This is a genomic window from Thermodesulfobium sp. 4217-1, assembly GCF_039822205.1.
Taxonomy (GTDB): domain Bacteria; phylum Thermodesulfobiota; class Thermodesulfobiia; order Thermodesulfobiales; family Thermodesulfobiaceae; genus Thermodesulfobium.
The window spans coordinates 1-40,807 of record NZ_JBAGBW010000018.1 but is presented as its reverse complement, the minus strand read 5'-3'; the positions used below and the strand labels follow the sequence as shown (position 1 = coordinate 40,807).

Annotated in this window: 39 protein-coding genes and 1 tRNA gene; 2 read left to right on the top strand and 38 right to left on the bottom strand. The window is 34.3% G+C overall.

Annotation, left to right across the window (positions count from 1 at the left end):
* Positions 1–37: 37 nt before the first annotated feature.
* The 16 genes from pheT to V4762_RS07450 all read right to left on the bottom strand — a co-directional run bounded on the left by pheT (position 38) and on the right by V4762_RS07450 (position 16,287).
* Positions 38–2,461: a phenylalanine--tRNA ligase subunit beta gene (gene pheT / locus V4762_RS07525; protein ID WP_347315170.1), complete on the bottom strand. Its 2,424-nt coding sequence runs from the start codon at positions 2,459–2,461 to the stop codon at positions 38–40.
* Positions 2,462–2,515: 54 nt separating this feature from the next.
* Entirely contained in the window at positions 2,516–3,538 is a 1,023-nt protein-coding gene (gene pheS, locus V4762_RS07520; RefSeq protein WP_458646947.1) for a phenylalanine--tRNA ligase subunit alpha, read from the bottom strand.
* Positions 3,539–3,590: 52 nt separating this feature from the next.
* Positions 3,591–4,067: an NTF2-like N-terminal transpeptidase domain-containing protein gene (locus tag V4762_RS07515; RefSeq protein WP_347315168.1), complete on the bottom strand. Its 477-nt coding sequence runs from the start codon at positions 4,065–4,067 to the stop codon at positions 3,591–3,593.
* A 21-nt stretch (positions 4,068–4,088) separates the two neighbouring features.
* Positions 4,089–4,595, bottom strand: a complete 507-nt coding sequence (amrA, locus tag V4762_RS07510) for an AmmeMemoRadiSam system protein A (protein ID WP_347315167.1) — start codon at positions 4,593–4,595, stop codon at positions 4,089–4,091.
* Position 4,596: 1 nt separating this feature from the next.
* Complete coding sequence (locus V4762_RS07505) at positions 4,597–6,576, bottom strand: ATP-dependent DNA helicase (protein ID WP_347315166.1); 1,980 nt, start codon at positions 6,574–6,576, stop codon at positions 4,597–4,599.
* The gene (locus V4762_RS07500; RefSeq protein WP_347315165.1) at positions 6,563–7,459 is read right to left on the bottom strand and encodes a DMT family transporter; all 897 of its coding nucleotides are present in this window, start codon (positions 7,457–7,459) and stop codon (positions 6,563–6,565) included. Before V4762_RS07500 ends, V4762_RS07505 begins: the two co-directional genes overlap by 14 nt.
* Positions 7,456–8,640, bottom strand: a complete 1,185-nt coding sequence (locus tag V4762_RS07495; protein ID WP_347315173.1) for an FtsW/RodA/SpoVE family cell cycle protein — start codon at positions 8,638–8,640, stop codon at positions 7,456–7,458. Before V4762_RS07495 ends, V4762_RS07500 begins: the two co-directional genes overlap by 4 nt.
* A gap of 56 nt (positions 8,641–8,696) precedes the next feature.
* Complete coding sequence (gene minE, locus V4762_RS07490; RefSeq protein WP_347315164.1) at positions 8,697–8,942, bottom strand: cell division topological specificity factor MinE; 246 nt, start codon at positions 8,940–8,942, stop codon at positions 8,697–8,699.
* 18 nt (positions 8,943–8,960) lie between these two features.
* The gene (minD, locus tag V4762_RS07485) at positions 8,961–9,761 is read right to left on the bottom strand and encodes a septum site-determining protein MinD (protein ID WP_347315163.1); all 801 of its coding nucleotides are present in this window, start codon (positions 9,759–9,761) and stop codon (positions 8,961–8,963) included.
* Between the two features lie 4 nt (positions 9,762–9,765).
* On the bottom strand, positions 9,766–10,284 hold the full coding sequence (locus tag V4762_RS07480; RefSeq protein WP_347315162.1) for a septum site-determining protein MinC: 519 nt from the start codon (positions 10,282–10,284) through the stop codon (positions 9,766–9,768).
* Positions 10,285–10,429: 145 nt separating this feature from the next.
* Positions 10,430–12,133, bottom strand: coding sequence for a penicillin-binding protein 2 (mrdA, locus tag V4762_RS07475; protein WP_347315161.1), 1,704 nt, complete (start codon positions 12,131–12,133; stop codon positions 10,430–10,432).
* 462 nt (positions 12,134–12,595) lie between these two features.
* The gene (gene mreC / locus V4762_RS07470; RefSeq protein ID WP_347315160.1) at positions 12,596–13,225 is read right to left on the bottom strand and encodes a rod shape-determining protein MreC; all 630 of its coding nucleotides are present in this window, start codon (positions 13,223–13,225) and stop codon (positions 12,596–12,598) included.
* Positions 13,226–13,379: 154 nt separating this feature from the next.
* On the bottom strand, positions 13,380–14,381 hold the full coding sequence (locus V4762_RS07465; RefSeq protein ID WP_347315172.1) for a rod shape-determining protein: 1,002 nt from the start codon (positions 14,379–14,381) through the stop codon (positions 13,380–13,382).
* Positions 14,382–14,405: 24 nt separating this feature from the next.
* Positions 14,406–14,945, bottom strand: coding sequence for an SPOR domain-containing protein (locus tag V4762_RS07460; protein WP_347315159.1), 540 nt, complete (start codon positions 14,943–14,945; stop codon positions 14,406–14,408).
* Positions 14,946–14,949: 4 nt separating this feature from the next.
* Entirely contained in the window at positions 14,950–15,870 is a 921-nt protein-coding gene (gene mltG / locus V4762_RS07455) for an endolytic transglycosylase MltG (protein ID WP_347315171.1), read from the bottom strand.
* 90 nt (positions 15,871–15,960) lie between these two features.
* A complete protein-coding gene (locus V4762_RS07450; RefSeq protein WP_347315158.1) occupies positions 15,961–16,287 on the bottom strand; it encodes a DUF1292 domain-containing protein in 327 nt (108 codons plus the stop codon).
* Between the two features lie 82 nt (positions 16,288–16,369).
* Here V4762_RS07450 and prfA point away from each other — a divergent pair, with 82 nt between their 5' ends.
* Positions 16,370–17,455, top strand: a complete 1,086-nt coding sequence (gene prfA / locus V4762_RS07445) for a peptide chain release factor 1 (protein WP_347315157.1) — start codon at positions 16,370–16,372, stop codon at positions 17,453–17,455.
* 42 nt (positions 17,456–17,497) lie between these two features.
* Here prfA and V4762_RS07440 read toward each other — a convergent pair whose 3' ends face one another.
* The 20 genes from V4762_RS07440 to mraZ form a co-directional block, all read right to left on the bottom strand.
* Entirely contained in the window at positions 17,498–18,676 is a 1,179-nt protein-coding gene (locus V4762_RS07440; RefSeq protein ID WP_347315156.1) for an LCP family protein, read from the bottom strand.
* 22 nt (positions 18,677–18,698) lie between these two features.
* Complete coding sequence (locus V4762_RS07435; RefSeq protein ID WP_347315155.1) at positions 18,699–19,484, bottom strand: hypothetical protein; 786 nt, start codon at positions 19,482–19,484, stop codon at positions 18,699–18,701.
* 241 nt (positions 19,485–19,725) lie between these two features.
* Entirely contained in the window at positions 19,726–20,811 is a 1,086-nt protein-coding gene (gene ftsZ / locus V4762_RS07430; protein ID WP_347315154.1) for a cell division protein FtsZ, read from the bottom strand.
* Between the two features lie 18 nt (positions 20,812–20,829).
* Positions 20,830–21,978 carry a cell division FtsA domain-containing protein gene (locus V4762_RS07425; RefSeq protein ID WP_347315153.1) on the bottom strand — a complete coding sequence of 383 codons (1,149 nt, stop codon included), beginning with the start codon at positions 21,976–21,978 and terminating at the stop codon, positions 20,830–20,832.
* On the bottom strand, positions 21,971–22,318 hold the full coding sequence (locus tag V4762_RS07420) for a small basic family protein (protein ID WP_347315152.1): 348 nt from the start codon (positions 22,316–22,318) through the stop codon (positions 21,971–21,973). Before V4762_RS07420 ends, V4762_RS07425 begins: the two co-directional genes overlap by 8 nt.
* Before the next feature lie 3 nt (positions 22,319–22,321).
* Positions 22,322–23,086: a DUF881 domain-containing protein gene (locus V4762_RS07415; RefSeq protein WP_347315151.1), complete on the bottom strand. Its 765-nt coding sequence runs from the start codon at positions 23,084–23,086 to the stop codon at positions 22,322–22,324.
* Positions 23,083–23,667, bottom strand: a complete 585-nt coding sequence (locus V4762_RS07410) for a hypothetical protein (RefSeq protein ID WP_347315150.1) — start codon at positions 23,665–23,667, stop codon at positions 23,083–23,085. The genes V4762_RS07415 and V4762_RS07410 overlap by 4 nt, the downstream gene beginning before the upstream one ends.
* Before the next feature lie 61 nt (positions 23,668–23,728).
* Positions 23,729–24,655 (bottom strand): D-alanine--D-alanine ligase family protein, encoded by a 927-nt coding sequence (locus V4762_RS07405; RefSeq protein ID WP_347315149.1) that lies wholly within the window; start codon positions 24,653–24,655, stop codon positions 23,729–23,731.
* Positions 24,652–25,539 (bottom strand): UDP-N-acetylmuramate dehydrogenase, encoded by an 888-nt coding sequence (murB, locus tag V4762_RS07400; protein ID WP_347315148.1) that lies wholly within the window; start codon positions 25,537–25,539, stop codon positions 24,652–24,654. Before murB ends, V4762_RS07405 begins: the two co-directional genes overlap by 4 nt.
* Complete coding sequence (gene murC, locus V4762_RS07395; protein WP_347315147.1) at positions 25,508–26,944, bottom strand: UDP-N-acetylmuramate--L-alanine ligase; 1,437 nt, start codon at positions 26,942–26,944, stop codon at positions 25,508–25,510. Before murC ends, murB begins: the two co-directional genes overlap by 32 nt.
* Positions 26,944–28,026, bottom strand: a complete 1,083-nt coding sequence (locus V4762_RS07390; RefSeq protein ID WP_347315146.1) for a UDP-N-acetylglucosamine--N-acetylmuramyl-(pentapeptide) pyrophosphoryl-undecaprenol N-acetylglucosamine transferase — start codon at positions 28,024–28,026, stop codon at positions 26,944–26,946. Before V4762_RS07390 ends, murC begins: the two co-directional genes overlap by 1 nt.
* Complete coding sequence (locus tag V4762_RS07385) at positions 28,023–29,117, bottom strand: FtsW/RodA/SpoVE family cell cycle protein (RefSeq protein WP_347315145.1); 1,095 nt, start codon at positions 29,115–29,117, stop codon at positions 28,023–28,025. The genes V4762_RS07390 and V4762_RS07385 overlap by 4 nt, the downstream gene beginning before the upstream one ends.
* Positions 29,114–30,517: a UDP-N-acetylmuramoyl-L-alanine--D-glutamate ligase gene (gene murD, locus V4762_RS07380; protein WP_347315144.1), complete on the bottom strand. Its 1,404-nt coding sequence runs from the start codon at positions 30,515–30,517 to the stop codon at positions 29,114–29,116. Before murD ends, V4762_RS07385 begins: the two co-directional genes overlap by 4 nt.
* Positions 30,508–31,449, bottom strand: a complete 942-nt coding sequence (gene mraY / locus V4762_RS07375; RefSeq protein WP_347315143.1) for a phospho-N-acetylmuramoyl-pentapeptide-transferase — start codon at positions 31,447–31,449, stop codon at positions 30,508–30,510. Before mraY ends, murD begins: the two co-directional genes overlap by 10 nt.
* Positions 31,450–31,511: 62 nt before the next feature.
* Positions 31,512–32,945: a UDP-N-acetylmuramoyl-tripeptide--D-alanyl-D-alanine ligase gene (locus V4762_RS07370; protein ID WP_347315142.1), complete on the bottom strand. Its 1,434-nt coding sequence runs from the start codon at positions 32,943–32,945 to the stop codon at positions 31,512–31,514.
* Between the two features lie 63 nt (positions 32,946–33,008).
* Complete coding sequence (locus tag V4762_RS07365; RefSeq protein WP_347315141.1) at positions 33,009–34,472, bottom strand: UDP-N-acetylmuramoyl-L-alanyl-D-glutamate--2,6-diaminopimelate ligase; 1,464 nt, start codon at positions 34,470–34,472, stop codon at positions 33,009–33,011.
* Positions 34,473–34,526: 54 nt separating this feature from the next.
* Positions 34,527–36,095, bottom strand: coding sequence for a peptidoglycan D,D-transpeptidase FtsI family protein (locus V4762_RS07360; RefSeq protein ID WP_347315140.1), 1,569 nt, complete (start codon positions 36,093–36,095; stop codon positions 34,527–34,529).
* A gap of 98 nt (positions 36,096–36,193) precedes the next feature.
* Complete coding sequence (locus V4762_RS07355; RefSeq protein WP_347315139.1) at positions 36,194–36,544, bottom strand: hypothetical protein; 351 nt, start codon at positions 36,542–36,544, stop codon at positions 36,194–36,196.
* Positions 36,541–37,437 (bottom strand): 16S rRNA (cytosine(1402)-N(4))-methyltransferase RsmH, encoded by an 897-nt coding sequence (gene rsmH, locus V4762_RS07350; RefSeq protein WP_347315138.1) that lies wholly within the window; start codon positions 37,435–37,437, stop codon positions 36,541–36,543. The genes V4762_RS07355 and rsmH overlap by 4 nt, the downstream gene beginning before the upstream one ends.
* On the bottom strand, positions 37,430–37,846 hold the full coding sequence (gene mraZ / locus V4762_RS07345; RefSeq protein WP_347315137.1) for a division/cell wall cluster transcriptional repressor MraZ: 417 nt from the start codon (positions 37,844–37,846) through the stop codon (positions 37,430–37,432). Before mraZ ends, rsmH begins: the two co-directional genes overlap by 8 nt.
* A 191-nt stretch (positions 37,847–38,037) precedes the next feature.
* On the opposite strand from mraZ, the gene lgt reads away from it, so the two are divergent.
* A complete protein-coding gene (gene lgt, locus V4762_RS07340; protein ID WP_347315136.1) occupies positions 38,038–38,787 on the top strand; it encodes a prolipoprotein diacylglyceryl transferase in 750 nt (249 codons plus the stop codon).
* Between the two features lie 25 nt (positions 38,788–38,812).
* Here lgt and V4762_RS07335 read toward each other — a convergent pair whose 3' ends face one another.
* Positions 38,813–40,450 carry a DUF3373 family protein gene (locus V4762_RS07335; protein ID WP_347315135.1) on the bottom strand — a complete coding sequence of 546 codons (1,638 nt, stop codon included), beginning with the start codon at positions 40,448–40,450 and terminating at the stop codon, positions 38,813–38,815.
* A 127-nt stretch (positions 40,451–40,577) separates the two neighbouring features.
* Positions 40,578–40,652 (bottom strand) — tRNA-Ile (locus V4762_RS07330).
* Positions 40,653–40,807 lie beyond the last annotated feature (155 nt).

The following is a 40,807-nucleotide window of genomic DNA, read 5'->3' as shown; positions in this document are numbered from 1 at the left end:
CCTCACGATAACTAATTAATCAGATATACGATTAATTTTAGTTTTCACTTCTAATAATAATAGCAAGATTATCTTTTAATTTTTGCACTATTATATTAACCCATTCGTTAATCTCGTCGTTCGATAGAGTTTTTTCATCACTTCTAAATCTTAGGCTTAGGGTTATGCTCTTCATGTTGTCGGGTATACCCTTTCCCTGATATACATCAATAACAGTTAGACTTTCAAGTATGGGACAATTTAATAGTTTGACCTCATCTTGAATTCTAAAATAAAATACTTCATTGGGCACTATCAGTGAAATATCCCTGGTAGCCGCAGGAAAGATAGAAAAATTATGTTTATCATTTTTTAGTTCCATTAATTCAAAAAATTCATCTAAAAATAGCTCTGAATAAAAAAATGGCTGATTGATATCCCAGTTGTGCAAAATTCTCGGATTAACCTCGCCAATTTCTATTATTTTTTTATTATTAATAACAAATGCACAAGAAATAGATGGATGAAATACCTCCCTTACTTCAGGTGAAACATCCCACTCAGAAAAGCCGAAAAATCTCAAAAAATTCTCAAAAATCCCTTTAAATGAATAAAAAGACCAATTTTTATCATCAACAGATAATCTCCAAGGATTTAGCTGTCTTCTTCCTGTGGCCACTGTCCCCAAAATATGATCCTCTAAAAATGAGTTATTTCTCTTTTTAAATACCTTCCCAACTTCAAAAAAAGAAATATCATAAATTTGCCTATTCAAATGCCTCTTTAAAAGCATGGTTAATGGCTCTAACATTGAAGTTCTTAAGACACTGTGCTCTTCAGAAAGAGGAGACAACACCTTTATAACTTCGCTTTCATCATTGTAAATTGAGCTATCACTATTCTCAGCAAAGGTTACACTTGTTTTTTGAATATCGTCCATAGATATCAAAGTGTCACAAATTGATTCAGTAAAGCCATTGCTTGAAAAATAATTCTTTATTTTATTAACAAATTTTATTTTTTTGGGTAAAAATCCAGGCATAGCTTCATTTGGCAATACGGAAGGAACTTTTGAAAAGCCTTGAAATCTTGCAACTTCTTCTATAAGATCGGCGGCCTCTTTAATATCTAACCTATATGTAGGCCTAATTACGTTAAATCCATTTTCTTTAAGATCGACTTTAAAATTCAAGTTTTGAAGAGATTCTTGAATGTCGGTTTTAGAAAAAGATGTTCCCAAAACTGAATTTACTTTCTCTGGCACCAAGAATATGTCTCCAGAATTTTCTGGGATAATTCCATCAACTTCGACATTGCTATGCAGTGAGGCACCGGTTATTGAAGCTATCATAGACGCAGCAAAGGTGATTATATTTGAGACATCTTTCCAATACAAGCCCTTCTCAAACCTAATAGAAGCCTCACTCCTGATACCCAACCTTCTCGATGTCCTTCTAATATTTACATGATTGAAAATGGCAGCTTCAAGAAAGACATCAGTTGTCTCGTTTGAGATTTCCGAATTTTCACCACCCATAATGCCAGCAAGTCCTATTGACCCAGATTCGTCTGCTATTACAATATCATTTTCATTTAAAGATACTTCAGACCCATCCAATAGTTTTAATTTTTCTCCATCAAGTCCACGTCTTACAAAGATGTTTTTATTTATCTTATTCATATCAAATGCATGGAGTGGGTGGCCGAAAAGGTGCATAACATAATTTGTACAATCAACAATATTATTAATCGGTCTTATACCAACTTTTTTTAACTTTTCGGCAATAAATGGCGAAGAAGGCTTTATTTGAACATTTTCAATCCACTGGCCTAAATAAACAGGACACCCTTCCAAAAAATTAATTTTAATTTTGACAGGACACGGGTCATTTGAATATTTACAATCAAACCCATTGATCTTAACTTTTAGCTTTAACTTTGCACCAATCTCCCTTGCAATGCCAACAACCCCCATTAGATCAGGTCTATTGGCAGGGATGGCCAAATCAAATACATAATCTTTTTCGCCCAGAACAGAAACAAGATCTGCGCCTATTTGGAATTTTTCATCGTTCAATATCATAATGCCAGAGTGATCCTTGCCAAAGCCTAATTCATTCGCAGAACAAAACATCCCTTCTGACAATATGCCTCTTAATTTTGACTTTTTTATAGTAGTGCCAGTTGATAATTTGGAGCCATGAAGGGCAACTGGAACAATATCGCCTACACTTAAATTGGTTGCTGCAGTGACAATCCTTTTTACATTTTCTCCAAAATCCACGTCTACAACGAAAAGCCTGTCTGCATCTGGATGCTTTTCATGATTTATAATTCTTCCTATTGCTACGTTATTAAAATCTGTCTTAACTTCATCAATTTGTTCAACTTCTATTCCAGCACTTTGCAATATATCTGAAACATTTTCTACAGTAAGACATTCGCCAAGAATTTCACTCAACCAAGATAAGGAAACCTTCAAAGCAATAAAACCTCCTTAAAAAAATGAATAAAAAAGTTATTAGAATGAAAAATTCTAACTATTTATAAATGAATGTATAAATCTCAAATCGTTATCGTAAAACATCCTTATATCGTTAATCGAATATTTTAACATCGCCAATCTCTCAGGGCCCATTCCAAATGCGAATCCTTGCCACTCCTCTGGATTATAGCCAACATTTCTCAAGACGTTTGGATGAACCATTCCAGCACCCAGTACCTCTAACCATCCAGTATGGCTACAGATTGTACATCCCTTCCCTTCACAAAATATGCACTTTATATCAACTTCGGCACTTGGCTCAGTAAATGGGAAGTAACTAGGTCTAAACTGAATCTCGCAACCTTCTCCAAAAAAAGATTTTGCAAAATATTCTAAAGTGCCCTTTAGATTAGCAAATGAAATTTTTTTGCCGATTGTCAAACCTTCGACTTGATGAAAAACAGGAGAGTGTCGTGAATCTTTAGCATCTCTCCTATAGGTTTTGCCGGGAGCTATTATTCTAATTGGCGGTTTTAGTGATTGCATTGCTCTAATCTGTACAGGCGAGGTATGAGTTCTTAACAATATATCGTTAGATAGATAAAAAGAGTCTTGCATCTCTCTCGCAGGATGGTCTTTTGGAATATTTAGGGCTTCAAAGTTGTAGTAATCGCTCTCTATCTCAGGGCCCTCAAATATTGTGTATCCAATGCCAACAAATATTTCAATAATATTGTCTATTACAGTTGTCAGAGGGTGAAGCGAGCCGACATTTTGACAGTCTCCAGGAAGAGAGCTATCGATCCTCAATTTCTCAAGGTTATTGTGAATTGTCTGTTCTTTGATCATAGACAATTTTCTTTCTTTTATCTCAGTAATAAAAATTTTTATACTATTAAGCTCCATACCAAATCTTTTTTTCTCTTCAAAACTTAAATCTTTCAATTTAGAAAATAGCTCGGTAATTAAACCTTTTCTCCCAAGATATTTTGAATATATCTCCAAAATTTCCTGACTAGAAGAGGCCTTTTCTATTTCTTCCTTAGCTTCATCTTTTAATGATTCCAAAGACAATCCTTATTCCTCCTTTAGCTTATAGACAAAATTTTCATATTTATTGATATTACTAATCTGGCAACATTGATCCTGGTGATCCAGGGAAGTAAATTGGAATAGAGGAAAGTCTCCATTCGTTATCTTCAACGTATACAGAAATAGTCTTTACAATATCAAATTTTTGATTGTTTTCAGTAAACGAGATTTTTATATTGACTTCAGCATAGCCTCTTGCAGTCTTAAAAACGGCTTTTGAAAGTTTATAAGAATCAATCCTTAGACCATTAGCCTCAGCTTTCTTAAATTCGTTTACAAAGGTATCTTTGGAAACTATTTTTTTATCCCCTTTCAACAAGTACACGTACATTTTGTCATAATCACCCTTCATCCAATCTGAAAAGTAATCTTTTAAGGCATCAGTCGCTGTGCCATGAGTGAATACTACTGTTCCTTCCAGACTTGGATTGGATTCTGGATCAGCAAATGAGCTGGTCTGAAAAAATAACACTGCTACTACTGTAAATAAAATTAAAATTAAATTTTTCATTTCAACACTCCTTTAGATATTTTAAGAAAATCTTTCAACTGTAAAGGTAAAATAATCACAAGGCATAGAGTTAAATATACCCGCTTTCATCTTTGAAATTTTTATTTGCTCATATACACTATCTACTCCTTCTAAATCAGGAAGCAACAAGCCCTGCCTTGTTCCCTGTCTTACAATAATTCCATTTATTTTCGGATCCAATTTTTTCAAATCCAACACCGGCACAATATCAGATAAAACATCCAACTTATATTCTAACAAGTCCAATTCATCAATAGTAACCGGATCAAACCTTGGGTCCCTTGTGGAAGCGCTTATTGCATTTTCAATTATTTCCTGATACAAAGAATCATAAAAGGGTAAAATGGTTCCAATACAGCCTCTCAGCTCTCCCTTTTTATAAATCGTACAAAAACAGGCACTCTTTTTGCTAAAAAGAGCTGTATCTTTGTAGCCTTCATCAGGTTTTTTATGCTCCTTCACCCAAAGCTCCACAGTCTGCTTGGCAAGCTGAACATAGGGATGCATTTTATTTACCTCCCCAGATAAATTTTTTAACAAACTCTGGATCCCAATTATATAGGATATCACAAGGCTTAAAAAGTTCCAAAAAATCCCACTTTAAGATTCTAAAATCTAAGATCACAAAAGCTCCAACGTCATTCTTACTTCTAATAAGTCTTCCAAACCCTTGCCTTAGAGATAGCTTTGCGTTTGGCAAATAACTTTTAGTAAAAACTTCCTTCCCTTCATTTTTTTCTCGCATAACCATTACGGGATCACTTGGATTTGGAAAGGGAATTCTATCGATGATCAAAAGAGATAGAGATGGACCAGGAACATCAATACCTTCCCAAAAACTGCTCATCCCAAAAAGTACCGATGAGCTATCGTTCGAAAATTCATCTATTAACTGAATATTTGATTTTTCACCTTGAAATAGATATTTAAATTTTCTCTTTTTCGAAGTTATTAATTTTTTCGTTTCGTTCAAGTTCTTTTGTGACGTAAAAAGAACAAGAGCATGGCCTCCAAAATCTTCAAGAATACACTCAACAGCATCTGCCACCTGGGATGAAAACAAAGGAGACTTTGGATCTATGTCAAAATTTTGCGGAACAATTATCTTTGCCTGTTTTTTATAGTCAAAGACGCTTTTAATTACAATCTTATTGTCAGCTTTGAAATCAAGCTCGTTTTCAAAGTAATTAAAATTTTTCTTGTCAGGCGTAAGGGTTGCCGAATACAAGACCATAGATTTTGGAGCTTGCAATTCAAGAATGTTATTGAGAATTCCTTTTACATAAACAGGCTCAATTGATAGGCAGCTTTTTTCATTAGAAAATGAATATGAAATATTTGGATAGTCATTTAGGTTTAAAAAATCTGAAATAGACAGGGCACAAGATTCGATTTTTCTCTTATAGAACTTCAATTTTGTATCAGCTAAACCCTTAGAACCGATTTTTTCTAAAAACTTCTCCCATTCTACGAACTCACTTAAGGCCTTTCTTGATGTGTCCAATATTTCATTGCCAATTTTTTCCAAAAAAGGTAATGGTTTATGAAAAGTTATAAGTCTTAAATTCTTATTAATTTTAGGATCGAGGCAGTGTTCTTGAAGTAGGTTGAAAAAGGTCTCATAAGATAATTTTAATTCATTAATGTAGTTTTCTAATGACTTTAAATCGTTCACAACTGGCGACAAAATATCTGGTTCCCTATCTGCTATTTTCATGGCTATCCCGCGCGGCAAGAAATAATTTAAAGAATTTTTTGAAAGTTGTCTTGTGTAAGCTGAAGATAATATTGAAGGCAGGTGATGAGCCTCATCCATGAGTATATGATCATAGTTAAAAGGAAAAGAACCGTTTATCAAGTTAAAGAAAAAGGTATGATAATTTGAAACTAATATATCTAAATCATTCAAGCTGTTAACAAGTCTAAAATAGTGGCAGGAACCGCTAATCAAATATGGACATCTTCTACCAGGGCAATCCTCATAATCCACTTTTATTATATCTTTTATTTCATAACTTAGAAAGTCATCATATTCACTTAAGTCACCGTCATGTGAATTCCTTGCCCAATCTCGAATTAAATTTAGCTCATCTCGATATATTAGGCCCTGAGTTCTTAATGCCTCATCAAAACGTAGCCAACAAAAATAGTTCGATCTGCCCTTAATTACTCCATATTTAAAATCGACTTCAGTAAGCTTGTTTAAATTTGGCAAATCTTTTTTTATCAATTGATCTTGCAAAACGATTTTTGCAGTTAAATATAGAACTTTTGAGTCATTAATAAAGATATCTGCTATGGAAGGAATTAGACTCGAATATGTTTTGCCAATTCCTGTTGGTGCCTCAACAAGTGATATCTTACGATCTTCCATAGTTTCAGCAATTAATTTCGACATCCTTCTCTGGCCCAATCTTTTTTCAAGAGAGGATTTTTTTTCTATTAACTCAAACAAAGAATCAATCGAAATTATTTTATTTTTTTCCATTTAACCAATTAATTTTTCTGCTTGCAAGAACAGGATTTAATAGCGTTCCAAAAATTCCAAACAGTATAAAGGTAGCCCCTATTAGCTTATACCCAAGAGTTTCTTGAAAAAATACAATTGCGGCAACACTGCCAACTAATGGCTCAATAAAGGTAAAAACAGCTGCTTTCGAAATCTCTACTCTGCTCAAGCCATAGTAAAACAAAAAATAAGCTATAATTCCAGGAAAAAATATTAAATAAAATATTTCCATAATATTATGGAATGAATATTTTCTAAGAAATATATTGAAACTTACAAAAGGAAAATATATCAAAGTTGCAGTCGAAAATCTATAAAGTGTGAGCTTAAGTGGCAATATATAATTTGAAAAATATTTTCCAAACATACTATTAATTGCATACGAAATCCCAGAAATAAGACCAAATATCATAGTTATTCCAGGATTTATGCTCTTGCTATCATAACTGGTGATAAAAAGTAGTATAATGCCAAAAAATCCCAATAGAACACAAAATATTAGCCACTTTGTAAGCTTTTCCTTAAAAAAATACTTTGCAAATATAGTGATAAAGAAAGGAGCAGTGTATAAAAGCAATACAGAGATAAATATTCCGTTTAACTTAACTGAAGTAAAAAAAGAAAACCATTCAATAATGGTAAATAATGCAAACAAAAGCAGGGGATAAAATAGTCTTTTGGAATATAAATACCTAATATCTCTAAAAAGTGGTATAAAACCAATTAAAAATACTCCGAATAGCCTAAAAAAGACCACATCGCTTGCGTTAAATCCAGACCTGTACAGAAGCTCAGCAACAGGCCCTAAAAGACCCCATAAAACACAACTAAGTGAGATAAAAAGGTAACCAGTAAGGATCATTTAAATGACCAATTTTTGTTATGATAATGCATACTGCTTATTAAACCTAAAGCAATAAAATTTGTCATTAAAAAAGTGCCGCCATAAGATACAAAAGGCAGAGGTATGCCAGTAACTGGCATAACGCCTAATACCATGCCAACGTTTACAAAGGTGTGAAAAGAGATTAAAAAAGACCATAATACACAAAAATAACCCAGATATCCTTTAATCTCAAAGCCGATTTGAAGGATCCTTAATACCACTAAAAATTCTAATAATATCGTTAAAAAGCCGCCAATTAAACCCCACTCCTCAACAACTGCACTAAAAATAAAATCAGTGTGCTGTTCTGGGATAAAGTGAAGTTGAGTATGCGTACCATTTAAAAAACCCTTACCAAATAAGCCGCCAGAAACAACTGCCGCCTGAGACTGAATAAGATGGTAACCAGTTCCAGTTGGATCTTGAAATGGATTGACAAAAGCTAATAATCTTTCTTTTTGATAATTGTGCAATGTATTCCAGCCTATAGGACCAGAAATAGCAGATATTAAAATAAGTGAAGATATTAAAATGATAGATAATTTGCTTTTTTTAACCTTAAAAAGTATATAGAGAACAAGAGGGATTAATATTATCAAGAGTAACTTAAAAAAGTACACAAAAAACGATAATACTACTGCAGCAAAAACAAGATAAATAATCATATCGAAACCGTAAAATGCAAATCCTACCAACCAGAGAAATAGAATTGCCAAAGCAGTACCAAGATCTGGTTGCAAAGAAACAATTACGAATGGAATTACAGAATAAAGTATTGAGTTAAGTATTACAATATAATCTTTATTATTCGAAGTAAAGATCTTTGACAGGTGGATCGCAACCAAAAGTTTTAAGAATTCCGAAGGCTGAAATGAAAAAGGGCCCAAAGACAGCCACCTTCTCGACCCAAGCGCCACCTGTCCGAAAATAATAGTAAACAATAAAACAAAAATCCCAAAAAAGTATATCTTTTTTGAATTGTCAAATATGTGTCTTTCTCCTATGTATGAAGAAATTAACATTAAAACAACTGAAATTAAATACCAGGCGAATTGCTTTATTACAAATATATATCGATTACCATTTGTTAAATAGACATTGGAATAAGTAACACTAAAAATGTTAACCATTCCCCATATAGTTAAAACAGTAACCATTAAAAAAAGTTTTAAATCAATTATTAATATTATATTTTTTAGTCTTTGGAACAATGCTATCTTTTTCTTTTAAGTGGAATATTCACAATAAGATGGCTAAGATCAGATTCTGTTGATTCAACAAAAACATTTGCAGCTTCTTCATCTATTTCCATATATTTACCAATAACCTGTATAATCTCTTCTCTAATTTTTTCCTGTAAAGCAGGGTTTATAGAAAGCCTATCAAATGTCAAAACAAACTGTAGTCTCTCTTTTGCAATTGTTGAGTTCTTGTCTTCCTTTTTGAATAAAAAGTCCAATATTCCCACTTTACTCTCCTAACCTAGCCTTAAAAAGTCTTTAATCTTTTTTAACAATCCATTATTTTCTTCAAAAGAAGGAAAATCAACCTTTTCTCCCATTAGTCTCCTTGAAATTCTCTGGAAGGCTTTACCGGCATTCGTTATATCAGAGGTCACAATAAGCTCACCTTTATTAGCAAAGGCAATAATCTCTGGATCTTCGGGAACAATGCCTAAAAGTTGAATCCCCAATATATGCAATACATCCTCCACATCAAGCATGTTGCCCGACTTAACCATTGCATACCTATACCTATTTAGAACAAGATAGTGATCCTTAATCCCCTTTGCTTCCAACAAGCCTATTACCCTATCTGCATCCCTTACAGCAGTGACTTCAGGCGTTGTAACAACAATGGCTTCATCAGCAAAATTTGAAGCGGCCATAAATCCTTGCTCAATACCTGCAGGCGAATCAAGGATTACATAATCAAATTCATTTTTCAAACCCTTTATAATCTCACCAAACCTGTCTATAAGCCCAGCAAGATCAGATTTGTCGTGAATCTGAGAAGCTGCAAGTAGATACAAAGAACTTATTCTTTTATCCCTTACAATAGCCTGTTGAATCTTGCATCTTCCCTCCATTACATCCATTACATCGTACACAATTCTCTTTTCAAGGCCCAGGATAATATCCAGATTCCTCAAACCAATATCTATGTCAGCCAATAATACTGATTTGCCCAGACTTGCCAGACCACCACCTAAATTTGCCGAAGTAGTAGTCTTGCCAACTCCACCCTTACCAGAAGTTACTACAATGCACTTCCCCAAAATATCACTCCCCTATCAAGAATTTTCGTCCCTTCCAGGACTCAATATTTATTTTATTATCTTTATAGTAAGCAACCACATTATCGTTCAAATCCTTACTATCATCTGTTGACAGCTCAAAAAAACCGCCAATTTGCAATTGAACTGGGTCAAAATCTAAAGCAAAAACAATGGAACAAACATCTAAAATCCCAGCCTGGACGACTCCTTTTAGGCTACCAAGCACTATAACAGAGCCACCAGCAGAAATTTTTGAACCCGGATTTACATCACCTAAAATTATAACATTTCCTTTAAAATCAACTTTTTGGCCAGATCTCAGGCTTTTATAAATATATTTAGTAGGCATTTTATCAAAACATATTCTATCATCAATACCCTCAACACTTTTGACACCCTTATCAGTTAAATCTAAGTCCTCAAATTTAAATGATTCAATTTCCTCAAACTTAGCTAATTTAAGCTTAAGCTGTTCAATAAAAGAAATCTCTAGATCGCATAAAGGTTGAATTTCAAAAACCACCTTTGTGCCTTCAAAGAATCTTTTATTGCTCTCAAAAAAAATTTTTACATAATTGATTATATCCGATAAAGAAGATCTTTGCTCTATTACAAGTCTAAGAGCTCCCTTACTTCCTACTAGACGAAATCTCCTATTTTTATCCATATCACCTTTCCCTCAAACCAGGATTAGAAAAATAATAATCTAAATAAGACTTTGCTACTGGTCCAGAAAATGAAGCACCTTCGCCAATGTGTTCAAAAAAAACACAAACTACAATTTCAGGAGCATCATAAGGAGCTGCTGCAACTATCCAGGAGTGAGGCTTTTTCCTGGGAGGATCTTCTGCTGTACCTGTTTTTGCTATTGCGGTATACTTATCGCTATTCAAGATCTCAGCCGTTCCCTCTAAAACTGCCTTCCTCAATCCCTCTCTAACCACTTCAAATGTTTTCTCGCTAAACTTTAAACCATCATAAGATGAATATGAGCCATTAATTAATTTACATCCTGCAAAGCTTCCTTTGTTCACAAAAATGCTCATCATCCTTGCTATATCCAATGGCGTAGTACGAACAAACCCCTGACCAATAGACATATTAACTGTATCACCATCATACCAAACATCATTAAATTTTTTTTCTTTCCATTCTTGTGTAGGCAGAAAGCCTGTTTCTTCTCCAGGCAATTGCAAACCACTAGGCAGATTAATACCAAACTTGTTAGCATAATATCTTATTTTTTCTGGTCCCAATCTTAAACCCAGAGTATAAAATACTACATCACATGATTGAGCGATAGCCTTCTCAATATGAAGATGACCATGTCCACCTGGAAGCCAGCAATAGAAAGTGTGATCTCCAACTTTTAGATATCCAGGGCAATAAAACATCTCTTCTGGAGTAGTAACTCCCTCTTCCAGAGCAGCAACGCTAACTGCTATTTTAAAAGTAGATCCAGGCGGGAAAGATGAGAGAGCTCTATTTACAAAGGGATGCTCCTCTTTTAAGATGTCGTTCCAGTCTTTTTGTGACATTCCATAAACCATCTTGTTTGGATCAAAATCTGGAGAGCTTGCAATAGTCAATATTTCGCCACTTCGCGGATCAATAGCCACAAGAGCCCCAGGCCTCTCTGCCAAAAGTTTTTGGGCATGTTCTTGAAGATCAGAATCAATATTTATTTTTATATTTTCGCCTGGTATTGGCTTGGTTCCCTGAAATCTCTTCTGTATATTTCCAAAAGCATCTACAATTGTAATATCGGCGCCGTCCTGTCCTCTTAGCTCCTTATCCTTTACTAATTCCACACCAGTTTTGCCAACAATCTGATTTGGATGAAGATAGGGAAATTCTTTTAGATCTCTTTCTGAAGCTTCACCAACATAACCTATGGTATGGCATCCTACATTTTTTAGTGGGTAATTTCTCATGGGAATCTCAATAAGCCTAAATCCCTTTTGCCTAAAAGTGAGCTCAGATAAGCTAAGATATTGTTTATTGTCTAATTTCTCATGAAGTATATAAGGATATGGGTTTCCTACACTTTTCTTGATAGCATCATAGATCTTGGAAGTATCCTGATTAATGATTGGCCCTATGCTGTCAGCTAGTTCCATAGCATTGTTATCATCTTTAGCTATAAACATTATCGCATGCGCCGAATTGTCATAAGCCATAGGCAATCCTTTTCTATCAAAAATTTTTCCTCTTGGAGCCGGAACAGGGAAAATTCTTGTAGTACTGTCAATTGTTACCTGTTTAAACTCATCACCACTAAACATAGCCAACGATATAAGCCTATAGTTTAGTACCGTCCAAAGCAATCCTAAGAAGCCAAGAGACAAAAATTCTCTTCTCCTAATTTTCATTTTGACCCACCAATAAATATTTGTAAGATTTTTGGATAACAAAAAAGAAGATCCAATTCAAACAAGAATTGACAAATACGATTAAAAAGAGATGTGAGAAATTAAAAATATTTATTATATTGGATACAAAAACATATAGTATTAAATAATAGCTCAACATTGAAAATATAAAAATTAGAGTTTGGCTCCATCTAAAATTTTTCTCCAGATACAATTTTATAAATATAAACATAAATATAAATATAATAAGATTTGTGCCTAAATAGATTCCCAATCTTAGATCATCAAAAAACGAAAAAAACAACAATGGCAATAAAATGCTCTTTGAAAAACTAAAATTATAATATAAGGCAAAAAGAATAGCAGGTGTAAGAGTTAGTATAATACTTGAAAACCCAAGTGTATTAACAAAAAATAAAAATAATATCTGAACAACATAAAAGAATAAACAAATTATGGAACTCAACTTCCAAGATAGACCCATACGTCATCAACCATCTGTATTTGTTTTATAGGCAAAGCAGTAAAAACAGTGTTCAAACTGCCAACGTCATGAAGACCCATAACCTTCGCAACGGGAATATCTGGAGGCAAAAGTGATGATGGGACACTTGCAGTTACCAAAACTTCAAGAGGATGAATTGCTACAAATACACTTGGAACATTAAAGAGTAACTGCTCAGAACCAGTACCCTCCAGAATTCCATATAAATTCGATCCATTCAGTTTTACAGGAATTTTTACCGTTTTGTCTCCAATATATGAAACCCTTGAATAAGTACCAGCAACGTCAGAAATTAATCCTATGATACAGCCGTCAGAAATTACAGGCATTCCCGTTTTTATTCCATTATCATAACCTACATTAATAATTAGATCTTGATAAAAAGGCTCAGTTCTATATAAAATAGTAGCTTTCAAAAGTTTAAATTTTGGGTGTTGAGATTGAAAATTTTGAAAGGCCTTTTCATTAGATAAACTTTGAGCATCTTTTAGAAGTAAGGCATACGAAAGCCTTAACTGCTCATTTTGTTTTCTCAAATCTTCAACTTCTTTATTAAGGCTGATATTATCATTGGCAATATTAGCCAAATTATTAGAAAAATGCTCCAAACCAGTTGCCCAACTGCTCAATATATATACAGGCGTTAAAACAAAGAACCCTACCCTGTTATAAATATTAAATTTATAATTTAAAAAAAATAAAGATATAAATAAAAAGAAAACTAAAAAAAATATTTTTTTTTTAGTTTTTAAAAACATGACCAAATCTATCTATGTCCTCCAAGACCTTTCCAATACCTTCGGCAACTGCGAGCAGTGGATCCTCTGCCAAATAAACAGGTATTTTGAGCTTTTCAGATATATATTTGTCTAATCCCTTAAGGAGAGCTCCACCTCCAGCAAGCATAGCACCTCTTTCCATAATATCAGAAGCAAGCTCTGGAGGAGTTTGCTCTGCTGTGAGCCTTATGGTTTCAGTTATTTGATCTACTATAGGGCTTATGACCTCTCTAATTTCAATCGAAGTTAAGTTTAAACTCTTTGGTAAGCCAGTAATTAGGTCTCTTCCTCTGACTTCCATATTTTTTTCTTCTCTCTGCGGATAGGCAGAGGCAATATTAATTTTTACATCTTCGGCAGTTCTCTCGCCGATAAGTAAATTGTACTCTTTTTTACAATATTCCATTATCACATCGTCCAGTTCATCACCTGCAACCCTTAAACTCTTTGCAACAACCATGCCGCCAAGAGAAATAACAGCTACTTCAGTAGTTCCACCACCTATATCGATAATCAAGCAACCCTTAGGTTCGTCAATAGGCAAACCAGATCCAATTGCAGCAGCCATCGGCTCTTCGATTATATATGCCTCTCTGCCACCAGCTCTTTGTGAAGCTTCAATTACTGCTCTTCTCTCGACTCCTGTAATGCCTGAAGGTATCCCAACTATGATTCTTGGCTTAAAAATACCAGTTGAAATAGCCTTTTTTATAAAATATCTGAGCATCATTTCGGTAGTTTCAAAATCAGCTATCACCCCATCTTTTAGCGGTCTAATAGCAACTATATTTGAAGGAGTTCTACCAAGCATATTTTTTGCTTCCATCCCTACAGCTACTGTCTGCTTCTTCTCGATATTATAAGCAACTACTGAGGGCTCCTGGGTAACTATTCCTTTTCCGCGAACATAAACTACTGTATTTGCAGTACCTAAATCAATGCCAACATCATTAGAAAATTTCATAAATCCAAACAACTTTTATCCTCCTCATTGTTCACTAATAATTTTTGCATTAATTCCTTTTAATTTTAAATTATTAACAAGATTTAATGCATCTTCCCTGTTATTCAAAGCAGCCAGTTGCAACCAATAAGCACCATTGGCTTTCAAAAGAATACTTGAATAACCCAACTTAAAAAGTTCATTTTTTGTTCCAACACTGTCTTGTTCATCGTCAAACGGCCCCAACCTAACTTTATACAACAAATTTTTTGAGTTCTTTACATTGTTAGTTTGAGGTTCGTTAACGGTACTTTTATTGTTTTCTTCACTGCTTGCTTTAGAATCTTCGCTACTTTTAGTTTCAGTATTATAAACCTTTTGTTGTGAATTTATATTAGAATTTGATTCTCTATTTTGTACAGGAGCTTGTACAGCAACATTATTATTTTCATTGGACGCAACCGTTTGAGTATGAGGCTTGTTAAAAAAGATTACATTAAACCCTTTGCCAAGTAAATAAAATCCAAAAAAAGATAATAAACAGGAAAATATTATTATGACAACATAAACCATTTTATTTTTCAAAATATCAACCTCCAAGACTTTTTATAAAGGCTTGTTGTTCCTCATATGTCCTTGAGAAAAAGTGAGTTCCATCTCCTTTTGCTACAAAGTACAGATAATTTGTATTAGCGGGATGAAGAACTGCCTCAATTGATTTTATCGATGGGCTGTTGATAGGCGTTGGCGGCAAACCGTAATGTAGATAAGTATTGTAAGGAGATTCAATTCTAGTATCAGCATAGGAAAGCACGTCTTTATGGACTGGCAAAAAATACTCAACACTGGCGCAAGATTCCAACGGCATATTTATTTTTAGCCTGTTCAAAAAAACCGAAGCAATTATTGGTCTTTCCTTGTCTACCTTCGCCTCTCCTTCCACCAAAGAAGCAAGCTTTAACACATCGTAATAATCTTTTCTGTCTTTAATAAGTGGCCAAACCTTTTTTTCAAAATCGCTGAGCTGCATATCTATAATTTCTTTTGGCGGATCGTTTTTCCCAATAAAAAATGTGTCAGGAAACATAAACCCTTCTAAGGTTTTAGAATTAATACCCTTTAAAAACGGATATTTATCAGAAAATGATCCTAAATCATTAGATGCAATATTTTCATATTCTTTATAACCGTCATAACCATCTTCTTTCAAAGTAAGCGTCATATCTTGAATCCTTTGTCCCTCCGGAAATGTAACTTTTATAAAGCTCTTTGATCCCTGTTGAATGATATCCGTAGATTCTAGAAAACTTCCCGATAACTTATAGTTGCCAGCTTTGGGTTCAAAATTTCTTAATCTTAGGTATAAATCAGTCAATATAGACGGACTAACATCGTATGCTTTATATAGCCTATCCAATACTGTCATAGACGATTCACCGCTATAAACATGAAAATTTATACTATTTGGTAATCTATAGAATAATACATAAGGGAAGTTGAAAATTACCAATAAAGCCAGCAACAACAAAAAATACAAACTCCATCTTTTCAAATGGCATATTGTTCTTTTCGGTTGCAATTTTCTTAAAATTTAAATACCCTATTCTGGGATGTCTTCGAAATCAAAACTGTCCTTTAAATATTGATATATTTTGTCAAATTCCTCATCAGTCAAAGATTCATCTACTTTGGTATCCTCGGCACCAAATATTACTACTGGGGTTAAAAAGTTATCAGATTCCTGTCTAAATATCGATATCTCAGGTATAAATTCGCTATCTATTTCCTCTTCTTCAAGATATGGAGTTAAAACAAAATACACCTTATCCTCAAGCTCAAATTTATCGAGAAGCTCATATTGCTTTTTTACCCCTTCTTCTTCAATTTCAAATATTTCTAATTCATCAAACTCTCTATCTTCTTCCACGATTCACCTCGCTTCTTTAATATCAAAACTATATGTTATCATTTTAGCTAAAATATATCAATTACTTATGGAGGTAATAAATTTGGATTTTAAGATTTTTGAAAACAATATTTTAAAAATAATCAATCGTTATGACGAAATAAACGAGCTCTTAGCGGATTTAGAAACTATAAACAATCCTTCCAAGCTTATTTCTCTTTCTCAAGAAAAGTCAGAGCTAGAAGATATTGTAAACGATTACAATGAGTTGAAAAAACTTAAAAATTCTCTATCTGAGCTTGGGGAACTAAAAAATAATGAAGATGAAGAAATAAAAATTTTAGCCGAAGAAGAGTTTCAAAGCGTCGAAAAAAATATCAATAATATTGAATCAAAGCTCTTAAATAATATTTTGCCAAAAAATCCGCTTGATGACAAAAATATCATTCTTGAAGTCAGAGCAGGCGCTGGAGGAGAAGAGGCAGCCCTATTTGCATCAGAGCTTCTTAGGATGTATATGAGATACGCAGAAAGAAAAAACGCAAAAACTGAAATATTTTCTATCAACGAAACAGGAATTGGTGGCATAAAAGAGGCAATAATATCAATAAAGGGCAAAAAGATATATAGCCGCTTAAAATACGAAAGCGGAACCCATAGAGTCCAAAGAGTTCCTGAAACCGAGTCCGGAGGTAGAATACACACTTCAACTGCTACTGTTGCAGTATTGCCAGAAGCTGATGAAATTGACGTTTCAATCGATGAAAAAGATCTAAAAATTGATACATTTCGTGCTGGAGGCGCAGGAGGCCAGCATGTTAACAAAACAGACTCTGCAGTGAGAATTACCCACTTGCCTACTGGAATAATAGTAGCTTGTCAAGATGAGCGTTCTCAGTTTCAAAATAAAGACAAGGCAATGAGAATCCTTGCAGCAAAAATATTGGAAGAAAAAAGAATTGCATCAGAAAAAGAAATTTCAATGTCAAGAAAAGTACAGGTTGGATCAGGAGATAGAAGCGAAAAAATTAGAACATATAATTTTCCTCAAGGCAGAGTTACAGATCACAGAATAAATCTTACTCTGTTTAGACTAAATGAGATCCTGGATGGCGACATAGATGAAATAATAGACGCACTTATCGCATCAGAAAATATAAAAAAGTTAGAGATGCTATCTCTTCAATAAGCTAAAAAAGTTACCAATTATTTTTCTTAAATATGTTTTTTATCACCTTTGAGGAAGTGTGATTGGGGTATTATTTTTTGGCGATGACTTTTGATTCTCATTTACACCTTTATTGTTTACCTCTGTTTTGGTTTCATTTTTCGTAGTAGATTGATTTTTAGTTTCTTCCTTTGTTTGCGTCTGTGTAGGATTTTGGATAACTGTATTTACGCTGCTATACCCAGCTTTGTCTTCGGGAAATGGGAACGAAAGAGGAACGTTTGGATTTGCATTTGGAAAATTAGCTTTTATAATAGAAATTACATTTTGAGTTGGCCATAAGTAATCCACTCCGTATGCGTATTTTGGAACCATTCCCTTGTCAAGAAAAACCTTTTTAATTTGAAAATTTGGCTGGTTCACTATATCCTTCACAGCAAGAGCCCAACTCAATGCATCGTTGAAAGACATATCAGTTTGGACGTTGTCTAAAACAACCTTTAAAATGTCTGGTATCTTAGCTATCATCGTCGGACTTGAAAAAAGCTGATTTTTTACTGCAAGAAGAAATTCTTGCTGCCTTCTCATCCTACCTAGATCTCCTAAGGCGTCATGCCTAAACCTTACATATTCTAAAGACTGCAGACCACTTAGATGCTGCATTCCAGGATTTAGATCAATGGTAAAATGTGCATAATTGTCAACATAGTGCATACTCTTATCCACATTGATATTGACTCCGCCAATAGCATCTATAATTTTTTCAAAACCTTTGTAACCCAATACTACATATTTATCCGGTTTTATGCCTATGAAATCAGAGAGGGTTTTAAGAGCCAACTCTGTATTTCCATAAGCGTAAGCTGCATTAATTTTGTCATAATCGTGTCCTGGTATTGGCACAAGAGTATCTCTTGGCACCGACATCATAGTAATCGTTTTATCATTTGTATTTATGTTTAACCAGAGAATAGTATCAGTCCTGTGAGTCTCATCTACATCATCAATACCGAACAGTACAAGATTTAGCTCTCCCTTAGCAGGCTGAGCCATAAAGTTAGGAGAGAGTATATCCCCAATATTTTTAGTCGGGGTAAGCATTCCAAAAACAAATCCGAAAAGACCAGATAAAACGAACAATACCCCAAATAAAATCATAATCTTTTGCCTTGATGAATTCCTTCGTTTTCTTAAAATTCTCTTAGGAAACTCATCGTTCAATTTATCTTCATTGTTTTCCATTTGAATCTCCCTAATATTATGGTTAAAATTTGAGAGTTATAGATGCCAGATGCACATCCTTCAAAAGTTGTACATTCTGACCAGTAATCATGCCCAATGAATCTTTCAATGTTGCATAATCTACGATCATAGAACCTGTCTTAACTCCCGCATCATAATGAATTGCTCCATTATAATATCCAACCTCTAAAAGAAGGTTCTTTTTGTTAAGTGCATAAGTCCTATAGCCAACTCCAGTTATAGGTTTTACACCAATTTTCAATTTTCCATCGTTTAAAGATATAGACACATCAGATGAAATTATAGCATCACTTCTGCTATCTAGTTTATACCCCCATGAAAATTGCAAATCTAATGTTTTTTTCGTGTGTTTACCCGAGTCATCTTTAAGCGTTTCGGTTGCAAATGATGGTGTAATTCCATATTTAAATTTATTTGTACCGCTCTCCCACATATATCCCGGTTGCAACATAAAAAATTTATGAGTATATAAAATCTTTCCAGTCTTATCGTCTTTCATCCAGAAATCACCCTTTGCAACTGAAAACCCTACATTTGATATGTCATTGCGGTGGGCAATCCCTATCTCAAAAAGTCCGCCCTTTAGGGTTCTCCTTGGAATTTTCCCATTTTCATCAGAATTTTGCGTAGCCCAATCAAAACCAGTTTCGTGAGGCACCATCCAAAGGAATCCAAAATTTGTTTTGCCAGCCTCAAATGGCAAACTAAAACCGTAAATATCAGCATCGAGCTGATCAAGGTTCTTTATTCTTCCAGGAAAATGTCTTACAGGATGTGTCATCAACAATTGCAACCCCCTATTAGAAGCTATCGAAGCTGGGTTGAAAGAGAAAAAATTTAATCCTTCCTCGACCGATGAATTAGGTGAGAGTGCACTGCCTTCAGGCGTTAATTTTATATAATCCATATTATTAGCAAATGAATTTTGAGCAAAGGCAACACTCAAAAAAATAAAAAATAAAAATAACGCACTGGATTTCGTAATCATACCAGATTTTATTAACAATATATTAAAAAGTAATTAAAATTTATACTTCTTCTTTGCCAGAATCTTTTCTTAGAAAGCTTGGCAGGTCGTCAAAGCCAAAGTTAACTGTGTCATCGAACACATGTTTCTTGGATGGGGTGGAGAAAGACGTGTCTGACCTTTGTTTCAACGGCATATCGCTTACAGCGTCAGAAAATCCCGTAGCAATAATAGTAATTCTTATGGAATTTTCCATTTCAGGATTAATAACAGCTCCAAACAAGAGATTTGCATTTTCGGATGTCAAGGAGCTCAATTCATCAGCCGCTTCGTTTATCTCAAGAAGGGTAAGATCATAACCACCTGTGACGTTCATAATAATATTGGTCGCACCCTTCACTGGAATAGTAAGAAGAGGAGAGTCAACGGCATTTCTGACAGCGTCAATAGCCCTCATCTCGTCTTGACCAAATCCTACCCCCATAATGGTATTTCCTGTGTTGGTAAGAACAGACTTAAGATCAGCAAAATCAAGGTTTATAATGCCAGGAACAGTTACAAGATCGGAAATCCCCTGTACGCCTTGCCTGAGAACGTCATCGGCCAATCGAAATGCCTCCATAAAAGAAAGCTTCGAGTCAGCAAAGGTTATAAGCCTCTGATTGTCGATCACAATATATGAGTCGACTATCTTTTTCAACTCCTCCAAACCCTGATCGGCGTTTTTCTTTCTCTTTGGGCCCTCAAACTTAAATGGAAAAGTAAGAACAGCTACTGTAAGTATTCCCATTTCTTTTGCAATGCTAGCAATATAAGGTGCTGCGCCTGTTCCCGTACCTCCTCCCAAACCAGCTGTGACAAATGCCATGTCGGCACCCTCTAAGATACTTCTTAGATCGTCTTGGCTCTCTTCAGCAGCCTCTCGTCCCAGATCAGGGTTAGCACCTGCCCCAAGTCCCTTTGTAGATTTTGGGCCGATTTGCATCTTCTGAGTAGCCTGAGAAAGACCAAGTGCCTGCACATCAGTATTGACAGCCCAAAACTCTACCGAAGAAAGCCCTGCTTCAATCATCCTATTTACAGCATTACCGCCCGCTCCACCTATACCCAGAACCTTAATAGAGGGACCCATTTTTTCATCATACATATAAAGACCTCCCGCTTATCATCCTCTTTTAAAAAAAATCTCAAAAAATCTCTGTATAAAATTTTGATCATCATATTTATTAGTTAGTATTGTATTATTTAAAGCATAATTAATCAAACCCAAAACAGTCGAATGTTCATAGTCTCTTTTTTCAGTTGATGCAAGGGAAAAAGGCCTTCTTATCTCAACTGGGCATTCAAAAACTTCTTCAAACAGTTTTTTGAATGCAAGAAGTTTAGAACCTTGTCCAGTAAGATATATTCTCAAAGGAACCATACTATCAGAAACTTTTTTAAGTTTATCATAAATATACAACACTATGTCCTCTGCCCTCGAATAAATAATATTTCTTAAAAAGTTCTTAAAGTCATCTTCATCTGCTGGCTCAGAAAAATCTAATTTAAGTTTCTCAGCTTCATCTCTATTTAGCTTCAGTCCAAAAGAAATATCTCTGGTAATATTCTCAGAGCCAAGCAAGACTGACGAAGTAAATTCTGGAACTCCGCCAGAAAAAAAGACAAAATCAGTAGTTAAAGCTCCAATATCAACTACAAGTATTTTAGGTATTAGATAATCATTTTCTTTTAAGATTGCGTTTGCACTTGCTATAGGGCTAGGGAGTATGTCAACTAAATCAAGATGCAAAGAATTAAATAGTTCTTTAAGAGTTCTATAATAGGTTGAAAGCATGTATATTACGTGAAAATTTGCCTGAAAAGCATTGCAAAACATACCCGAAGGGTTCAAGGTTTCGAAAGAGTTATCAATAAAAAATGATTTTTTACAAACATGTACAGAGGTATAACCTTTTTCTTCAGGTATTTTCACAAGCAAGTCGTTTATTGTCTTTGATCTAATTTGTGTTTCTTTAGAAAATTTCTGATCAATTTTAATATTCTTTGAGATATAAACTTTGCCAGAAAGGTTTAATATACATTTTTCTTTGAAATTGGAGCCTTCTTTTTGATATATAGATTTCAAACCCGCGCTTAAGATCGTCCTGACTTGCTCAAAATCATAAATTGTTCCATTTTTTATGCCATATGACGGCAAAGAAACAAAGTGTGAAATTGATTTATTAGAAAATTGATTCTTACCAATTAAGACCCTTATAAATGTGCTGCCAAGATCGATAGCAAGAATGTTGCTGTCTTTTACATCACTCATATTTGGAAGAAGGGGGGATAAACAAAAGGTGTCTTATAGATGTTATGTTGTTAAAAATCCTAATTCCAAACAATATTACAGCTGCAATATATAAATCAATCCCCAACAAATCCCCTGTGTATGTCAATCCCGCTGCCACAATTGAATTACCAAAAAAACCTGTTATAGCTTGCCATCCGCTAAATTTACCTTCTAAACCGCTTTTAAACGCTCCGAAGAATGAATCAGCAAAAGCAAGAATTACAACTGCCATATACTTACTATACACAAAAGGCATTTCAATAGGGAAAAAATATGCTGCAAACATCCCAAGTATAAAACATACCAATATAAACCACATAACTTATTCTCCTTTGTTAAGCAAAGTTGCATAATTTATTTGAATATTTGCATTAAAGGCAGGAATATATAGAGAATTTGACTTTTCTACAGAAACCCTTATGCCTAATAACTTCAGATAATCAACTATGCCACCGCTCATTGTTAAAGAGTTATATAGTATTTCAGAAGAACCTATACCTTTTATCACAAACGGCGGTGCAAGTCTTACCCCATTTACAAGAACGACAGGTCCAGCACATCTTATTTCAGAAATAGCGACAAGTCTTTGATCATTAATACCTATGGCTTCAGCTCCACCTGCCCTTAGTTCATTTACAATCCTTAGCAGATCTTCATCATGAACGAGAGAGGCATTACCTTCCTGACCATTTTTCGCATCCTTAACTGTAACAATTACTCCAGGACCTTTAACTGGTGTGACACCAGCTAACAATTCAATTTTTTTACTCTCTTCTCCGATTGATACATTTTTGCTCTTCTCTTGTTCGAGCTTACTTTGTAGATCCATAACTTTCTGTCTTGAAACAAAAAGCTCTCTCTCCAGATCCAGCCTTTTATTTTCCGCCTCTTTCAAAAGTCCCGCCATTTCCTCAGCCTGTCTTGTGGGTATTAGATGAAATAAATCTTTTTGAGTTCTGTATTGAACAACAATAAAAAAACCTAATATAAAAGCAATAATGCCCAAAATCAGCTCCCACCTCTTAGGTGGCTGGATACTATGTATGACCTTTTCTTGAATGCGGTGAGCTTTATTTTCACCGATCATTTTTTAATCACCAACCTCCTATCGTCCAACAATATTATCTCCTTAGGCCATTTTGTATTATTTAACCTGTTTAAAAATTCAAAAATTTCCTTAAACTCTCCATCAAAATTCCCATCATTTTTAAACTCAAATACGCTGCCGCTCATATCTTTAAACTTTATCACATCATCATTAAAATAAATAAAACTTGGTACAAAACCATATTTTGATGAATAAAACAAGATGTTTTGAAGCACGTCAAAAAAAGTGTCATTTTTAATAAAGTTATTTACATATATAATCTTCTTATTTTTTAAATTCTGGTTAGATAGAACGTTGCCGTTTAGATCGTAAAAACTATTATCAGTATTAGATTTTACTGCGTAACCTGGAATATAAAAAACTACATCAACCTTTCCAGTATTAGTGTGGCTTATAGACTTAATTTTATAGAAGTCACTATTGTCAAATTGATTTTGTAAATAATTAAGAAATCCCCTATAGTCTATAAAATTGAATTTTTCTCTATTTAGAAGATAAAAATTTTTGTTTCTTATTGAGATTGGCATCCCTTGAAGTTCCAAAGATGTAAAGCTATTCATAGAAAAGAAGGTCCAAAAAAAATAAGACGCAACCAAAACAAAAACAACAGAAATTAAAACGTTAATCCTCCATCGCCAGCTTGACCAAAAGTTTAACGATTTCCTGGAATGAGTATCCAGCAGCACTAACCTCCTTAGTAAACAGACTGTTGGCAGTCAATCCTGGAATAGTATTTATCTCAGACAGATAGATATTTTCAAGCTTATCTATAAACATATCTACCCTGCCAAAACACTTACAATCAAAAGCCTTATAAGATCTTATTGCAAGATCCTGTAACTGATTTTTTAAACTATCATCTACCCTTGCAGGCACAATCTCATCACACAAAAGAGGATTATATTTCGAATCAAAATCGAAAAATTTTGTCTTTGGCAATATCTCTACAAGTGGTAGGGCAACCACATTTTTATTTCCAATAACGCTGCATGTTATCTCCTTGCCGCTTATAAATTCTTCGACCAATATGATTGGATCATAACCAAAAGCAAGATCTATGGCACTTTTCAATTCATTTTCATTGTTTACGATAGACACACCAACGCTTGAACCCTGGGAGTTTGGCTTTACAACTAGAGGAAACCCCTTCACACTTGAAAATTCAAAAGCGTCACCGACATTTTCTAACATTATTGAAACAAAGTCTGGCTGTGGAAATCCCAAAGACTTACAAATCAATTTACACCTATATTTGTCCATGGTTACAGCACATGAAAATACTCCAGAACCAATATACTTTACCCCAATAGTATCAAAAAAGCCCTGTATAGTTCCATCTTCACCAGGCTTGCCGTGTAAAACAGGAAAAACCAGATCAAAATTTTCTGTTAAAATTTTTCTGCACAGATCAAGAGGGGCAAATTTAGATATATCCACCATCTCAACAGCATAGTCGGTCTCAATTAGGGATTTATAGACGTTTTCTGCCGACCATAGAGAAACTTCTCTTTCTGAAGAGGTGCCGCCACATAAAATTAAAATTTTCATAAAATATTCCCTGATGACATTGGCAACTCCTTAAAATTTCCTAAAAATTTGATTTCAGGCTCTAACAAGATATTTAAATTTTCTAAAACTTTGGTCTGCATTAATTTTATTAATTTCACAGCGTCTGACGAATTGCCTCCGATATTTTCCAAAAAATTAGCGTGCTTGTTGGATACCTTAATTCCGCCACATCTGTATCCTTTAAAACCCAAACTATCAAGCAATCTTCCGGCAGAATTGCCCTGAGGATTCTTGAAAACGCTGCCAAAGGTTCTAATCCCCAAAGGTTGGGTGAACTTCTTTTTGCATAAGAGATCCATCGTTTTTTTATAAATATTATCCGGATTATCAAGAGTTGTTTCAAAATAAGCTTTTAAAATAACCTTATCCTTAATAGAGCTTTTTCTATAAGAAAATTGTATATCTTTTGCGTTAATTTCACAAAAATTTTTATTAATGCAATCATATGCAAATATATTTTTTAACTTGCTTGAAAAATCAGATCCGAAGCAACCAGCATTCCCTACAATAGAAGCTCCAACCCTTCCTGGGATCCCTGCTGCAAATTCAAAACCTTCTATTCCCTCTCTTGCACACCACCACGCAAGAGCACTTGATGACACGTTTGCATCAACTTCAAGAAGCCCAGAAGCAAAACTAATCCCGTCGTTCGCGCTCAATGGGACAACATATAAAATACTTGTCGGAAAATATTCATCAGAAAAAACTATATTGGAACCATTGCCTAACACTATGAACTTATCAATTTCTCCTAAGACATTAGGCAGATCAAAGCTTTTCACAAGATACACCATTCTCCCTATGCCACCAGTACCAAAAGTTGTAAGACTTTTAAGTTGAAAGTTCTGAAGTATTCTGATCACTTATTTGTTTTCTTTGTTCTTTTTCAGTATTTGAAAAATTAGACGCTATTTTATCACAAATTTTTGTAATATCGCCAGCACCCATAAACAAATACACATTATTATTATTATGAATTTTTGGTATAATTTCGTAAATCAGATCACGAGAAACGAAAAATGCATTGCCATTCATTTTCTTTTTACACAGTTTGAATAAAAGATTCCCCATATCAGGGTTTAAAGTCTTTTCTCCAGCAGCAAAAACGTCAAAAAGTAACAAAACATCAGCCTTAGTTAAGATGTTGCAAAAATCGTCCAAAAATTTCTCAGTTCTCGAAAATCTATGCGGTTGAAAAATAAGAACTAAATTTTTATCCTTAAAAATGTTCCTTGCAGTCTGTAGGACAGTGTTTATCTCTTCAGGGTGATGAGCATAGTCATCTATAATGTATGGATTGTTACATTTTAATTCAAACCTCCTCCTTACACCTGAAAATGTCGCTATAGAATCAAACGCAGAAACAAAATCAAGACCAATTAATTTTGCCACACTAAAAGCTGCAAGCGAATTTAGCACATTATGAATCCCAGGAACGTTTAACGTTATTTCCCCAATTTTCTCCCCATCAATATACAGATCATAATAGCTGCCAAAACCACTTAAAATAACATTTTTACACTGTACGTTATTGTTATCGCCAAATCCATAAAATATCTTTTCTTTATCAGTAATCTTTTCCGAGACAATTCTTGCTACATGATGATCGCCACAAATTACCAATTTTCCATCTTCGTTAATGCCTTGCATAAACCTCTCAAAATAATCTTCTACCATCTGTAAGTCATTGAAGAAGCTTGGATGATCGAAATCAATATTTGTAATAACTGCAATATTAGGCTTGTAATTTAAAAATGAACCATCACTTTCGTCAGCTTCTATAACTATATACGGTCCACTTCCATGTCTTGCGTTAGCACCGTAATCGTTTAACTCTCCTCCAATTAAAAAGGACGGATCAAGTCCTGCATCATTAAGCATCTTACTAATCATTGAGGTTGTAGTTGTTTTTCCGTGAGTTCCAGCAACAGCAATAGAAAACTTTTGTTCAATTATCTTAGATAACATCTGAGCCCTTGAAAGAACTGGAATATTTCTTTTTTTTGCACTTAAGAGCTCGCAATTGTCAGCTGGTATTGCTCCAGAATATACCACAACGTCAACGTCATCAGCTATGTTGTCAGGATCGTGACCAACATATATATTTACACCCTTTTGTTTTAATTTTAAAAGAGACCTGGATTCTTTTTTATCAGATCCAGAAATAACCTTCCCATCTTCAAGAAGAAAAAAAGCCAAAGCGCTCATGCCAGTACCGCCAATACCAATAAAAAAGACATTTTTCAAATTTTTCATAATGTTTTCCATTAAGAAGTTATCATCTTCCTTTCTATAATTTTTTCAACAAGATCAACAATATTTTTTGTTGCGTCTATCTTTTGAAGCATTAAAAGTTCATTAATATTAATATTAATGTTTTTATTATCTGTTTCAAAAGCCTCTCTAATCATATTATATAGTAAGTTTTCAGAAAGTGCATTTTGGAATACAACTTTCCCGATTCCAATCTTTTCTAAGAAAAAGGCATTGTGTTTTTGATGCGACATTGCACCTGGATATGGTATTAAAATAGCCTCTTTACCTGTCTTAATTATTTCAAATACCGTAGATGCGCCACTTCTCGAAATAACCAAATCTGAAAGAGCATATAATAGAGACATTTTTTTAAAATACTTGAAATTTACATATTTACATCTTAAGTTTTTTAACTCTGGCAAAGATTGTTCGCCTGAAATATGAATTACAAGATATCTTTCGTCCAGCCTTTCCAACAAAGGCCACAAAACATTATTTATTGCTTCAGCACCTTGGCTACCTCCAAAACACAATATTGTCCTTTCTAATTTTTTCAATCCCAGCTCTCTTTCGGCCTCTTCCACGCTAACCTCTCCAATATCATCTCTAATTGGAAGCCCAGTGAAAAATACCTTATCTTTCGGTAGCCTTTCATCAAATTCTGGAAAAGATACCATGATGGCCTTAGCAAAATGAGAAATAAGATTGTTTGTTAAACCTAATCTAAAGTTTTGCTCATGAGATAGAATGGGTATTCCCAACAAGTATGCTGAAATACATGGAGCTACGCTAGTGTGCCCACCAAATGAAACCAAGCAATCAGGTTTTAGCTTTTGTATTTCAGGAACAAGTTTCAAAGACAAAAGTATGGTTTTTATAATAGAAAAAACTTGAGCAATTTTTGACATTCCAACAAAAGGATATGATGGAATACCTTTCTTTTCAATCCCCTCAAGATTTAAGTTTTTAAGAAGAATTCCCTGAGACCAGAAGGATATTCTTGAATCAGGATGCAGTTGCTTAATCCTCTCTGCTACACAGAGGGCAGGATAAAAATGTCCACCAGTGCCAGATGTAACAATCAGAATATTCATTGCAGGCCCCTTGGCAAATCAGAATAAAACCTATAACAAAGAGCTATCATTGTTAGATTTATTATCTCAGACGTTCCTCCATAGCTAAGAAATGGAAGAGGAACCCCAATTACAGGTATAATGTTCAAAACCATAAAAACGTTTAAAAAGCCTTGTAGTCCCAATATTGTTGCGGTCCAAAGAATGAAAGATTTGTCAAATGGGTCGGTAACCTTTTTAGCCATTTTATAAAGCAAAAAAACAATGTCCAAAAAAATAAATAAAAATGTTGCTCCGCCAACCATGCCAAGCTCTTCTGAAAAAACAGAATAAACAAAGTCAGTATGTGCTTCTGGCAGATAACCCAATTTTTGCTTACCACTTCCCAGACCCTGCCCTACAAAACCGCCATCGCCAATTCCATAAAGGGCCTGGACAATCTGATAACCAGTTGTTTGCATATGTGCCCATGGGTTAAGATTAGAGGTTATCCTCTGCAATCTGTAAGGGGCAAGGAGAGCGCCAATTATAAGAATCACAAAAACAACAGTAGTTATACTTAGCCAAAATCGAAAATTAATCCCCATATATAACAAAAATAAAAAGACAGTAGTAACTATTAAAGCCATCGAACCATAATCTGGCTGCATTGCAATTAAAATACTTATTGGAATTAGATATATAGATATCTGTATAATAAAGCCTGATATGTTGCTTTTTAAAGCTAGAAAAAAGGCTGCAGCCTTTGAAATTTTTAGACCTAAAGTTAATTTTATTAACTCTGAAGTCTGAAAAGATATAAAGATAAGGTTAATCCACCTTCTAGCTCCATTTATTTTATGAGATATGCCTGGTATTAGAGTGACGATTAGAAGAAATAAACTTAAATAGAACAATGGATCTATGTATTTCTTAACATGGCTTGATGGAAGCTTAATTATAATAAAAAATATAGACCATCCGATGAAAAAGTATATAAGAGCATGCTTAAAAAAACTTAAAGGATCGGAATAAAGCTGTATCCCCAGCTGGGCAGCTGAACTTGCAGTAAAAAGAGTTCCAGTTACGCTTAATAAAAAAGTAAAAAGCAGTAAAAATTTTTTATCTTTCATTCTTTATTTATTAATTCATCTCTTTTAATTTTTTCCATAACCTTTGCTTTAAAAATCCTCCCTCTTTCTTCAAAATTAGCAAACATATCAAAGCTCGCGCACGCAGGGGAGAAAAGAACTACACTATTCGGTTGAGCTAGTTCAAAAGATTTAGCTATCACATCATCAAAACAGTCTAAAACAAAAACATTTGAAATATTTTTGAAATGTTCAAGAAATCTATCCTTTGCCTCCCCAAATAAAACAACCGCCTTACATGTTCTATCTGCTAAGTTTACAAGGTCAACCAAAGAAGTATTCTTGTCTCTTCCGCCAAGAATTAAAATTAGATTTTTATTCATTCCCCACGTCTTAAGGGCTACAACTGTAGATTCAGGATTTGTTGACTTTGAATCGTTAATCCACTCAACACCTTTATCAGAGTAGAATTTTTCTTGTCTGTGCTCAACTCCTGAAAATGCAGACAAAGTCTTTTCTATATATCTTGGCTTTACTGAAGAGAGATAAAGCGAGCTAGCCACAAAAAGAGCATTTTCATTATTGTGATCTCCTTTTAAAGAGATATCAGATAATTTAATAATTTTGACTAAATCAGAACCGTCTTTCACAACAATTTCATTATTAATAATTCCGGCTATTGAAAAATCTTTTCCTTTAGAAATGCTTAAAAGTTTTGTTTTGAATTTTAAATTTTTAATGTGTTTTTCCAAATAAGGGTCGTCTTTATTGTAAATAGAATATCCTATTTCTTGATTTTCGAATAAGTGAATTTTAGAATTAAAATAATTTTTAATATTTTTATATCTATCTATATGATCTGGAGTTAGATTTGTAATCATTGCAATTTTTGGCTTTAAAAAAATTGAATTCTCAATCTGATATGAACTTAATTCAAGCACCAAGTTCGAACCAGGAGTTATGTTATAAATAATTTCGGATAGAGGCGTACCTACATTTCCAGCAACATAATAAGGCATATTTGCGATGTTGAAACCAAATCCTATCCATTCGGTAACTGTGGTTTTCCCGTTGGTCCCTGTTACGCCTATTGTATTTATTCCTTCTGGCAAAAGCCCAAAAGCTAAGTCTAAGTCGCCAATTATTGGAATCCTTTTTTCCTTAGCAAATTTAAAAAAATCCAAATTAAGAGGAACTCCAGGACTTTTTATAATCCATGAAGTGTTATCCAATATCTTCGGACTGTGTTCGCCCAAGAGATAGTTTATCTCTTTTACTTCTGGAAATTTTAGATTACTTTTATCTGTAACTACTATATCAACTTTTTTTAATTCATTCTTAAGAAGTTTTGCAATACCATAGCCGCTCTTGCCATAACCAACTATAACAACTTTTTCAGGAACTTTGATTTTTTCAAATACCTTTTCCCAGTTTAACAACATATTTGTAAACTCACTGCGAGAAGCGTAAAGAGTAAAGAAAAAATAAAAAATCTCATAGAAATATGCGTCTCCTTTACATTTGATAATTCAAAATGATGATGAAGCGGGCTCATTTTGAATATCCTTTGTTTTGTTTTTTTGTAGTAAGCAACTTGAATTATCACAGAGAGAGTCTCAACTATAAAGGGCAGAGCAGATATGATAAAAAAAACAATTCTGTTTGTAAAAATTGCGAGTATTGCCAAAAATGCGCCAATACCAATCGAACCAACATCGCCCATAAATATCTTTGCTGGATTAGCATTAAACCACAAGAAAGAGAGCAAAATACCGATGAAAGTAAGAAGCATCAACATTAGCGGCACATCTCCATCAACATACGAAAAAAATAGATAGCCAAAAAGTGTAGATAAGGCACACAAAGTCGCAAGACCATCAAGTCCATCAGTCAAATTTACTGCATTGGTAGAACCACTTATTACAAAAATCAAAAATGGCCACAAGATTAGGCCAGGAATATAAAACTGGATCGTCGGAGACACTTGAAATCTTGTAAAAATTTGCGAATTAAGAAAGAATGCAAGAAAGAATACCGCAATAAGAGAAAAAATTAGTATCAAAGTCATCTTTTGGCGCGGTTTAAGACCTTCATTTTTCCCCTTTTTTATGGAAAGCAAATCGTCCACAAAGCCGATTATAAAAAATGGGAGCGAAATAAGAAAAATTATAAAAGTCCTTGAATCTAAAAATGGCAAAAACAAAGCTAAGATAAGAATAAAAAATATCCCCGCAGCAGTAGGGGTTCCAGTTTTTATCTTGTGCGCCTCAGGCCCCTCTTCTCTTATCTTTTGACCGAAAAACTTGCCAAAGTGCCTCTCCCATATAGAAAAGGCAAAGATTCCTATAAAAAAGCTAAGAAAAAGCTCAATCATTTATAAAACAAACCTCCATTTATGCAATAAAAATTAGTCTGTTGAAGATAGAATTAATATTTCTAATCCCACAGCTCCAGAACCTTCCATGTTTTCGTAGAATTTGAACCCTTGACATAAACAAGGTCGCCTTTGTCCATTATTTTAATTAGATCCTCTTTAACACTATCAATATCCATATTCTTAAATCTCAATTTAGACCCATAATCAATTGATTTTACAAATTCTGTCCCAACAAAGTATGTTAGATAGGGATCCAGTTCTTCTATCTTTTTTATAACCATTTTGTGCAAATCTAAAGATTTCTCTCCTGCTTCTAAAATATCTCCAAAAACAAATATCTTTCTCTTTTCGCCAAAGTTTAAACCTTTAATTGTATCCAAGCCTTTTAAGAAGGATGTACTGGTAGCATTGTAAGAGTCGTCAATAACAATTTGCTCTTTTAATTTTTTAATCGAAAATCTTCCTTTTACCGAGGAATAACTTTGCAAATTTTCATTTATTTCCTCCCATGTCAAACCTAAAAATCTTGCAACTGCCAGTGATGCCATAATAGGCTCAAATTGGGGGAGAAAAATGTTTGGTGCACTTAATACAAAGTTTCCAAATCTACCAGATATATCAAGTTTTGAACCATTTATGGAAACTTCATAGAATTTAATATACAGATCACCGCCATTGCCAAACCAGATGACTTCTTTTGGTTTTTCTCTTTTATTTGCCAGCATTGCTCCAAAAATCTTTCTGCTATACTCACAATCAGAATTTAAAAAAGCAGTTTCTACAAAATCGAGAATTTCTCCCTTTGCCCTTGCAATATTTTCCATTGAGCCAAGAAGACCAATATGAGATTCTGCAATTCGTGTAATAATACCAATATCAGGCAAGGCGATAGAACAAAGCTGTGAAATTTCCCCATTTGCCCTCATAGCCATTTCAAGCATGCCAAACTTTTCATTTTTCCTTGCTTCAAATAAAGTTAACGGCAAGCCGATTTCGTTGTTGAAATTTCTAAAAGTTGATATTGGATGATATTTTTTAAAGATAGTTTTCAAAATTTCTTTGGTAGTTGTTTTCCCTATGCTTCCAGTAATACCTATAACCTTTTCTATTCTTTGTCTAAATCCTCTTGCAATATCATGCATAGCAACCAAAGTGTTTGGCACTCTTACAAAAGAAAAATCAGTTTCAAAAACCAAGTCTCCTAAAAAGCCTGAAATCTCTGCAAAGCTCAATTCAGAAATTACCCCAGAGGCTCCTCTTTCTATCGCACTTTTAATAAAATTGTGCCCATCAAAATTTTTGCCCTTAATAGCAACAAAAAGTTCTTTTCCCTTAATGTCCCTTGAATCTACTGAAATCCTCTCAAATTCCATGGGACCAATTCTTTCAATTTCACAGGGCGTCAAAGATACTACAAAACTCAAATTGATAGATCCCTCAGAATTTGATATCTGACCACTATTAAATTCATTTAAATTTTTATTATCACTCAAAATGTTAAATTTCCAACCTCCTTATGGTTAACTTACTTAAATTAGAATTAAATTTTGATAATTTTAATTCTTTAATAATTCCTTCACCACTTCTTTATCTGAAAAAGGATATTTTACACCATTTATCTCCTGATAGTCTTCATGACCTTTTCCTGCAATTATAATTGCGTCCCCATCTCTTGCAATTTCAATAGCTCTCTTTATAGCAACTCTTCTGTCAGAAAGCACTTCAAAATTCGAATCCCTTATGCTCAAAAATCCAGATTTGACTTCTTCAATAATTACCAATGGGTCTTCAAAACGAGGGTTATCAGAAGTAATAATCGTATAATCAGAAAATTGGGCTGCTATTCTTCCCATAATAGGTCTCTTGCCCTTGTCTCTATTTCCGCCTGCTCCAAAAACTAAAATTATCCTATTTTTGACCATATCCCTTAAAGATTGCAAAACCTTTTCCAGACCATCAGGCGTGTGTGCATAATCTACCCATATTTTAAAGGGCTTCGTCTGTACACATTCTAATCGGCCATACGGGGCGATCATATCTGAAAAAACATTTATTAATTTCTCTTTTTCTATACCCATCATCCTCAAAAAAGAATAAGCGCCAAGCAAATTGGAAGCATTAAACTTTCCATAAATAGGAGCAAAAATTTTTTGGTCCTCAATCATTAGATTTATGCCGCTATTAACAGATTCAAATTTTCCAAAAAAATCGGCGTTACTGTTGTCTAAAGAAAAGGAAACCTTTCTAAAATCCTTTACTTTCTCGTATAGTTTCATGCCGTAGACATCGTCAATGTTAATTACAACAAAAGCATCCTCTTTTAAGTAGGCAGGGGTGAACAAAGAGCTTTTGGTTTCAAAATAATCTTCAACCGATGGGTGAAAGTCCATATGGTCTCTAGCCAGATTGGTAAACAAGGCAGCATCAAACTTTATGCCATATAGCCTACCAAGCTTTAGAGCATGACTGGACACCTCCAAAAATCCATACTTCATGTTTAATTGCGCTGCTTGACTTAAAAATTCACATATATCTTTTGATTCAGGAGTAGTATTGCTGGTTCTCTTTATAATTTTCCCATTATGCATCCAACCCAATGTTCCTAAAGCAAAAGATTTATCCAATAATTTGTTTACAGCATGAGACAAAATCCAGGTAACAGTGCTCTTCCCATTTGTTCCTGTTACCGATCCTAAAAATAGCTTTTTAAAAGGATAGTCGAAGAAAGCAAGAGATATTTCTCTTAATGCCTGCAAAGTAGAGTGTACTTTTATGGAATTTGAACAGCTTATATTTTTTTCAACAACTACCCCAACTGCACCTTTTTTTATAGCATCTTCGGCAAAATCATGTCCATCAGATCTGGAACCCTTAATGGCAAAGAACAAATACCCATCTTTAATATCTTTAGAATTATAACTAATTCCATTTACTTGACTGTTAAAAAACTCTTCAGAGTCATATTTTTCCGATTCTTCCAATACAATATTTGTTTTATTAAAAAGCTCTTTAACCGTCAAATTCATCACTCCTTAAAAACTTTATTTTTATCCTCTAAATGACATATAAAATCATTATTTGCCCATTGACATTACAGCAATGGCAATTTCCTTAAATAATGGAGCTGCGACTGACCCTCCCCAGTGAATACCAATGGGATTATCAACTAAAACACCGATTACATACTCAGGGTTATTAGCTGGGAAAAATCCCACAAAGGACGCAACATATTCGCCTGGTATATATCCACCCAGTTTTGATGGTTTCTGAGCAGTTCCAGTCTTTCCAGCTACCTCTACTCCATTTATCTTAGCATTTTCACCAGTTCCATTGTCCACAACGCTTACAAGGCAGCTTCTAATGAAGTCAGCATTACTTTTGCTAAATAACCTTACCGGAGTGCCAACATCATCATCAATAATCTTTAAAGGTACAATTTCTCCGCCATTAGCAATAGCAGAATAATAAGCTATTACGTTTAAAAAAGAAAGCGATATGCCCTGTCCAAATGCCGATGTGGCCTGTTCCACTGGCCCTTTGTAGTCAGGCAGATGAACATAACCCTTTAGAAAATTTTCTGAAAAAAGATATTTTTCATCATCACAAAGATATTTGTTTAACAAATCAAAATATTCTTTTCTTGGCGCCTTTAAAGCAAGTGTTCCTGCACCAATATTGCTAGAATACCTTAAAATATCCCTTATACTAGATGGACCAGATAGACCCATTCCATCCTCGGCGTCATGAATTCTTGCATCTGCAACCTGCAAATATTTGCCAATATCAACCGTTGTGTCTTTGGATATTATCTTGTTATCCAATAGTATACTAAAAACTATAGGCTTCATTATGGAACCTGGCTCATACAGAAAATCTCGTGAAAATATCCTATAGTCTTCCTCGGGAAAGTCATAAAATTTATCAGGGTCTACTCTTGGGGTTTGAGCAAGAGTTAAGATAGCGCCAGTTTTTACGTTAACGACGATTACAGTTCCCCTTGTTGCATTATATTTTTTTACACATTCATCCAAAAGCCTCTCAGAAAGACCTTGAAGCTTAGAATCTATAGTAAGCTTTAATTTAATAGACGAGGACTGGACAAGACTTTCTAACTTATCAATATTTACTATTCTTCCACTTGCATCAAACTCTATGTTCTCTTTTTTTGAAATGCTTCCTAAGTAAGAATTGTAAAACTTTTCTATGCCTTCCAACCCCTGGTTATCGATACCCACAAAACCCAAAAGAGGCTCAGCTAAGTCTTTGTATGGATAAACTCTTTTTTCTTCCTTTATTAGCCCTATCCCTTGATTTGGAAACTTAGTTAAAATCTCTCGAACACTCTTTTCCATGTCAATTGGCATTTTTCTATATACCCATGTAAAAGGAGCCTTCTTATCAAAAATCTTTTTTAGATTCTCAATAGGCATCCCCTTAATCTTCGAAAGATCTTCATACAATTCTTTTCTAATTTCATTATTCTTGATAAGAGCTGGCTGTATATAAAGAGAATAAGAAGGAATCGAAAAAGCTAATATAACTCCGTCTTTATCAAGAATTTCACCTCTTGGATTAGATACTTTAACTACTTCATTTCTTTGTGCTTGCGCGTATGAGATCAACTTCTGTCTATCAATTGTCACAAAATAAAGCTGCTTTGCCATTACAACAAAAAATAAAAAAATCATTAATTTTTGTAAATAGGCAATCCTTTTATTTATTAAGTCATTATGGGATTGATCTAACGGCTTATTTGAATGTATTCTATCTCTGATGGCAGATTCATTCCCTTTTTTAGAGCAACCGACTGCATCACCTTTGCGTTAAAAATGCTTGCTTCTTCCAAAGTTTTTTGTGTTTTTAAGGTTTCCAATCTTTGTATTGATGATTTTATACTGTCCACTTGATTTGATATTGATATTATGTCCGATCTCAGATAAAGACCATAAATTAAGGCTAGCAAAACTAAAAAAGAAAACAAAACTATTAGAACATTTCCTTTGACATTTATAAGGAAATCTTTTAGCTCAAAATTCCTTGCTCTTTTTATACTCTCTATTTCAGAAAAGCTCAGATCATAATCCCTTTTCACTTTGCCTCCCATATTCTCATCTTAGCACTCCTTGCAGATGGATTTCTTTTAACTTCATCTTCCAAAGCTATAATTGGCCTCTTCGAAATTACTCTTCCCATTCCCTCTTTTTCCAAATTTCTAAAAGTCCACTTTACAATTCTGTCTTCACCCGAATGAAACGAGATAACTATGATTCGTCCAAGAGAATTAATATGCTCTGCAGCATGCCTCAGAGTAAACTCCAAACTCTCAATTTCCTCATTTACAACTATCCTTATCGCCTGAAAAATCCTAGTTGCTGGATGCCTCCTCCCATATGGATAAATTTTTTTAACAAGATCAGCAAAGTCAACTGTACTTTCAAAGGCTCTTTCACGTCTTCTCGAAGATATCATTTTTGCCAATCTTCTTGATTTGGGTTCCTCAGCGTACTTTCTAAATACCTCTTCCATTTCTTCTTCACTCGCATTGTTTAGCCAATCAGAAGCAGTCAATTTTCCCCTTGTATCCATACGCATATCTAATTTTTCATCTTTCATAAAGCTAAATCCCCTATTTGATTCTTTAATCTGCATAGTCGATAGTCCAAGATCCAAAAAAAACAGATCAAATTTTCCATTGGGCAAAAAATTTAGATATTTATTAAAATTTTCAAATTTATCATTAAAAACTGAAAAAGAACTTTTTTCAAAAGCAGATGATAGCTTTTCACCAGCTAACTCTACTGCTTGAGTATCTTTGTCTAGTCCCAATAAAAATCCACCTGGGAGTATTCTTTCTAAGAAGTGAAAGCTGTGACTCCCACCGCCAATAGTCCCATCAATTACCACCTTGCCCGGATTCAAATTAGAACTCTCCAAAACCTCTTCCAAAAGAACCGGAATATGAATATCTTTTGTATAATTACTCATTATCAATAAACCTTTTTACAGAATTTGAAATCTTCTTCTTTTGTTCTTCCCACTCTTCAGGGTTCCACAATTCCACTCTATCCATCGCACCAATAACAACAACTTCCTTTTGAATATTGCTGTATTCCCTTAACAACTGCGGTAACAAGATTCTTCCAGAGCGATCTAACTGATCGTCATAAGCACCAGAGAACAGAAAACGAATAACATCTCTGAGTTTTATATCTGATTTTGATTTCTCTTTGAGATATTCTACGTATTCTTCCCAATACTTGACCGGATAAAGATACAGACATTTTTCAAAGCCTCTTGTCAGTATAATCTTTGAAGATATCTCATCTCTAAGCTTAAAAGGAATAGTGACTCTACCTTTAGAGTCTAAAGAATGTAGATATTCTCCACCTAACATAATTTTTTATCCCACTTTATCCCACTCATAGACACTATTCAACACTCAAATACACATATTGTCAACGGTTGAATAAATATCAATTATGTTTTAATAAAAAAAGACCCATATCACTTAAATAAATAGAGTCTTTAATATCTTTTCGGAAATATTAAGTTAAAATATGAGAAATTTAAAATGCTGGAGGTAAAATGCACAGAATCTTATTTAGCTTTGACGGATTAAATGTCTATTCGTGGGGCTTTATGGTCGCGTTAGGCATAATTATTGCGACAATTTTTATCTTAAAAGATGCTGAAAAGAAGAACATTAACCCAGATAATATTCTAAATATTGGCATGGTTAGCATACTATGCTCTTTAGTTGGAGCAAGGATTTACTATGTTATTGAACATCATCAGGACTTCGCGAATAACCTGATTAGCGTTTTTTATTTGTGGGATGGCGGATTAGTTTTTTATGGGGGGCTGGTGGGCTTTGCTATAGCGTTCTATCTTCTAACAAGACACTACAAGATCGATTTCCTTTCTCTTACCGATCTAATAACTCCTTTTCTACCCCTTGCATACGCAATAGGCAGAATTGGTTGCTTTCTTAATGGTTGCTGTTATGGAATTGTCGCAAATACTCCTATTTCAGTTGTATTTGCCGATGCCCACGTGCCAGGAAGAAGAATCCCCACTCAGTTAATAGACTCCTTTGTGAGTTTTTTATTTTTCATTTATCTTTACTTCCAAAGAGGAAAAGAGAAGTTTACAGGAGATTTGACTACAAAATATCTGATAATGTATTCGATATCAAGATTTTTAATAGAATTTTTGCGCGATGAAGCAAGAATTTTCTTTGGACTTACTCACTCTCAAGTTTTTAGCATAATATTATTTATATTTGCAATTATATTGAGAAACTATCTAAAAAGAAGATCCCTTCAGATCACTTAACTAGTTCTGAAGGGATATTGTTTTCTTAGAAATTCACGTCTAATTGAATATAATACCTTTGGTCTTTATCGATCTGATCTGGATTAAAGGTATAGTAGTAGCTATTTAAAGAGTCATTTGCATAAGGTTTTTTGCCCTTCCAGTAATCGTAGTTTAGGGTAAGCGTAGCATTATTTGCAACCGGTAGCGTGTAATAAACGTTGTAATAGTCTTTGTAATCTGTAGAGGCCATCGTATTTAAGTTAAAAGGATTAAACCACTTGTTGTTCCCAAACCAGAAATCTCCTGTAAGAGCGCCTACTGGTAGAGGGATAGTAGCTCCAATTCTCCATGCACCGCCATTTACAGAATGAGTGCCTGTTGGGGTATAAGTGTAAAGTGGGAGAAAATTCCCATTAGATGATGTATTAAATCCATTCAGCATATCGGTAGATGTTCCATTGTATCCTGCCCACATGTTTATGTTATACATGGTCCAGCTGCCTATTAGCGCCCACCAACTATATTTACCATAAATACCCGAATCGCCATTTGTAATACCGTATGGAAGAGAAGAAACAGTAGGTCCTATAGAACCAAAATATGAAAACTTGGCTACATAACCATAGTCTGCCTCTAAGTCAAAGTTGTTAAAGACCTTTGTCTTCAAGTTCAACACATATATATCTTTGTCTTTATAACCATTTGCTTCTTGTGCAGAAGTAATACTACCCGCATCAAAGAGCTTTACCCACGCAGCAGAAACTGATGTAGAAGGGAGCATATTGCTAAGATCGAATATTGCCATACCACCCTCTGTGCCGGTGTCCATAAATAGATTGTTATAATAAGCTCCTGAATCCATAGTAGGAAGCCTGCCAAGAACAAACGTTACTGGATATGGGTTAAGAGTCAATGTGATATAAGATCTTTCCACATACAAGGTATTGTTGTCATCGTTGTATCCTGTAAGGGATGCATATAAAGGATCGCTATTTGAAGAGCCGTCTGAATTAACTCCTGCGTTCTTTTCCATTGTAAGCCTTGCATTAAATGATATGTTGTCTGCTACTGGAGCAGAAACGTTTAGTCTTATTCTATACTGCATGAATGTATTGTCCTTTTGCTGAGACAATCCTTCATCCTGATTTATCATCGCAGACGAAGTATCTCCAACAATAAATCCATTGCTGGATGGACCTTCTGTATTAATAAATACATTTGTCCCAAGAGTGGACATCGGATAAAACGTTCTCTTCTCGCTCCCAAATCTAAACCTTGCATCTCCTGTGAAGTTCACAGTGTCAAGAGCAGCTTTTTTCTCAAGTGCAACAACCCTGACGTTTAGCGATGCAAGCTCTGACTTAAACTCTTGGGCTAACTTCATAAGAGTTGCGATGTCATTGGAATTAAGGTCTATCTTTTGATCCTGTGCGTTTTGGCCCTTTTCATAAGTATCGAGCATTCTTGCAACTACCATCGCCATCTCATAACGGGTGGCAAGTCTTTCGCCCCTAAAAGTACCATCGCCATAACCAATAACCAGTCCCTTTGCTGCTAAGTCTTGCACTGCTTTGTATGCCCAAGAATTAGCAGGCACATCTGAGAATGGTCCCGCAAAAGCAAAAGAAACAAAGAAAATAGAAACAAAAAGAAAACAAAAGATTGCAAAGATTTTTTTCACAACAAACCCCCTAAATAATTTTTTAATTAACAAAAAAAATTAAAATTCTCACCTCCTCCAAAAACAAAAAAGTCACAAAGACATATAAAAACATAAGTCTTCGTGACTTAAAATCCTAAAGTTAAATTGGTGGGCCCTGAAGGATTCGAACCTACAACCAACGGATTATGAGTCCGCTGCTCTGCCGTTGAGCTAAGGGCCCTAACTTTCGAGTGATATTATAACCTACTTATAATAAATTAGTCAAATTTCACTTATCTAAATAATCAACTCTATATTTTTTTAAATAAGCATTTTCGATCATCCACTTTGTAGACTTCATGGTTCGTTTAGATTTTGATGAATCAATTCAGGGTA

What these genes read in the sequence shown, in the direction of transcription:
- V4762_RS07515 (WP_347315168.1), bottom strand. Translation starts at nt 4,067, where the DNA reads ATGAAAAATTTAATTTTAATTTTATTTACAGTAGTAGCAGTGTTATTT.
- amrA (WP_347315167.1), bottom strand. Translation starts at nt 4,595, where the DNA reads ATGCATCCCTATGTTCAGCTTGCCAAGCAGACTGTGGAGCTTTGGGTG.
- V4762_RS07505 (WP_347315166.1), bottom strand. Translation starts at nt 6,576, where the DNA reads ATGGAAAAAAATAAAATAATTTCGATTGATTCTTTGTTTGAGTTAATA.
- V4762_RS07500 (WP_347315165.1), bottom strand. Translation starts at nt 7,459, where the DNA reads ATGATCCTTACTGGTTACCTTTTTATCTCACTTAGTTGTGTTTTATGG.
- V4762_RS07495 (WP_347315173.1), bottom strand. Translation starts at nt 8,640, where the DNA reads ATGGTTACTGTTTTAACTATATGGGGAATGGTTAACATTTTTAGTGTT.
- mrdA (WP_347315161.1), bottom strand. Translation starts at nt 12,133, where the DNA reads ATGAAAATTAGGAGAAGAGAATTTTTGTCTCTTGGCTTCTTAGGATTG.
- V4762_RS07465 (WP_347315172.1), bottom strand. Translation starts at nt 14,381, where the DNA reads ATGAAATTTTCTAATGATGTTGGCATTGATTTAGGTACTGCAAATACA.
- V4762_RS07440 (WP_347315156.1), bottom strand. Translation starts at nt 18,676, where the DNA reads ATGGAAAACAATGAAGATAAATTGAACGATGAGTTTCCTAAGAGAATT.
- ftsZ (WP_347315154.1), bottom strand. Translation starts at nt 20,811, where the DNA reads ATGTATGATGAAAAAATGGGTCCCTCTATTAAGGTTCTGGGTATAGGT.
- V4762_RS07425 (WP_347315153.1), bottom strand. Translation starts at nt 21,978, where the DNA reads ATGAGTGATGTAAAAGACAGCAACATTCTTGCTATCGATCTTGGCAGC.
- V4762_RS07420 (WP_347315152.1), bottom strand. Translation starts at nt 22,318, where the DNA reads ATGTGGTTTATATTGGTATGTTTTATACTTGGGATGTTTGCAGCATAT.
- V4762_RS07415 (WP_347315151.1), bottom strand. Translation starts at nt 23,086, where the DNA reads ATGATCGGTGAAAATAAAGCTCACCGCATTCAAGAAAAGGTCATACAT.
- V4762_RS07410 (WP_347315150.1), bottom strand. Translation starts at nt 23,667, where the DNA reads ATGAATAGCTTTACATCTTTGGAACTTCAAGGGATGCCAATCTCAATA.
- V4762_RS07405 (WP_347315149.1), bottom strand. Translation starts at nt 24,655, where the DNA reads ATGAAAATTTTAATTTTATGTGGCGGCACCTCTTCAGAAAGAGAAGTT.
- murC (WP_347315147.1), bottom strand. Translation starts at nt 26,944, where the DNA reads ATGGAAAACATTATGAAAAATTTGAAAAATGTCTTTTTTATTGGTATT.
- V4762_RS07390 (WP_347315146.1), bottom strand. Translation starts at nt 28,026, where the DNA reads ATGAATATTCTGATTGTTACATCTGGCACTGGTGGACATTTTTATCCT.
- V4762_RS07385 (WP_347315145.1), bottom strand. Translation starts at nt 29,117, where the DNA reads ATGAAAGATAAAAAATTTTTACTGCTTTTTACTTTTTTATTAAGCGTA.
- murD (WP_347315144.1), bottom strand. Translation starts at nt 30,517, where the DNA reads ATGTTGTTAAACTGGGAAAAGGTATTTGAAAAAATCAAAGTTCCTGAA.
- mraY (WP_347315143.1), bottom strand. Translation starts at nt 31,449, where the DNA reads ATGATTGAGCTTTTTCTTAGCTTTTTTATAGGAATCTTTGCCTTTTCT.
- rsmH (WP_347315138.1), bottom strand. Translation starts at nt 37,437, where the DNA reads ATGAGTAATTATACAAAAGATATTCATATTCCGGTTCTTTTGGAAGAG.
- mraZ (WP_347315137.1), bottom strand. Translation starts at nt 37,846, where the DNA reads ATGTTAGGTGGAGAATATCTACATTCTTTAGACTCTAAAGGTAGAGTC.
- lgt (WP_347315136.1), top strand. Translation starts at nt 38,038, where the DNA reads ATGCACAGAATCTTATTTAGCTTTGACGGATTAAATGTCTATTCGTGG.